Here is a 57,671-nt window from a genome sequence, read left to right as displayed (position 1 = left end):
TTAATTGCCCTGCTGTTTGGCCTAACGCCGTTTTTTACAGCGGTATTGGCCAAGCCAATTCTCGGCGAAAATATGCTGCAGCCGCGAAAATTGCTGGGCATTGGTTTAGCGCTGGGCGGCTTGGCATGTATCTTTTTTGATAAGGCGACTGTAACTGCCGGTAGCTATTTGGGTATTAGTTTAATGCTGGTATCGAATTGCTTGTTCTCAGTTAGCGCCTTATGGGTGAAAAAACTCAATGCCCAAATGGCCGTAGAGCCTACTGAACAAGCGCTGGGCGCCATGGCCTTTGCCTTGCCGGGGATGGCGCTGAGCTGGATTTTTTGGTTCGGCATTGAGCCTCTTAGCCTGAGTTCAACCTCGCTGGGGTCTTTGCTGTATTTGTCGCTGTTTGGGTCTTTGGTGGGGTTTGTTGCTTATTATTCGCTGCTTAAAAATTTGGCGGTGGAAACGGTTTCACTTATCCCGTTTATTACACCGATTTTAGCGATGGCGATCGGCGTGCTCGTCGCCGACGAGTCAGTATCGCTGCTAATGATGGCGGGGGCCGGTTTGATACTCGTCGCGCTGGCGATACATCAAAATTTTTGGCGAGCGCCAAAAATGGTATCGCCATAGAATTTGGCTGTAGTGGCGTAGAAAACGTGGACAGCCTATGCAGCTGTTCACGTTTTGACCCTGCGATTACTTAATGTTCGTGTTGGCCAAAATTGCCGCTCCATGCAGACATATCGTCTTTCTGGGGGAAATTTTTGCGAATATTTTCCATTAATCCAAGCAGGCTAAATATATGGCTGCCAATGACTGGTTTGCCATTATTGAGTACCGCTACGGAAATGTCGCGCTGTGGGTCTGCCCAGCACAATATATTAGAAAAACCTAAATGGCCAAAGGCGTAAGGTGTATTGCGGCCATACAGCCCCATTACGCGGCCACCTAACATGGCACCTGCGCTGTAGCGCATGGGAATAATTAGCGACCGATCATGCTGAGGACGGGATGCCTCTGCAGTTAAACGGTACACCGACAGCGGTGACAGTATTTGCTTGCCTTGCCATTGTCCCTGTTGAAGCAACATTTGAAAAAACTGACAGGCTTCATCGGCGTTTGCGTATAAATTTCCAGACGGAATAATGGCGCCAAGAAAATCGTCAGTATTCGAAAGCGCGACGACGGTATCGACATCGGCGCCAAGTATTTTCTCTAGGTGCTTACCGACAAGGGAGATATTGGCTAAGCCGCTGCTGTAGTTGTGCGCTTCGGTGCCGCGACTACTTTTGGGCATACCGAAGGTGAAGGATTTAAAGCCCATCGGTTTGCGAATAACTTGGTCGAGGTATTCGTTCATGCTCAGGCCAGTGCAGACCCTGACCAGCTCGGTTGCAATAATGCCACCTGTAATCGCGTGATACGCAAGTATACGGCCGTCGATGTCGAGTGGCGGTTGCTCGCATATTAGGCGCAATGATTCTTGATGATCAAACAGCACGCTTGGTGAGGTTCCCGGCGGGACACCAGGTACGCCCGCGCGATGTGCTAATAGCTGGTATATGGAGATGCCGGCCTTGCCGTTTTGGGCGAAGGCGGGAATGTAATAGCTGACCGGATTTAGCAGGTCGAGTAAGCCATCTTCGGCAAGCTTATGGATTAATACCGCGCTAACGACTTTGGACGCTGAGAATAAACATACGGGTGTGTCTAATTGAGCGCCAACGGCTTCGGCGCCATTTACGCCCCGGGCCTGTCCGATGCTGCGATGCAGCACAGTTTTGCCTTTGTGGCGCAGGCACATGCTGACCATGGGGTGCATGCCGCTGGAATGAAAGGCTCCTGCGCTGGCCCAAATAGCCTCGATGTCGGCGCCGTTCGCGGCCTGCTCTGCGGGGTCGATGGTGAGGGGGCTGGTCGCGGCTGGGGATAACTCGGGTGCTCTAAATATACGCCGACTGATTTTGTTCGCGCTAAAAGTAACCGACATAGTAGGTCTCTTATTTTAAGTAGTGATTTTTATACCATGGTCGCAGTTTACACACTAGGGCTGAATGCGTTTGTATTAAACTTTTCAGACAGTAATGGCGCGCGATAGCAGTATTGCTGGGCAGTAACTGCGGCTAATTGCCTTATTGCTTTGCAGCGCTGTACCATGCTGAATGGGAATTTAGCCATAAGCAATGCAATGGGAGCCAAAGAAAATGTCAGAGTCGACAATATATACCCCACCTGCCGTTTGGAAGTGGGAGAATCAGAGTGGCGGCCGTTTTAGTAATATTAATCGGCCAATTTCCGGCGCTACCCATGACAAGGTGCTGCCAGTCGGTGAGCATGGTTTACAGCTTTATTCCCTGGCTACACCCAATGGCGTGAAGGTGACAATCATGCTCGAGGAGTTACTTGAACTGGGTATTAGCGACGCCGAATACGATGCCTACTCAATTATGATTTCCGACGGCGACCAGTTCGGTAGTGACTTTGTTGATATTAACCCTAACTCGAAAATACCGGCGTTAATGGATCGCAGTGTAAGTCCGCCAATCCGGATTTTTGAGTCGGGCGCGATTTTATTGTACTTAGCTGAAAAATATGACGCTTTTTATCCTAAGGATGCGGCCGAACGCGCCGCCTGCCAATCGTGGCTAATGTGGCATATGGGCAGCGCGCCATTTTTAGGTGGCGGCTTTGGTCATTTTTACGCTTATGCACCAGAGAAATATCAGTACCCCATCGACCGTTACGCGATGGAAGTTAAGCGTCAGTTAGATGTTTTAGATAAGCATCTTGCCGCGAATACTTTCTTGTGTGGCGACAACTACACCATTGCCGATATGGGGGCTTACCCGTGGTACGGCGCGCTGGTGCAGGGTTATTTGTATGAGGCCGCGGAGTTTCTTGATGTGGCCTCGTATACCCATGTTTTACGCTGGGCGAATCTTATTGCCGAGCGCCCCGCCGTACAGCGTGGCCGCCGGGTAAATCGCCTGTGGGGCGATGAAGACAAGCAAATGGCAGAACGTCACAGTGCGGAAGATTTTAAATAGGGGCGTAAACCCGGCTCCGAGGCCATTCAATGCCATTGGGGCGGCGGCTTAGCCATCATTGAGAAAGGCCTTGTCACTAATATAACGCAGCGGCATACAGTCGCTGTTTTTATTGATTACCATGGACGTGTCTACCCGTACGCAGCTACCGGCATACACCCCAGATGCCGTAAAAGTGCAAACCTGCGTGTAATACTTGTCGACTTTTGGCAGGGGGTAAAACTGTTGATATATTTTTTCCTGCTGGGCAAAGCCGCCGCTGGTTGCTTCAAGTAATTGCTGGTCTCGATCGAATAGCGCGATGTTAGCGCCGCAGCGGCCAACAATCGGTTTTTCAACATAGCCAGTGGTTTTTAACTCGTCGGTTAATTCAAACGCCGAATTCAGTAGTAATGGGTGATTGGGGAATAATTGCCACAATACTGGCAATATCGCCTTGTTGCTGGGAATGAGTGTCCACAGCGGCTCAAAAACCATGATGTTTTTGCGCAACAATACATCGGATAAGCGCAGTGGCTTGCCGAGCGACCACTGGGGTTCAAATACGGCATGGCTGGCGTCATCTTCGCATTCGGCGCGAATTTGGTCTAAGGCGGTTTCCCAGGACCAGGTTTTCCACACCCAGTTGACGGCCTCGCCATCTTGATCGCGAATAGTGCCTTGCTTGTCCCACGCGAGTCCCTCGAGTTGAATAATGATCTTGCTAGCTATGCCGGCTGCTTCAAGCGTCTGCTGTATAAAGAGCGCGTGGTATTCCTCCTCGGGGTCATGGTCTCGCAATATATGCACTAAGCCCTTTGCGTGGCTCTTCTCCCAAGCGCGGCTGAGGTCGTGAAACAAGGCTTTGCCTGCATCCTCGCTGTCAGTCAGCTGGTAGTGCTGACCCCATTTCCCCTGAACCTTGCCCGCCTCCATATAGCAGGACGCCGAATCACAATTGTATTCGTAAACTTTGAGCCCATCGGCGGTTTGGGCAAAGTCAAAACGGCTGGTAATCAGTTGATTTAAACGATTGTCCCAAGACTGTCGAATTTTGGGTAATACCGCCTTGGGCAAATTAAATTTGGCCAGTAAGTCATCGTGGCAAAGAACGTAGTCGGTGGCGTGCATAAACAAGCCGTGCAGTTCATTGGTGGCGTATTCCAGGTCATCAATGGCGGTTTTTGATAATAAAAAGTAACGAGATTGATCCGCGGCGCTCGTTGTTAAAAAATGACCGCCCATCATCTCAACGAAGGCAGCTTCGTCATTATTGGCCATGTTTAGCCACGACCTGCGGGGGGCGCTACTGGCGTCAGCGTGGCGGCTCTTAATGGCACTCAGGGCGGTGTTTTTTGCCGGGCGTGGTTCAGCGTGTCGGGTGTCGTCAGTCTGTGTCATCCAACCGAGGATTTCGGCATCGCCGTAGGAGCACTTTACCCAGTACTCACCGTCTGCGGTGGTTTTTGCACTGAGTTCTCGCGCATAATCTTGTCCTTCTTGCCACTGCCCGTGCCCAACATTTTGCTCGGCAATGCGAATGTAATTTGGTTTAACTTCGGTCACTACCGCGACATGGCCGGTGTCTTCAAACTCGCCACCTTCTTGCCAGATGAGCAGGCTGCCCAGTACTGGGTGAGACTTGCTGCCATTGCGAAAGGCGTTTAGGGGTAAGCGATTATTGCTGGCTAAGTGACGCACAGAGCGTAAGTCAAAAATATCGTAGGCCATCGCCACGTCATCAAAAATATAGCCATAATTGATATACATCCAGCGCCGAGCAAACTCGACACATTGCCATTTGTAGCCCATATACACGCCGTCGATATAACTGCGGTATGAACTGCGTTTTGGGTAGTCGGTGGTCGACGCCGAATCGTAATCCGAGGAATAGGCTGGGACGCCGCCTGGCGCATAGCCAAGTAAGACTCCAAAGGGCTGGGTGGTGTTTGGGATATTGCTCAACGGCGTCTCCGTTAGGTTTGGCTTCTGGGTTTTATGAGCTGAGTATAGGCAGTGCTTTGCGGTTTAGTACAGATTCTTGGCGTTGAATGTAGCTCACCTAATTCCAGGCGTCGTAGTGCCAATTTCTAGTAATGATCAAAAGCTCATGTAGGTCGCTGGGCTTATTGGCTTTAAGATCACTAATACGCTTTGTCGCAAACTAGTATGTTTATAGTGACTCTGCATCGGAATTATTCGTTGGCGCGGCAGCTGAAAACATCCACAATGACGCTTAACGCGTACAATGTCCGAGAGAATTTACGCTACCTGATTTGGGGGCGTAGCAGGGCGAGCGAAACATTAACGGCGAGTGTTATTTATGAAATTGTTTATCTTTAGCATTGCGACACTCTTTGTTGCCGCATGTGCGGGTAGCAAATTTAAGGGCGGTAGTGAGTATGCCTACCAGCAGAATGTAATATACAAAACGATAGACACGCAGCAGCTAGGCGGCGACCTTTATATCCCTAGCTCGCCAGGTTTAAAACCCGCCGTTGTTGTGGTGCATGGTGGCGGCTGGACTAACCGTAGTGGCGATATGGAGGGAGTGAGTAAGAAGCTGGCAAACGCGGGTTTTGTGGTGTTTAACATCACCTATCGCTTGGCGCCGGATGATCGTCATCCCGCCCAAGTCAATGATGTTTCTGCGGCGCTGGAGTGGCTCTATGCCAATGCTGGGAAATACCAAATAAACCCACAGCAAATTTCTGGTTGGGGCTATTCGGCGGGTGCACATCTTATTTTGATGGCGGGCCTCGACAGGCAGCAACCGCCTTATTTGAGTAGTATCGTTGCTGGTGGAACCCCGGCTGATCTGACCAAGTGGCCAAATTCGCCGTTGGTATTTAAGCTCATTGGCAAACCCATGAGCGACGCTAAAGCGGCGTGGCAAAATGCATCGCCGGTGAATCATGTCGTTAGCAACTCACCACCGGTATTTTTATACCATGGCGAGTGGGATAAGTTGGTAGAGATAGAGCAAATGAATTTGATGGCTGCTGCGCTTGCCGCGAAAGAGGTGACTGTAGAGAGCCATACTGTCAAATTTCTTGGTCACTTCGCTACCTATGTTTTGGCTGGCGGAGCGGAGCAGCAGGGTATTCAATTTACCAGAAAGCAACTTGCTAGATAGTGTGTAAATTAAAAGTAATGCAGTCAGTGGTCCACTGCTAACGAGGTGGGCCGCTGAGGTTTTTGTCTTGGGGCGCAGGAGCTTTTTTGACAGGCTTCATTACTTCTTTGGCCCAATCTTTAAATTCATATAATAGACCACTGCCATTTTTCCCCTTGCCTGCGCCGTCGACGGTTTTGTACATAATCATTTTTTTAGCAGGGCTGCTGTGGTTGGAAATGTCGATAACCCTCCGTACCGACCACGCTTGCCCCGCTGCGCCGTTGGTGTAAAGCCCGCCGATAACAATATTGAAATTCGCTTGGGATTCACTGAGCATTAATTCATCGGCTTTGTCGATAATGTATTTTATTTGTTCTGGCGCAATATCAATGACTTCGTCTAATGATTCCATGGCGAGCTGGATATGACGAACATGAATGTTTGAGGTTTCTGGACTGTACATAGATTTGTCATATTTCATAAGACTGGATGGGTAGCGGCGCCAATGAAATAAATTATTAAAAATAATTGAGAATGAGAAAATGATGATGCAATTGATTAAGGTGGGGAATAATAAAAAGCTGAAACCCAAATTATGAATTGCGTCACCACCAACAACAGCAACGAGCGCCGTGGCACCACCTGGTGGGTGAATGCACCGAAAAACGTGCATAGTTAATATGGCAAGTCCTACCGAGCAACCTGCGGCAAAATAGATATTATTTATGGTGAGCGCGCAAACAACGCCTGCGCCGGCAGACAATACGTGGCCGCCAAACAAGGGCCAGGGTTGCGACAGAGTACCGTGGGGTACTGCCAGCAATAAAACCGCAGATGCACCCATAGAGGGGAGCAAGGTCATCGCCAGTGTGCCGTTTGTCAGCCAGTCGCTTACAAAAAACACGGCGCAAATGCTGAGTATTGCGCCAACGCTGGCAATGATTTTTTCATCTACTGACGAGCGCGCTTGAATACCAATAAATTGCTGTAGTCCCATTATTTGATTTCCACGGCGAGATTCTCATTGTTTGTCGCTGCGTCTGGAAGCAGATCCGCGAGAGTGCGTTGACGCATGGTATCCATAAAGGCATTTGTTGCTTCAAAGAGCAGGCCCTTCAGTTGGCAACTGGAGGTGATCTTGCAGGGTGGACTATCGCAATTGACAGGCTTTAGCGTGGTTTCAAAATCGGCAATGACGTTTGCTAGATTAATTGCACTTGGTGAGATCGCTAAGCGAATACCGCCGCCATGACCTCGTACCGAGCTTAGATAGCCAAGTTTGGTTAATTTCACAACGACTTTGGCGATGTGGTTTTGAGAGATGTCGTAGAAAGCGCATATCACCTTAATATTGGCGAGCTCACCTTCGGGTAGCTGGCCGAGATAGAGCAGAATTCGAAAGGCAAAATCAGTTTGCTTGGTGAGCTGCATGTAATCGTGAGTCCGAGGGGGTTTACGCGAGTTAAATGTGCATGTATTCTACACCTTTAAAAGATGCATTAAAAATGCATCTTTATTTTTCTAATAGAGGAGTGGCTCAGTGACCACGTTGTATGAGCGGATAGGCGGTGAGCCTGCAGTAGATAAAGCGGTAGATGTGTTTTATGAAAAAGTTATTGCGGATGATCGAATAGCGGGCTATTTCGACAATCTTGATATGTTCGCCCAAGCGAATAAACAGAAAAAATTCTTAACAATGGCATTTGGCGGGCCCAGCGAATACTCAGGTCTAGACATGCGTAAGGCACATCTTCATTTGGGATTGAACGACGAACATTTTAATGCCGTCGTCGAAAACTTGGCGCTCACTCTAGAGGAGCTTGGTGTCGCTGCCAGTGATATTGGCGAAGTCGCTAAGATAGCCAACAGCGTTAAAGATGAAATACTGAACCGTTAACATCATGGCGCTAGCGGCGAGCTAGCAACTTACCCTAAGTTGGCGGCTTACTTCACTTTATATCGGTGTTGCCGACCATTTTTTATCGTCGTGAATATGCTTCCACTGTTCGGACGGTGCTGAAATCTCAGCATTGTTCCCCAATTATCGAGTGCAGCACTGGCGCGTAGAGCGATCTTTTCAGAAAGCCGCTCGTTAGTAGTGTTACTAATGAGTGGCTAATTGAAAATGTATTGTGCGTACGATGGGCTTGGCAATGTCCTTACTCAGCTGTGTTTTTAATAAAACTAGTGTTTACATATTTTAATCGGCAGTGCACTCATGCGCGGCATACCTGAGAAACGGTCATAACTGTCGTTGGTGCTGACCAGTCTTGAGGTGCTGCTGCCGTTGGAAAATAAACTACCGTTACGGTCGTCCTGCTCTACATCGCCAAAGGCGTGGGCCATTGACAATATGCCGCGCTTAAGGGTTTTGTCTGCATTGGCTATGCCGATAATTTCACCATGAATAGACGTTATTACAATATTTTCGCCCTCGCCGACACCTAGCTCGTCGAGGTCATCGGGGTGCATAAATGCAGGATTGTAAGGGCGTTTGGTTTTAACAAGCTTAGGCAAATCCCGCAGCGACGAGTTGTAGGCATTCTTCATGCGACGGCACACGAGCTTGTACGGATAGCCCGCGAGGCCGGTTGTTTCGTGTTGCACTGTGGCCAGTTCAGCCATCATGTCGGTGTTACCGATGTCTAAGCGCGCGTCGCAATCTTGGCTTCTGGCTTGTGCAATAATCGCTTCTGGAAAGAGTGCGCCGTTAGGATGTTGCTTAACCTCTGTAAGTGGAATACGTGAGCGATTGCTCAGTATCTCAAAGACTTCGTCAGTGGTCGGTTTGTTGACCATATCGAACATGACAAAGTCACGACCTTCCCGGGCAGTGGCGGTCTTGGATTCTAAGGAGTAGGCGAACAAGCCGATATCGAGGCGTTGGGCGAGGCCGTAGTAAAACTCCCACTCCTCGATTAAATCTGAGCCTGCTGGTGGCTCTACAAGCGCTGGAGCGTACATGCCGAAGGGCTCGCACAAACCCCAGTGGTAAGAGAAGTTTTCGAGCTGCTCAACTGCTAGTGACATCGTTGGCACCTCAAAGCTTACCTTGGGGGCGATAATATAGTCGGCTAGTTTCGCCGTGGCCGACATTTTAATGTCGACGTGGACGAGCAATTCCAGCGCCTTCATTGCCGCAACCGTTTTCTCTTGGTCTGGCCATGCAGCGACGGGGTTGCCGCCATTAATAATTAGGGCTTTTACTTGGCCTTCGCCTTCCAGCAGAATTTCGTCGGCCAGTGCGGCGGTGGGCATGCCGCTGGCGCTTTGGGCCAAACCGCGCACCCGCAGCTTCTCTCCAAGGTTTGCGTAAGCAGCTGGCGCGACCGCTTCGGCTACTGGAGTGGCTCTAGGCAGCAATACGCCGGGGTTGGCGACGGCTTCGCCTGCGCGAACAAATCGGCCGCACAGGGTATTCATACATAACATTAAATATTCGACGAGGGAGCTGTGGCCGGACATATTGGCACCTGTTAAGCCTGTGGCTACGCCGCGTTTGGCAGTGGCGAACAAGCGTGCGGCGTCGATAATTTGCTGTTCGGGTACGTCGGCTCTTGCTGCGGCAAAGGCCGGAGAAAAGACTTCAACGGCGGCGGCCAGCGCGGCGAAGCCAGCGACGTTGTCGGCGACAAATGCGGCGTCGTAAAGCGACTCATTAATAATGACGTGGAGCATTGCTGCCAGCAGGCTACTATCTTCGCCAGGGGTTGGGCGCAAGTGAATATGTGCTCTTGCCGCCGTTTCGCTGCGCCGAGGGTCAATAACAATGAGCTTCATGCCGTCTTTTAATTTGTCGGTTAGGCGCCTAGCGGGGTTCTGGCTGGGAATTCCGCCGGCAATTGACACCAGTGGGTTGCCGCCTAGCATCAGCCATACATCGGCGTCGGCAAAGGCCTGAGGCCCCGCTTTCCATTGCCCTAGCATGGCGTTGGCGATGTCTTTGCCCGGTTGGTCTATGGTGGCGCTGGCGAAAATCATCGGCGAGCCCAGCGACGCAACCAGCGACCCCAGCATGGGCGGCGCGGCGGGGTAGGGGCCGGAGTAAGTGCCAAAATAAGCGGCCAATGACCTTGGGCCATTGGCATCGATAAGTGCTTTTATTTTGTCAGCGATTTCATCCATTGCCTGCTCAATCCCGATGGGCGCGAAGCTGCCGTCGGCTTGGCGTTTCATTGAGCTGAGTAGCCGGTCTGGGTGGTTAATATGCTCAACCGAGGCTTGGCCGCGACTGCAACAGAAGGCGTGGTATGTTGGGCTGGCCTTGTTGCCAGTGACCTTTATCGGCTTGCCGTCTTCCATCTCAACTGTGATGGGGCAGGCCGCATGGCACATTCTGCAAATCGACGGTTGCTCGGTTCGGATTGTCATGCTGTGGTCTCGACGTGTTTGGCAGGGGCGCGCAATATAGATGAAATATAGGGCGACTTTTGGTATAAGACAAATTGTGAGTTTTTATAAAAGATATAAATATGACTGATATATTGAGGGCCGACCTCAATCTGCTAAAAGTGCTTGATGTACTGCTGGACGAATGCAGCGTTTCCCTCGCGGCAAAGCGCCTGCACGTTACCCAGCCCAGTGTCAGCTATACCTTGCAAAAACTGCGGGAGTTATTTGACGACCCCCTGTTTATCCGTGCCCAGCGCGGGCTTATTCCAACGGCGCGCGCCGAGGCGTTGCGGCCATCGATAAAGCGCTTACTCAATGACGCGCAAACCTTGATCAAACCGCCGGAGTTTAGGCCTGATCAAGCCGAGTTCACCTTTTCGGTGTCTGCTAACGACTACTTGCAAATTGCATTGCTGGCGCCTTTCGTAAAGGCAGTTCGAGCGCTGTCACCTAAAGTGAAAATAGCTATTTACGATCTGAGCGCTGAGGAGGCGACGGCGCGGATGCGGCGAGGTGAACTGGATTTGGTGCTGACGTTTCCCCAGGAATTGGCTGCGGATTTTTGCAGTCGGCAGCTTTTTCGGGACGACTACGTTGGCGTGGTCGGTCGCGACCATCCGCTTAAATCCAAAAGCGTATCGGCCAAGCAGTTTATGCGTTACGACCAAGTTATTGTGTCGCCAACGGGCTTTGCTTTCGAAGGGCCGCTATATCGAGGTTTGATTGATTCCCCGATAATGCAAAAGATCGCAGTGACCTCGCCCAGCTTTGCCATTCTGCCGCGACTTTTGGCCGGCGGTGATTTGGTGGCGATGATTCCCCGGCGGTTATTGGCGATGATTGCGAGTGATCTTCGCGAAATTCATATTGCTGCCGAAATGCCCGCGCTAGACGTGATTGCCGCTTGGCATCCACGCTTGGATCATGACCCAGCGCAGCAGTGGGTTCGGGATGTTTTGGCGCGGGTCGCGGCCATAAACTAAGGTCAACTTTCTCTGAGGCCGAAAATAGCACGCTGCGCTATATTTAAAGTAGTCTTTGTGACGGGAAGGCCGCGTTAGAATGCGCAGTATTGGACGTGATGAAGTTGAGCGGTTGTTTAATTAACTTAATCTCGATCTACCTAGTTTCTCGCCTATGGCGGCTAGGTAGGTTGTTAACTATCATCGCAATTTAAATCCAAACGCAGGTGAGTGAATGTGCGGCGCATTTGAACAGCACGGTATCGCGATGCATCAATGGGCGGCGCTTTTGGCTGATTGGCCCGCTAACGATATTAGTCGAATCAATATTCGGCCGACCGATATGGCAGCAACCCTGGATGCCCGAGGTTACGCACTGCGCAGGTGGTCTCTTATCCCACGCTGGTCCAATGATCCAAAATTAAAGTTCGCGACATTTAATGCGCGAGCTGAAACGATCGCGGAGAAACCGACATTCCGCGATGCTTGGCGTCAATCTCAGCGGTGTATTATTCCCGCCTCGGCGTATTTTGAGTGGCCAGTAATTGAGGGTGACAAGCAATGTCATCGATTGTCGCGAGAAGACGGCGATGCGATTTTATTTGGCGGGCTTTGGGAGACGTGGCAACAAGCAGAATTAAAGCTTGAGACCTTTACGATCATTACGACTGCTGCGGCAACGGATATTGACTGGGTTCACGCGCGAACCCCGCTATTAATCGACGCAGAACATATTGATCAATGGTTAACGGGTTCGCCTGAAGCGGCTGGGAAGATGCTGCGGCCAAGAGTTAAATCAGCATTGCATGTGAGTGCTGTGCCTAGTGCTAAGGATTGTTAAAAACTATCTGTGTCACTACGTATTTAGGCTTGCCTGTGCTTGAGGCGTCTTCAGTCATCTTCTTTTTTGAGTTTCAATGTGTGAGTGCCAAGATGCATGGTGGTAATGCTACGCCAATCTGCTGTTGCGAGCATTCGGTGCCCAGTGTCGAATCTAAAATTAGTACATAAATCCTTATATTTATAGCGTCTGCTTATAAAAAAATTGACCCAGTGAGTATCTTTGATACTATCCCCGCTCGCACCAACTGCATGCTGATTAATTTTTGTGCAGTTGTGTGTTTACTTTGGAAGGTGTGAATCAAACGTACATGGATGCATGTGAGGCTCACTGGTGGTATTTATATGGAGAATTGTGCGTGATAAAGAAAAATATGAATGTAAAGTTTGTAGTCCTTGCTACATCGTTAGTGCTGGCTGCTTGTGGTGGCGGTGGCGGTGAGTCGACATCGGCAGTAGATGGCCCTTCACAAAGCCTTAAGGGTGTTTTTATTGATTCACGTGTTGCTGGCCTAGCGTACAAAACCGGATCAAAAAGTGGTGTGACAAATAATCTGGGCGAGTTCGAATACAATGAAGGCGAATCAGTTACCTTTACATTGTTTGGTAATGATTTTGATGCCGTGCCTGGCGCATCTGTAATTACCCCGTTTGATTTGATTGGTAAAGACGGGAATCCTGATCTTGCTATCAATATTGTGCGCTTACTACTTACGGTTGATACTGATGGTGATACCTCTACTATCAATCTGCCTGAAACCACTGCAGTACTTAACTTTTCCCAAGATACTGCTGCTTTTGAAAACGACCAAGCTGTTACCCAGTTTGTTCAAGAGAATTCAAATACTGCGCTAAAGTCTGCAGAAGAAGCTGAACAGCACACTAAGCAATCGTTTGAGGACCCCGCATTCGAGGGCAAAGGTAAAGAGCTAGCTGGAACTACGGTGTATTCTTTAATTGAAAGCACGCGCTGTCCTAATGAGACTTTGCGCGCTACCTACGAGTTTGGTGGCGACAACACCGTGGTAATCAACGAGACTGTAGTCGACGAGTTTTGTGGTGTAACAGCGTTATCGGAAACGCTTCTGGTAACTGACTTTATGAGTCGTATTGGCAATCCATTGAGCTGTGAGGATACGTCTTGCAGCTACGGCGAGCTGAATCGGTCATACGGTACAGGTGCGAGTCGGGTGACTATTAGTCAGCCGGCGGGCACTGGCTATGCAACTGCATATACCGGCGAGGGTTCAAACATGTTGACCTATCACATCGCTTTCGCAGATTATCGCTTCGATCTAAGCGGAAAAATTCTTGATACTAAGATGACGGTTAGCTATTGCGACTCAGCAGTTGAAGCTGGGTATGAATACACGTTCCGTGATTCCGATTATGTGCGAGTCGGTTCGGACTATATTAGTCGTGCATGTGAGGTTGGTGAGCCAACGACAAAAGTTCGCAGCTTTGCTGATAATGATTCTAGCGGTGATTCAACCTTGCCCTGTGCAGCGCTGCCGCTATGTACTGCGCAAGAACTGAATCGTTACGACGAAGGTAATGACGGCGATAGCCGCGCGTATACTGCTAAACGTGTGCATTTTCCGGGTTCTCGTTCATTTCGCGCAATTACCGTGAAAGAGGGTGTTACCTTCGATGAGATTTCAACCATCCGCAAATAAGACTTGAATGTGTAAGGCTAATATATCGAGTATTGGCTTCACTTATAATGTTGTTTGCAGAAAACCAGCCTTCTATAGGGCTGGTTTTTTTTGGATTGAATTTTTATACCTGGTGGCGAGCCAGAATTTCATGGCGGCTCTTTGTTGCGATTATTGTTAACAGCACCGGCATTAATTTATTCCAATCGGTACCGGTTACTTTAAAGAATCCATAGGTGGCGAGTGCCAGCCAGCCGGGTGGGCCAATAAGCTGCGCAATGGTTGCCGACAATCCTGTGTAAGCGGCATAGGGTAGGGTAATGCCAACCGCATGGGTCGCAAAACCAAGTGCTGTGGTGGCGCCAGCGTACACCGCATAGCCCGAGGCATTGGCTAGCGCCAATACACTGGCGGCTGTGCGCAGGCCACCAATTTCGCGGCTTTTCACCCCAGCAGCCTCCCACATCGGTGTGGCATTAAATTTTTCGGTAAAAAATCGGTCTCGTTGCGGCGGGTTCATTCTTGCTAGTGCAGCGACGATAACAGCCTGGGGAATATAGCGCTCGTAATCATCTGTTGATGTGCAGTGCTTATGGATGCCAAGCTTTTTTGCCGCGCCAGCCAATAAAACCTCGTAGCTTGGGCAAGGCATATCCTCGCTGGCATGTTGCCTCACAACACGCTTAAAATTGCGTTTGATGCTGTGTCTTGCACGGGAGTTGTATAGCCAGCGTATTTGCTCGGTGATTGCCGTTACAGAAGTGGTGTCTTCGTCAAGGTCGCAGAGAATAGCCAGAATGCTTATATCGCGCTCGTCCCAGCTTTCGAAGATTGATTTAAGCTCCTTCTGATTTGTCACGTTTCTTTCGTTCCAGCATTATTTCTGACCGGGAGCGCAACGGCGTGTTATTACGCAGGGCGTCGAAACCGTCGTGTTGCTCTATAAGCGTATTTTTCGCAGCTTTATTTTCTTGGCGTGGAGATTTACCCGCGCCATTTTTTTGCACGCGATCTGCTTTGCTGGCCTTGGCAATTTTGCGTTCCACAAACCATAAATAGCCGATTCCCGCCAACAACCAACCCAGCCAGCGGAAGTAAAAAGCCAGCGGTGCTAGCTCTAGCCGCTCTGTTGCTTTAAAGAATGCGAAGGCTTCAGTGTGAATTAAGTTCACCGCCAAAATCGCCAGTACGGTAACGATTATACCGAGTGCGCGCTGGCGAATATGTCGTCGCCAAATCACATACAGCACGCCGCTGCGCAATAAAGGCATCAACATTAAAAGTGACCTAGGGTGAGGGCGGCAATCAGCGCGGCAAGACTGTAATTCCTCAGCTTGCCCCGCAGCTTTACTTCTTCATCGTGGACTAGAATCTCCAGCTCGTCGGCGCCCAATTCACCGGCTGTGATGCCTTTCATCGCCAATTGTTTCTTGGCGTTGGTGATCGCAGCCTCGCGGATGCGCGTTCGGTATTTGGCGAGTAGTTTGTTTTTGGCTTGGCTAATCATAGGCTCTTAATGCGTGCTGGTATCGGTTAGTGCTTGTCTCCATTCTAGCTCGCTGAAGTGGGCTTAGCGACTAGCTACACGAATTAGCGGTTTGAAATACCTCAGTTCAGCGCTAGAGGGAGGTGTGGTAATGGCTCGCGGCACGGCGTGGAGCACCAATAAAAAAGGCGAACTGAGATCAGTTCGCCTTTTTTATTGGTGGTGTCAGATGCGCCCACCTTGTTGTGGGCGTGTCATTAGGGTTTTAACCGCGACTAAAAGTCATAAACCACACCGGCAAAGAAATACGCTCCATTAAAGCCAAATGGAGCGGATCGGCGGGAGTATTGAAATACGCCCGGCGAGCTGACAAACACATTGCCGTTACTGTCGGCTATGGTACCGGCACGGCTCTGGCCGATTCGGTTTCTGTCGGGTGTTTCGTCGAGAATATTATTGCCCCCCACATTAATCGTTACATCGTCTTTTAGGCGGTAGCTTAAATTGACATCTGTTAACACTTTTGAGCTAAAGGTCTGCCGGTTTGCGGCGCCGGTGCAAGACCCTTCACACACGGTGTACTCGCCGTAGCGATTAAAGGCGAGTACGGCAGTGAAGCGCTCAAGTGAGTAATTAAAGCTGAGGTTGATGCGGTCTTTGGGCTGCCATTCCTCAATAATGGAAATGTCCTGTTTGCTAAAAACGTCTGAGGTGTTGAGCGTTGCGAGTCCGCCACCGGCAAACACTTTTGTTACTTCAGTCTCAGTAAAGTTAGCCGCAAATGAGATGGCTAAATCACCCGCGCCAGCAGCCATGGCGTAGGTGCTAACAATATCTACCCCGCTGGTCTCGGTGTCGGCGCCATTGAGGAAGAACTGGGCACTGCTTGCACCCGCTGCGGCTAATGCGGCGGTCAGGTTGGGATCGCCAAGAGAGGAGCTTAAGCCACCACTTAAGACGATGCGGTCTTTAATATCGATTTGGTAGGCGTCTATGGTGATGGTTAATGCGTCGACTGGCTCTAATACCACCCCTAAGCTCAGGTTAACCGACTCCTCTTCTTTTAGCTCAGGAATACCAATGGCTTTGGCTACAGTGCTGTCGTTACGGAAGGTACCGCGCTCTTGTGCTGTTAGCCCGCCCATGCCGTCAGAGACAAACTGAGTACTTATATTGTTGAAGTACTGCTGTTGCATTGAGGGTGCGCGAAAACCGGTACTCGCCGCGCCCCTAAAGCTTACTCTGTCCGTTGCGCGGAAACTGCTGGCGAGCTTGAAGTTAACCGTGCCGCCAAAATCGTCGTAGTTGTCGTAGCGCAGCGCACCACTGGCCAGCCAGGCGTCAGAAATTTCATATTCGGTATCGGCGTATAGTGACCATACATCGCGGCTTTCATTCAGTTCGTTGCCAGGTTGGAAGCCTGGAAATACCTGAATGCCAGCAGCGGCATCGGCGGCATACATTGATGCGCCGCTGGCATCTGTGTCGTAGTCAAAGTATGAGTATTTATCGCCGGCCTTAATTTCATAATCATCACGGCGCAATTCTGCGCCCCAGGCTAGGCTCCAGGCGCCAAGTTGTTGAGTGAAATCGAGGTTGATGGTTTGCAAGCCAAGGCTTAGTTCACCGGCATCGGCGGTCCGCGACGCGCTGGCGCGAATCTCGGCATCGCTGAGATTCTGCCCGTAGCGCAATTCGTTGATGTAGGAGGCATTGACGGAATTGCTGATATAAAAGGCAAAGTCGTTCCAGCCTATGGTGTAAGACACATCCATCGTTACATCATTGCTGAGTTCTTGCCGGTAGCCCAGATTGGCGGAGAAATCATCTATTTGGGTGTTAATTAACGGAAGGAAGCCGTTGGGCGCAAAGGCTTCGCCGTCTGCCAAGGTTGGGTTGTTATCTGTTTGATTGGCGCGGCGATAGAAGCCCCCCGAGGTGCTTTCGCGGTCTGAGTAAGTAACAAAGCCATAGAGCTCGCCGGATTCCAGTTGGTAGGCGGAATTGAGTATTACGGCTAACTGTTCTGACTCGGCGTCGCCAATTCTGAAATTCTGCCGCGGGAAGGTCGCTTCCCGTGGATCGGAGGCTTCGTCTATTCCATCAGGGTCCGAACCTGAACTGATGGTGCCATCGTTGTTCGCATCGCACCCGGCTAAATACTGGCATTGACCGCTGAGTCCGGCGCGATTAGTTGAACCGCGATCTCGGTAATTTAAGGTTGCGTTGATAAACCCGCGATCACCTAGGGCGAGACCTTTGGAGAGGTCGAGGTTGTAGGTCGTACCGTCACCTTCGGAATACTCACCGTACGAGACGCCAATGCGGCCCGCTTCGGGTTCGTCACTGAGTACGATATTAATGACGCCAGCAATGGCGTCTGAGCCGTACTGCGCGGCAGCGCCGTCGCGTAGCACCTCAATTCGCTTGATGGCGGCACCAGGCACGGCATTCATGTCTACCCCCGAGGTGCCTCGGCCCACGGAGGTGTTGACGTGAATCAGGGCGCTGGTGTGCCGCCGCTTGCCGTTGATGAGCACCAAGGTTTGATCTGGGCCTAGGCCGCGCAAGGTGGCAGGCCTAAGCGCATCCGTGCCGTCGCTAATCGACGAGCTGGAAAAATTGAATGATGGCGCAACCGACTGGAGCATTCGACCCACTTCAGTTTGGCCTGTTTGGCGGAGGGTATCTGCGCCCAGCGAGTCGACGGGAACCGGCATGTCTACTGCGGTTCGGCCGGGTTTGCGAGACCCTAATACCACCACCTCTTCAATTTCTAGCGTCTTTCCTGCGGCATTCGTACTTTGCGCATAAATATCGCTCGCGGCGAGTGCTACCAAGCAGACCCCAACGGGTAATTTTAGTTTTTCGACATAGGACATAGATACCTTCCCTTTTATGATTATTATTTACGTCGAGCAAGCAGAGTGCTTTAAGCAGAAAGCGTTCTCCATAGCCTTCCTTCCAATATAGGGCAGATTTCGTCATTCACAAGTTGCGCTTGGGTACTATTACCATTTATAGAAAGGGATATCGAAGGGTTACTAACCCCAGTAACGTTGAATCTGGCGACGCTTCAGGTTTTAGTTTATCTGGGGTGACATCTAGCTAGGTGCGTTGATGTCGACAAAACTGCAATTAGTCACTATCTGGCAGGTCGGAAAACCAGCGTTGATGTTTACAATTTAACGTTGAACGAAAATGCTTAGTATAAATGGTGAGTGTGGGCCCTCGGTCTCAATGCACTATCGATCTCTGAGCCGTCATGAGATCATCAGCTTAAATGAGACGGCCTTTGCTCTATTACAATAACAGAGGGTTAATTTCGCCAAGGCTGCTGTCTTTATAAGAGACGATGTTAAGCGACTAAATAAAAACAAGAGATATTGAACTATGAACGAGTTTTCTAGAGTAATGCGAGACTTTGTTTCGGTACTGCCGGCCCTGACGTTTAGACCACCAAAAGACGATGATAAAAAATCTTTAGGTCGCCTTTTTCAAGAAACAGCAAAACGCTATGAAACGAAGCCCGCTATTATTTTTGAAGGCCGAGAATTAAGCTGGGGAGAGTTTAATGATCTAGTGAATCGTTTTGCGCATGCCTTAAAAGGACGCGGTGTGAAACGGGGCGACTGCGTTGGTCTTTTGATGGATAACCGCATTGAAATGCTGGCCTGCTTCATCGCACTGGCTAAACTGGGTGCCGCTACAGGCTTGATAAATACCAGCTTGAAGGGTCGTGCACTGATTCACTGTATTAATATAACCAATTCCATAAAGTGTATCGTCGGCGAAGAGCTCATAGAGAGTATTGCCGAAGTTAAAGATGAGCTTCCGCTAAGTGATAATGATTTTATCTGGGTTAGGGATGAGGGGCTGAGTCCTGGCGTGGGCGAGGCGGATCATCAATCCAAAGCACCGGTATGGGCAGTGGATGTGATGGCCACCTTGGATCAAATGCCCGCAGACAACTTGCCTGAAACACTCGATATTCGTGCTGGTGAAAAGGCCTGCTATATCCTCACTTCAGGTACAACTGGCCTGCCCAAGGCCGCGCTAATTTTACATCGTCGTTACCTGTCGGCGGCAGAACCCTATTCTCGCATTGCGTTTCGTGCCAAGCAGACGGATCGGATTTATCTTTGTTTGCCGCTCTACCACTTTACTGGCTTAGGCCCAGGGGTCGGTACCAGTCTGTATTCTGGGGCATCGATATTTTTACGGCGACGCTTCTCCGCCAGTCAATTTTGGTCAGAGGTTCAGGAGCATCAAACTACCTTGTTCGTATATGTCGGTGAGCTGTGCCGGTATTTAGCGATGCAAAAAACATCCCCCGACGAGCTTAACAACCCTATTCAAACCATGGTGGGTAATGGTTTGCGCCCCGATGTGTGGGACGTGTTTCGCAAACGCTTCAAAATACCGCGAATCAGTGAAATGTACGGTTCGAGCGAAGGCAACGCTATTTTTATTAATTTGCTCAACAAGGAAAAAACAATTGGTACGACGTCGGCCGATATTTTGCTAATTCAGTATGACTTTGATGCGGATGAAATGATTCGCGATAAGAAGGGGAAGTTAGTCGAAGTAAAAAAAGGGGAGCCTGGTGTGCTTCTAATGAAAATTGACAATCGTTTTAAGTTCGATGGCTATAACGATAAAAAAGCCTCTAATAGTAAAATACTGTCTGGAGTTAGAAAAGAGAACGATCGTTGGTTTAATACCGGGGATGTCATTAAACAAATTGATGTGGGTTTTTCGGTAGGTCTTGCGCATTATGAATTCGTCGATAGATTGGGTGACACCTTTCGTTGGCGCTCTGAGAATGTGTCCACCAATGAAGTGGGGGAAACGCTGAATAGTAATGCGCAGGTTGACATCGCCAATGTGTATGGGGTGCAGATTCCGGGTGTCGAGGGGCGTGCGGGAATGGCGGCAATTACCCTTAAGCCAGGGGTGGAGTTCGACTCTGAGGAATTTTCTCGTTTTGTGGTGAGTGAAATGCCAGCCTTTGCACGGCCTGTCTTTGTGCGAATACAGCCGGCCGCGGAGACGACCGTGACATTTAAGTTATTCAAGGCGAATTTGCGTAAGCAGTCCTATAACATTAATGAATTTGACGACGTGGTTTACGTCTTGACGCCTCGCGCTAATGCTTACGAGATTTTAGATAAAACGTTTTATCAAGCGATCATTGATGGTCAGCACGGCTACTAATATTGATTTTAATGATCGTCGCCAAAATGAATTGGTATTCGGTTTTCTTGGGGCTACAGCTGGTCTTTATGGTGGCACATTAGGGCGGTTGGTTTTATCGCTTTACCGTCATATGAAACTTTCGCCGGAACGTTAACAACACTTGCGTGGCTGGGTAGATTAAGTTTTATAGTGATAATTAGCGATAAGGTCACGTCCAGTGTCGTCCATCTAGTGGATGGAATGAAATTTAAACCGCGTAGTAGACTGGCAGTGTTGCAATCGAAAAATTAAAACTAGTCCTAAGTCCGATATTGAATATTTGATTACTGCTAGTCGATTAAACTGAAGTAAGAATATCGGTGGTACCCTATAGATCTTTGTGTAAGCTGAACACGCCTCTTGAGTCAGCGGCCCTAAGTGCTTCGCGAACGGCTTGGTCAATTCAGGCGGGGTATGACCGGGAAATATTATGAGTGGCTTGTTAAGTAGAATTCAGGGCATTATCGGCGGCATTAATATGGCTGAGCCTACCGACCTAGAGTGTCGTCATTTTATTGTGACAGGGTGCGCCTTGGGTTCCTTAGGGTTTGCCACGGCCTTGCAGTTACTCGCGCAGGGCGCGGTGGTTTCGATAACGGTGCGCAATAATAGCGAGGCAATTGCGGCAGCGTTGCGCGAGCAATTGGCTGCTCGCTTCCATCAAAATATTCACGCTTTTGATTTGGATTTGTCGCAGTTCAGCTCGGTCGAAGGTTTCCTGCGAGCTTACGAAGCCAAGGCCTTACCTTTAGATGTACTCATTAATAATGCGGGTATTCATCTCGATCTGATGTCGAGGTGGACGTCGCCGCAGCGCAGCGCTGATGGCTTTGAAATTCAGTGGCGGGTTAATTATTTGGGCACCGCGCATCTCACATACCGTCTACTGCCGCTTCTCAAAACGTCGGCGGCAATTTCTGGCGATAGCCGCGTAGTGACCGTGGTTTCGCAGCTGCATAGCAAAGGTCTTAATACTGAGTTTTTTACGCCGCAGCGGCCCTATAACTCCTGGAATGCTTACGGGCAATCCAAACTGGGGCTGGTGCATTTAACGCGCAGCATAGACGCACACTTCGCACAACACGGCATTAGCAGCTACTGCCTGCATCCCGGCGCGGTATACACCAATGTGGCCGGCAAAGGCCTTGCAGGCACTGGTATTATTGAAAAGGTGCGCAGCGCTCTAGCGCCCATCGAAAAGCTGTTTTTGAAAACGGCAAGCCAGGGCGCGCAAACTCAAATTCACTGCGCTACCGCTGACAAGGCGATATTAAGCTCGGGGGGCTATTATTGTGATCGGCAGCTTAGCGCGGCGAGTGCCGAAGCCGATGACGCCGATCTTGCAGAGCATTTGTGGCTCGATGTGCAGCGCTGGGTGACTGAGACGAGCTAATTAAATGCCATCGCTGAGGCGCACCACACAAGTTGTCTGGAGTTTAAATAAGTCGATGAATTAGGAAAAACTGTCATCTTTGTAACAGATAAATGGCATGTTTAAGCCTAAACTGCTGGCCTAGCGTATTTTATTACAACAATAAGGAAGAAAAACGATGGCGCAAAGTGTGTTTATCGATATTGGTTTACCCGTTTCTCTTTTTATCATCATGATTGGTATGGGGCTCGGCTTAACCGTTAAAGATTTTGTAAAAGAGGCACATCATCCTCGGGCCGCGATAGCGGGTAGCGTCGGGCAGTTGCTGGTTTTACCGGCACTTGGCTTTTTGGTGGCGTGGGCCTTGGGCTTATCTCCCGCTATTGCCGTTGGTCTGGTGATACTTGCGGCCTGTCCCGGTGGCGCAACATCGAATGTTATTACCTATTTAGCCAGAGGCAATGTGGCGCTCTCTATTGTAGTTACTGCCGTTGCCAGTATCGCGACGATTATGACTTTGCCGCTATTAGTGAATCAGGCATTGAGTTGGCAGCTTGGTCGGTCTGCCAATGTCACCATGCCGGTTGTCGATACTATTGTCATGCTGGTGGTGATCGTTTTACTGCCGACGGGTATAGGTATGCTTATTCGAGCAAGGGCGCCAATTTTTGCGGTCCGTTCAGAGAAGAAATTTAATGCCTTTGGCGCTGTGGTGCTGCTGAGTTTAATCGTCATTATCTCTTACGGTTTGCGTGATCAGCTTCTAGGACTACTGATTCAAGCGGGCCCTGCTTGCATATTGCTTAACATCTTGGGGATTGGCGCAGGCTTAGGCATTGCGCGTATTGTTGGCGTGGCAAAGCCGGACCAATTGGCCATTGCGGTGGAGCTTGGCATAAAAAATAGCACTATCGGCATTCTAGTCGCAACCACTATTCTTGGCTCGCAGGAAATGGCGATTCCGTCGATGGTATACGGGCTAACTATGTACGTGTTTGGTGCGGGTTTAGTTGCGTTTGGGCGGTCGACAATTTCAGCGAAAATCGTAAGTGTCGGTAATGTTCATTCGTGATGGCTTGTGCTTGGTTTTTTACAATTTTGGTGGGCGAAAGTACAGTAGCTCTTTGTGCTGAGGTTTTACTCCGCCCCAAATGCCACTATTTAAATATGCAGGTTTAACAGGTCGATTAAGCCAATAGCAATTAAATAGCCAGCAACAATATAGTTTAGCAGGCGCGGCTTGACCAAAATCGCTACGCCGGCGGCAATAGAAATAATCGGAATGATGTCTAAGGTAATTGTCATATAAATTCCTTGTGGTGTTGGCGCCCCTCGCAACTGCTTGGGGCGCCCAAAGATAGTGTAATTAGAGTTTAAATTTCAACATCAGCTTATACATTTTGTCGAAGGTGGCACCGTACGGTGGTGCCATCATGAGCAGCGCACTCATTGGTCCCTGTTTAAAGATCGGCCGCATTTTTGAAAACTCAATAAAGCCCTCGTGGCCGTGGTAGTGCCCCATGCCACTGTTGCCAACGCCACCAAAGGGCATGTCGTGCTGTGCTACGTGCACCACGCTGTCATTGATGCACATGCCGCCGGACAGGGTGTTGTAAATGACCTGCTCTTGAACCGCCTTTTTGTTGCTGTATAAATAAAGTGCTAATGGCCGTTCGTTGGCGTTTATATAGGCAATAACGTCTTCGATATTGTCATAGGGTTTAATGGGCAGCAGCGGGCCAAAAATCTCGTCCTGCATAATCAACATGTCGGCGTTTACATCGCACACGAGGTGAGGCGCTAACTTTCGCGATGCGTCGTCGTTGGTGGTTTGATCCATTAGGTTGACGGCACGGGCACCTTTGCTAGTGGCATCTTCCAGTGTTTTATTCAGTCGCTGATAGGCTTTTTCGTCAATAATCGATGTGTAGTCGGCGCTGCTCAGATTAGGGTAGCGTTGTTTAACCACGGTTTTCGCCGCATCAATAAAGGCGTCAACTTTGTTGCGGGGAATAAACACGTAATCTGGTGCTACGCAGGTTTGCCCGGCATTCAAAAATTTACCAAATAGTAGGCGGTCGGCAGCGACTTTAATATCAAAGTCGTCGGCAACGATGGTGGGCGATTTGCCACCTAGCTCGAGGGTGACCGGCGTCAGGTATTTAGCGGCGGTTTCCATAACGGTTTTCGCGGTGGCCGCTGAACCGGTGAAAACTAGGTGATCCCACGGGAGATGGGTAAACTCGTGGGCCGAAACCCCCGCGACAACGGCGAGCACACTATCGTCAAACTCTTCGCTGATTAATTTTTCCATCAGTCTCGCCAAGGTTTGCGAGTTAGATGCCATTTTAATAATACAGCGATTACCTGCCGCCAGCGCGCTAATTGCCGGGCTCAGGGCGAGGAACAGCGGGTAATTCCACGGGGTAACAATACCAATAACGCCCTTGGGCTGAGGGATGACGGTGTTTTTTGCGCCGAAGAAGGCAAGCCCGACGTGGCGCTTCTGGGGCTTCATCCATTTTTTCAGGCGCTTTCGAGTGTAGTTGCAGCCACTGATCAGGCCAAAAATCTCCAAGACCTTGGATTCTTGGCTGGGGCGGTTGCCGAAATCAGTCGAAATCGCGCTGGCGATCGCGTCTTGATTTTTTTCCAGTAGGGCGGCGAGTTTATCAATATGTTGAATTCGTTCCTGTACGCTAGGGTAGGGCGCGCGCCGTGACGCTGTGCGCTGGGTCTCGAAAACCTGTGCAATACGTGATGCCTGTTGGATGGGTTGAGCTTCCGCCAAATTGTTCATTGTGCCCCCTATACTGTAATTGTCGAGATAGTGCAGCCGCCTTTGTGGTCAACGGTCTGAGTACTGAATAACGTAACATGCCATCCTATGCCTAATAGTACAAATAATAAACGTTTAGTGGGTATTCGGTGGCGTAGATGGCGGGACAGGAAAAGCGGAGGCGGGGGTGGATACTAAGCAGATCTGGCGCGTCATTTTGATGAGCTGCGCAAGCGGTTAGGGGCCTCGTTTTGAGCGCGACGCAAACGCTGGTATCACACCGTTTTATCTTTGGCCGGAGCAGTCGTTTGTGATCGAGGAGCATGGTACATGGTAAGGCCAGCCCCCGGCACCATATAGCATTATAGCGTCTGGCGAGAATTGGGCTTCGCGTCCTTAGCGATAGAGCGCGGCAATATAATCGTCGGCGTAACGTTTTACGCCGTCAATCTTCTTGGCTACGTCCTGGGTATCGCCGTGATAGAAGTGCCAGGGTTGGGTTAAGATATGGCTTACGCCACCTTCTTCTAAGCGTTTATAGGCGTCAGGTGTGAAGGCGTCTGAAGGCGTCGCCATTACTGAAAAAGGCCGTTTGTCGCGTCCATATTCTCTTCGGTATACCTGTATCTTAGCAATGCTCGCTAAGATATCTTCGCTGGTTTGCAGGTCGCTTACCCAACCATCGCCGACTCTTGCCGCGCGGCGCATAGCGGCCTCGCTAATACCGCCTACCCATATTGGGATATAGGCGCTGGGGGCTGGATTCATTTCAAGTGGCGGAAATTGATAGTGCTGGCCGTTATATTCAACAAACTTTCCAGTCCACAGCAGGCGCATGATCTCGATCATCTCATCGGCCCGCTTGCCCCGTGTGTGAAAGTCTTGCTGTAGCAGTTCAAACTCATCTTTTGACCAGCCAACGCCGATTGCGGGAATGACTCGGTTGTCAGAAATGATGGCGGCAGTGCTTATTGCCTTGGCGACCAAAAACGGATTCCGCATTGGCAGTACAAATATATTATTGGTGAATTTTAAGCGAGTAGTGATACTGGCTAAGGCGCCAATCATTACCCATGGGTCGGGCCAGTCGGTGAAGGACTGCCAGCGACGCTCGCCATCTTCGGTGTAGGGGTAGGGTGTGTTCAGTTGTTCTGGATTTACCACATGATCTGAAAATGACATTGCCTCCCAGCCGCATTCATCTGCTGAGATCGCTATTTTCTTTAAGTCAGTGACGCTGCTAAACGACGTAGATAGTACAAAGCGCATATTAGGGCCTATTATTTTTTATTAAAATTATTTTGAACTAACGCGATGCCGCCTACTTGCTTTTTATTTTAAAAAGACCGTATAGCTAACAGGCTAGACGCCTGCTAAATTGACGGTGCAAGGCTGGGGTTGAGTCAACGCCGCGCGAAAATCATCAGGCATATCGATTTTCTGATACTCATTCGCCGTCACCATAACGTATACGATTTTTGCGCTGGCGATTTCTCGTTGCGTTTCAACATCGCTAAACCGCAATTGAATCGTATACGATGTTTTCCCCAAGGTGATGTCGTCAATGCTAATTGCGACCACGTCGTCGAAGGTGCAGGGAGATTTCCACTCGATTAATAAGGACACTACCTGGCTATCAATACCCATATCCAGTATTGCCTGATAACCACCGAAGACCTGTCGATAAAATTCAGTCACCGCGACGTCGACATATTCCCCGTAGCGAGCATTAAACATAACACCTTGGGCATCGCAGTCGGAATAGCGAATTCTAACCAGTACTTTAAATGGATCTTGCAAGAGAGATTCTCCGGACATCTAATTCATTTTAAAAGTGTAAAACTGGGCCCGCATTAAGTACAAATCAACAGGCCCCCTTCATTAATCATTTTTATGCCCTTTGAACGGCACCCACAGCTGCGCCCGCCAGCTGGCGGGGATAGTGTCATCTTCTATTCCTAGCTGTTCCGGACCAGATTTTTCTGCATCACGGAATCGGGTGCCAAACACCACATCCCAAAACAGGAAGTTACTGCCGTAATTATGATTCGCCTCAGATATTTTCAGTGAATGATGCCAGCGATGCATTTCGCCTACGCTGAAGATCCAAGTCAAAGGGCCCATTTTAAAATTGATGTTCGCATGCTGGAATAGGCCCAGTAGTGAGTTCGCCAGTCCCACCAATGCTAATACTTCTGCGCTTGCCCCTGCCAGTGCCAGCGGAACGGCGTTAAAGATGCCGCGAAACACGACTTCACCAAAATGCGCTCGCGTTGCATTCAGCCAGTACAACCTTTTGGGGTTGTGGTGAATGGCGTGGAAGCGCCATAGGAAAGGTACTTCGTGTAGCCAGCGGTGAGGCCAGTAATCGAAAAACTCCACAACTATGCAGGCCAATAGAAACTGAGCGAGCAGTGGCCACTCCGAGGGCCATAGACCCATGCCTAGCGCATTCGACAACCAGGCACCACCCAACACAATGCCAGCGGCAACGACGGGTTGTACCAGCGCGTTAATGCCGAAATAGCTAGGCAGGTACAGCAAGTCTGCGCGCTGGTCACCTTGGGATTGATTCCATTCTTTGCGGTAAGGCAGTATGCGCTCTAATGTTACCACCAGTGCCACGCTTACAAATGTTCCGATACCAGCGACTAGGCTTGGAGCATGGCCGGCATCGATTGCCCAAACCCCACCCAGCAGCACGACGGCGACCGTCACCGGAAAGATAGACCACGAAAAGACATCACGCGTTTTCATCGATTACTCGTAGTAGTTCTTATTTCATATAGAATACGGTAGTTTGCATGCCTGTTGAATAGTATTTAATTTTGCGCCATTTAAGACTTAAATTCGCAAGATAGCTTGATCCTGTTACCTACCTGTAAGTATTTAATTAGATCGCAAAAGTGCTACTCCGAGAAAGTCATTTTAAGGTCCAAAATCCTGGATCAGTATTAAGTGCAAATCAACAATAAAGGAGCATAATGTGAAGAAAACGCTGTTTACAGCGCGGTTTTACGCCTTGATTGCTGCATTGGCGACGATTATGTTCACTAGCGTGAATGTGCTCGCCCACGGTATGTCTGAGGCAGATAAACAGCGCGCAATTGAGGCTGGCCTACCAGATTACATATTGTTAGGTGCCGGTCATATGCTTACGGGCTATGATCACTTGCTGTTCCTATTTGGTGTTATCTTCTTTCTCAGCCGCTTTAGCGATATTGTAAAATTCATTACGGCGTTCACTGTGGGTCACTCGATTACGCTGGTCTTTGCCACGCTTTATTTCGTGCAGGCAAATTACTTCCTGATTGATGCCGTTATCGCGCTGACCGTCTGCTACAAGGGCTTCGAGAACCTAGACGGTTTTAAACGCTATTTTGGTGTGAACTCGCCAAACGTGATGTATATGGTGTTTGGCTTTGGTTTGATTCACGGTTTTGGCTTGTCTACGCGGCTGCAACAGCTGCCCATGGGCGAGGGCAGTATCGTTATGAAAATACTGGCTTTCAACGTCGGTGTCGAAGTCGGGCAGATCGTGGCACTCACCGTAATGTTGGTGCTGTTAGTCGGGTGGCGTAAAACTGCCTCTTTCAAGCGCTTTAGTGTTATGGCCAATACATTGCTAATCATTATTGGCGGGCTGCTTTTTCTACATCAGCTACACGGCTACCAGCACACCGTGTTTGCTGATGACTTCCCGATTAATAGCGATGATCACGCCCATATCCATGAAGATATGGTGATGGAAGCGAAATCAAATGTCCTCGATCACTATCCGCGGCGCATAATTACGCCTCAACCTTCACCGCAGGAAGACGGCCCACATGAACACGGCGATGGTGCTTACCACAGCCACTAAATAAAGGTGAAAAAATGAAATACCGAGTTACCCTGTGTTTACTTGCAAGCTTGTTTATAAGCTCAAATCTACTGGCGCATGGCAGTGGTCATGTGCCAGTTACCGAACAAAAAGCGTTGGTTATCGCAACGCAAATTGTTCAGGGTTTTGCCAATATCGACCCCCAACTTGGCTTTGGCAAAGTACCTGCGAGCTGGGCAAGTATCAGTAATGAGGCTGCGACAATTTTTGAGAGTGGCGATGGCTATCGTATCATCAAAGTTGTAAATCCGAATGAAGAGAGCGCACTCTATATCCTGATGTCCGCTGAGGGCGAAGTTTATGATGTGAATACCAGTGGTAAGTTTGACGGCGTAAATTAACGGTGAGTCTATAGCAGGCTATATCTTTGTCGCAAAGATATTTCTCGCCGCGTTGGTTATTGGCTATCCGTCGTGGTTATCGGATAAAAAATAGTGTTGGCGGGTTTTATTGTTGCGCTACCATTAGTTTCTATTTTAGCTCTGCTGTTTTCGTACCTAGAACACAAAGATCCGCAGGCCAGTATCACCTTTGCCAAAAGCATTCTCTTTGGCGTGCCGATTTCTTATTTATTTTTCCTGCCGTTTTTACTAGCTGATTGGCTCGTTCTCTAGCAAGCTGGGCATCATTGTGACTGAAAGCCGATCAGCTGAACCCCTTGCTCATATTGATTGTTGAAAAGTAAAAAGGCCGCTAATTAGCGGCCTTCGGGATCATCACTAGTGACAAAGTGTCGCTCTCTAGTGAGAATTGCGGATCCCGAAGTATCGTTAGAGGTGAAGCCTCGTCCCCCAGTCTGCGTGCTTTTCCGGAGGCTGTACCGATAGAGAATCCACTGATATACCGTTAGACAGAATACTATGATAAAAATCAAAAAGTTACTGGCGTGCGGCTAACGGCAAAAATAGCCAATATCAGCGCAAACAAAAATACCCAGAGCGACTAATTAGTCTCTTGATAATGTATGTGTGCGATAGCGTAATCCTGCGCAATTGATTCCCTTTTTGCAAGACATACAGTGTGTTTGCCCTCGGGTGGACTGAGGCAGTAGTCGACGGTGTAGCCAAGCGGCTACGTCCCAAATTAATGACCGGGCTCGCATTGCTCATGGGCTTAGTGCCGATCATGCTCAGCAATGGCAGTAGCGCTGATCTAATGAAATGGGTCGCCGCGCCGATGGTGGGCGGGGTTGCGACCTCGCTCATTATGGTCTTAGTGGTTTTTCCTGCGTTGTTCGTGATCTGGAAGCAAACTTCTAAAAGAGGTGGGGCGACTATCGAATCCCAATAAAATTACTGTTTAACGCTGGCCGGGTAGTTAAGGCTACTCGACATTATTATAAGTTCGCAGCAAGTTACCCTCCGAAATATCGTATTACAATGGAAGCTGCGTGAATTTCAATTTACAGTCGGCCACTGTAATTGAATTGGGGTGGAGTTCAAACATTAAGGTTTGCTGATCCATTAGAATTATTCTGCTGAAGGCGGATGCTAGCGGTTATATAAATTTAGCAATTTACGCCGCCCCTCAACGATTATATTAAAGATACCGAAGCGAAATATTGGGGCAACGATAGGCACTGAGGACTCGAAAAAATGCATGAAAATCAAATTTCATCACAGCCTTGGTTAGGGTCGGTGGCCATAACTGCAGGCATGGGGGTATTTCTTGGCGCCTCGGGCGACAACAAACCTCACCGGCATTGGGCTCATCAAATCGCTATTGGTCTAGAAGAACCAATAGCGCTTCGATCTGACAAAACACGATATTTCGAACGCGGGCTATGGATACCTGCGGGTACCATTCATCAACTAGAAACCGCACATGTATTATGCATCTATATTGACCCAACACATGATTTTTGTAAAACACTGCTACCGCAGATAGCCGTAGAGGAATGGTCTATATCCGTACTGAATGAAGAAATTTCATCCGCGTATGTAATGCGCTTTGCTAAAGCAAAGAACCTCCAGGGAGCGTTGATTAGCTTCGACAAACAATGTCGCTGTCAATTCAGTGACACTCCAGACGAGCGATTGAATATCATTTTGGCAGCACTTAAAGATGATATTAGTAGCGGCAACAATACTACGCAGAAAACCTTATCGAGTTTGCTACATCTCTCACCCAGCAGATTCTCTCATTGGTTTACAGAGCAAACAGGCATGCCATTACGCAGTTACAGAAAGTGGCTTAAACTACTGGTCGGATTTGAACTATCGCGGCAGATGCCCCTTACCGATGCAGCATTTTTATCTGGCTTTTCTGATCAGGCCCACTTCTGCCGAGCTGTTACGCAGGCATTTGGCGTAAGCGCTACAACTATTAAGCAACTTCTGCTACAGAAATAGCTTTTTCGTTCAATGCGCCGCCATTTAAAAATGACAAACTAAGCACTCTGTAGCTCTGGGAACTTTTGCATATGAAAAGCACATTGGAAATGTTTGTCAAAGTCCTTTACTTGCCTTTCTTTCTGATCGTAGGAAATGGCTTTGCTATTTATATGGCAGAACAAGATTATTCGAAATTAGCCTTGGTTGCATGGGTTGGCTTACTCATCGCTGTGTCGTTCTTAATTGAACAATGGATGCCATTTAGTCCCGAATTCAACAAGCCTCAAGCAGACTCGGGGCGTGATGTTATTCATGCTTTAGTCAATGAATCACTGAGTATTGTCGGCGTATTAAGTGTCCCAATCATTGCTAGTTTTATCCCATTTAATTCAATTTGGCCCTCCTACGCACCGCTGTGGTTGCAAGTGTTGTTGGCGGTGATCATAGCCGATATAGGTATTACACTGGCACATTACGCCAGTCATAGGTACAGCGCGCTGTGGCAGCTACATGCAGTACATCATAGCGTGAAACGTATGTATGGGTTTAACGGTCTGATGAAACACCCCTTGCATCAAACTATTGAAACCCTTGCAGGTACTGCCCCGCTACTCTTGATGGGCGCTCCACAAGAAGTCTTACTGCTGCTGGTTGTTGCGGTGGTTATCCAGTTGTTACTGCAACATTCCAATGTTGCCTATTTCGCAGGGCCGCTCAGATCTGTTCTAGCTATCAATCAAGTTCATCGCTTCCACCACCTGAATACGGCAAAAGAAGGCGATGTCAACTTCGGTCTATTCACAACATTAACGGATCATCTCTTAGGCACTGCGTACTATGACAAGGAGAGAGTTATCCGTTCAGAAGATCTGGGCATCGGAACCGCGCCGGATTATCCCGTAGCTTATATTTCACAAATGCTAGCACCGTTCAAGCGTATTAGCTGAACCGCCGACCCACAGTACATACATCTACTTTACTTAAATATTTGTCGCTAAGAAGAAGCGCAATCGGAATCTGTTTATTAGTACTCCAGGTGCTTCCAAGCATGGTGTAGTGGCATAGTGAATTTGGTCACCTGGCTAGAAGTATTATGATCGCCTCTATGAAAACCTACGACCTTTATTGGATTGTGTGTGTTTGGCCGTCCGCTTTTTACCGGTTAAAGAAATACAGCCTGACCGCTAAGGTGTCTGGCTCTTGCGTCACATTAGCGGTCAGTCGCTGTGCCCAAGTCGTCAAGGCTTTTGAGTCGTAGAGCCTTTCCTATTAACACGTTGATTTTTTAACCCATAGGCCCGAGCTTTGATCAGAGGGACAAAGTAATAGGGAAGCGCGAGTATCAATAGCTACTGTTCTTTGGATAAATAATATCCACAACTCAAAGTAGGAATTTAAACCTGATGATTAACGCTGCACAAAAAACCTCACCGAAGTGAGGAATCTATTTCTTGTGTGCCAACGGATTGCCGTATCAAAATCGGATTTTATTGAGCAAAGTGCCCACCAGGTATGTCTTGCAATAAGGAAAACAATTATGGAAAATTACGCTATTCAATTCGCAAACCTAGGGCCTAATTAGTCGCTCTGGGTAATGTATTTTTTAGATAGTGTAATCCTTGCTAATTGCTTCCTTTTTTGCAAGACATACCGTGTGTTTGCCCTCGGGTGTACTGAGGCTGAGGCTTGGCACTTTAGCGTATACCATTGATATCCTAAGCGACGTGACGCTAGCCCCCGGTTTTTGTACCACCGCCTCTGTTAGCATCTTCCAAGCTTTTGTCTAGCGCGGGGCGGATGATGGCGGCGCAATAGCCGGGATGGAAAGCCAGCCAGCCCATAAGCGATTTTCGTTAAATTTGATGCAACCTTTTGCCTATCTCATTCGTGATAGTGATATAAGCTAGCGCAAAACAGTCAAGTAAGCTTAATCGGCGCAATCATAACAACTGGGTTTACTGCTTTTATGGCAAATATTCTGTCTTGGCGGCGCAAGTCGAGATCATCCGCAGACGACATCTTGAATAGCCACTTACCCGATCTTTACCGGATGGCTTTCCGTCTGTCCGGTAATCAAGCGGACAGCGAAGACTTAATTCAAGAACTCGCAGCGAAATTTTTAAGCAAGCCTAATCAGCTGGACAAGCTCGATTCCCCGCAAACATGGTTAAAACGTTCGCTCTACAACCTTTTTGTCGACGGTTATCGCCGTACCAAGTTGCAGCCGGTGACGTTTTCAACCATCACCAGCGCTGACGACACAGATTTTACTGACCAACTAGTGGATAGCGCTGCGGGCCCCGCCGACCAGGCGCAAAATGAGCAACTCCAACAACAATTGCAAACTGCGCTGGAATCACTTCCCGTGAACCAAAGAGACCTTGTGATTTTGCATGATGTTGAGGGTATGTCATTGACTGAACTGGAAAATATTCTGCAGGAGCCACTCGGCACATTGAAGTCACGACTTCACCGCGCGAGAAAATCACTTCGTTTTTTTCTGGTTGATGCAACCTTTTAAGCACCTCAGTCGTGTAAAGGGTAAGAGGACAAATTATGAACTGCGATATTTGCGACAATCAACTCGACAACTGGCTGGACGGAGAATTATCCGCAGTGCAGCTAAAAGCGTTCGAGGATCATTTAGATAGCTGCGCAAGATGTCAGGCTGAGGCAAAACGTGCGCAGCGCATTATCGCGGCGCTAAGCCAATTGTCGGCGCCAAAAATGCCTGAGGCATTACCAATTTTATTAGGGGCACCCATCAAAAAGCGCAGCGGTGCTCTGCAGTTCGGCATAGCCGCATCACTGCTGTGTTTGGCCATTACCGGGGCGCTATTTCTGGACCGCTCAAGCAATGCGCCTTTTAGTGATGATGACGGAGTTAAGCAGCAGTGGGTATCGCTAACGTTTGCTGAAGCCAAAGATGTCACGTTCGCGCTTTCCAGTTTATCGACGATGAACGATGCGGTTTTGACATTGGAGCTCCCCGACGGAGTGCAATTAGCGGGCTACCCTGATCAGCGCGAGCTACGTTGGACTGCATCACTACAAAAAGGCGACAACCGGCTAACGCTTCCGCTTATCGCCAACAAAGACAATTTGAACACTGAGTTAGTACTTCGTATCGAACACAGCGGTAAACATCAAATCATGCGCATTGGCATTCAGGCCGATACGCACTCATACCCTGCAGGTGCGACTTTGCGCGCCACCCGTGGGTTTACGGCCTAAGCGCCATAATGTTAGAGGTAATTAATATGAAAAACACACTGACTATATTTGCACTTGCTCTTGGACTTACTGCCTTGCCCCTTATTTCCTATGCTCAAGAGGAATCAACTACTGATCCAGTTGAAACAACAGCTGACGACAGCACGGTGGTAGAGTCTACTGATGACAATACCGTTGTAGAAGTAGAAGATGACGGCACCATGGAAGCAGTCGAAGACGAAGAAATGGCTTCCGAAGAGCGGATGCTCGCCCTACCTGCCTCAGCATCTGAGCAAGGTCGCTTGAGCTCTGCAAAAGGCATGGAAACTGCGAATCAAGCCCGCCAGCGTGGCGCTGATTTTGGTCGTGAGCGTGCAGAACAAGCCCGCAATAATGGCGGACGTCCCGATGCACCAGAAGCGGCAACTAACCGTCCAGAGGCTCCAGAAGCCGCAACTAATCGTCCCGGTGGTCGCCCTGAACGTTAAGATATAGAAGCGTGGTGCGCATTGCGCGCCACTTTTCTTTTAGAGGATTTCGATTATGAAAATGCGCCTATTACTATTGCCAACTTTTCTTTATCTCGTTGCTCTGCCCTCATATGCAGCCGAGGAATTGGACGTTACATTAACCATTATTGAAAATGAAGCCTTCTCAGAAGACAGCTTTATTAATGAAATATCATTGCCTATCCAGGCGGCTGAACAAGCCCGTGACAATTCGGGTAATGGCATGGAAAACTCCAATCAAGCGCGCCAGCAAGGCAGCCAGCAGGGTGCCCAGCGTTCACAAGATGCCAGAGAAAATGGTGGTGGCCAAAGTAATCGCCCAGATATAAACGTGCCAAGCCCACAGAATAATCGCTAGCGTATAATAGCGATGCTACTAAGAAATTTCACGCTACACTTGTGTAGCGAAACACCGCAATCTCGGTCGCGGTGTTTTTATTATAATAAGTGATTGAGGATGTACTATGCCGTTGACCTCACCGAAGTATTTCGCAGCGTTGGCCATCGCCATCGCGGCAATGTCGCCTCATTCTGTATTCGCCTCGACCACAGCGAATGATGCATTTAAACAGGGTGTGGTCTCGTCTAAAGCCGGGGACTACGCCCAAGCAGTAGAGCGCTTCCTACAAGCTAAAAAAGCCGGTAAAACCTCCGCCGCACTCTACCATAATCTTGGCGTGGCCTATTTCAAGCAAGGTCGTTATTCAGCAGCCCTCACCGCATTTGGAGAGGCTAGCCGTTCAGAAAAGTTGGCCTCGCTGAGTTATTACAATATGGGCCTCGTCGAAGAAAAGCGTGGGAATCAAGCCGATGCTGCAAAGTGGTTTGAAAAGTCACGGAATATTGCCACGACGGAAACACTGCGGCGACTTGCAGAACGTAAGCTGGGTTTGCGCGACAGCGCCATCGTCCCGTACATCGTTTATTTAGAAGCTCTTGTTGGTAACGACAGCAATCCACAGCTGGTCGATGAAACGAGTAACCTCGCGGTGGAGCGTGATGGCGACAATTTCTTAGGTACGCTCTTGTACGGCCGGTATCATTTTGGCGGCGATGCGAAGCAAGGTGGCTACATCAGTGGCACTGGCTATATTCGACGCTACGCTGACGTGAATGATGAAGACGCCACCAATCTGGGTATTGGTGTAGGGTATATACAGTTGCTGCGCGCATGGCGCCTAGACTATCAATTAACGGCAAGCCAACTCGACATTGGTGGCGATACCATTCAGAACAGCATCAACGCTGCGTTAAATGCACAATATTCGTTGCCGTCCGCGTATATTGATACCCGTATCGCGCTGGAAACGGTCAACGGCGACGATGGCAACGGCTATGACTATTTATCAGGCGAGCGAATGCAACTGCGCATGCGCTACAACGACACTTTCGCGTCGCTGCGTTGGCGTGTTGGCTATGAGTTGAATCTTAATGATCGCAATCAATTAATTACCACCGATAGTACTGGTGCGATAAGTGAGCGCTTTAGTGCGTCACCGCTGCAACATACGTTTTCTCTGCACGCTAGCTTACCTCTGGTTACAAACCTAACTGCCGAGTTTTCGGGTGATTACCGTATAAGTCGCTATGACGAGCAAGAAATTCGCGCGGGCGCTTTAGAGGCGGAAAGGGACGATAAGCGCTGGAGTACTCAAGTCGGCGTTCGCTATCAGCTCAGTCGCGGCTGGTCGACAAGGCTTGAAGCGACGCATTGGAATAACGACTCCAACTTTGATGCTTATAGCTACCAGCGCAACGAAATAACTCTGGCGGTTTCAAAAACGTTTAACTAAGTGAATATTGGTAAGCGCGAGATATAGTTGTACGGATGGGTATTTACTTGAAGGTAGTGCGCCAAAAGAGTTTTTAAAATTCGATGAGGGGGCCTTTATGAACACTAAAGCGCATTGGGAGGCGGTATACACAACAATGTCAACGAACTCGGTAAGTTGGTTTCAGGCCCACGCTTCCTATTCTCTGCACATTATTCAGCAAATCAATCTTGATAAAACGGCACAAATAATCGATGTCGGCGGCGGTGCTTCGACACTTGTAGATTCATTGCTGGAAAATAATTTTACTAATGTAACTGTTATGGATCTATCTGGGGCGGCACTTAACGCGGCCAAAAAACGACTAGGAGAAGCTTCAAAAAAAGTACAATGGATTGAACGAAATATCTTTCACTACCTCCTTCCGGCTCAGGGTATCGACTTATGGCATGACCGTGCGGTATTCCACTTTCTGATAGAGGGCGCGGATAGGCGCCGCTATGTCGAGGCAGTTTTAGATAGCGTGAAATTAGGTGGGCACGTGATCATTGCGACTTTTTCCGAAGATGGCCCTGAACAATGCAGCGGCCTGCCTGTGCGTCGTTATTCGCCAAGCACCTTACACGCCGAATTAGGCGCGCAGTTTGAATTATTGGGCCACGAAGAGGAATTGCACCAGACGCCCATAGGAAAAATGCAGCGTTTCATTTATTGTCATTTCAAGCGGACAAATTGATACGGCCAATCGTCCAAACTAAATTCAGTGCGCTCGTCATCTGTGAAAATTGGTCGGCCAGGCTTGAATTTATCCATGTTATGTATAGCGGGGGATTTATTGTTTTAACCAGCCATATTCAAGCGTTTCCGCGTCTATTTGCCCTGTTAACCCGTCGTCTCCATTGCAGTGCCTGCGATAAAACCGATTGACGATCGGTTTTATCGCAGGCACTATGGCAGTCTTATGCAACTCTAGGTCGAATGTGGCATGCAATTGGGAAATTTGGAAAAGTCAGTTCTTCAGTATTTTTGGGATACTGATGAAGCAGACGCCAAGCGGGTACATCGCGAGCTAGCGGATGATACAGTAAGGACGTTGAACACGATCCAAAGTACCCTTGATCGCTTATATAAAAAGAAGCTTTTGTTTCGCAATAAGTCAGGTCATGCCTTTATTTATCGCGCAGCTATGGGCAAAGATACTTTTCTGGCTCGGTTGGTGCGCGAGGTCGCTGCCGACTACACTGATAGTGAAGACACGCTACTGGCTGCGTTTAGTTCACTATCAGCAGAAATGACCGAAACGCAATTGCAGGCATTGGAATCGCTTATTGATCAGCGCCGCGCCAGCGATAAATCGGGGAAATAAGAATGCTTGTCGGCGGCTATGCAATTACCCTAAATAGCGTGTTTATTGCCGCATCGGTGTTTTTCTATTGCGCCCTAATTCTTTCTTTAGTTTTTCGAACTACTGAGCGGTGGCGAGTCAAACTATCCGCAGGCGCTCGCCAATGGGTGTTGTGGTCATTTGTTTTGATCCCTTGGCTTGTTGCTCTAAGCGTTACAAGCGTTGTGCTGATGCCCGATTCTGCCGTTGCTATGCCCTCGTGGTTCTTGGCGCTTACCCATTGGCACCATATTAATGTTTTCAACTTTTATAGCTGGCATAGCGTGCTGGTACTTCTATTTGCCGCGACGTTTTTCCTAGCGATAGTTCGTCATACTCACCAATTGCTTAAGCATCGGTCTGCCCTTGGTGCGCTGCTTAGCCTTGATGGTTTTACTAAAAATAGTAGTTTGGGCTCTACGGTGATTTATGCGTTCACCGCTGGTCTTTTCCGGCCTAAAGTTTTCATCAGTCCTGCCTTGCAGGCACAATTATCTGCGGCTGAAAATGACATCGTTTCTCGCCATGAACTCGCCCACCAGCTGCGGCTTGACCCTTTACGGAAGTGGTCTTTTTCCTTTCTTGCCGCGTTTTATCTGCCAGTCATTAGCCACCGGTTACGCCGCGAATTTTCTTTATGCCTGGAGCTGGCTGCAGATGATTATGCGGCTGGAGGCGGATCGGGTGGCACCACAGTTGCTAGTACCGTGATAAAACTATGCCGTTTGTCGCGAAATCAACAGCAATTTCCCAGTCCCTTGTCTTGTCATTTCTATGCGTCTGAAATTGAAGCGCGCGTTCATTATCAGCTGAGGTCTGAACCAGGCCGCGGTTTCCCCTTATCCTTGTTTGTTGTATTTCTGTGCGTACTTTTGGCTTCCTGCCTTTTGAGCGTAGACAGTTATCATCATGCGATTGAAGCAATTTTTAGTCATTGAGGCTTATTTATGCATGCTTTTAGTCCGTTTCGAATGCCAAAAAAACCGATTGTGAATCGGTTTTTTTGGCATAAAACGCTTATTCTAATTCCGTTATTGCTGACTATGTCGACGGCCTCTGTGGCCGAGAAATCCTTAACATTAAACGAGGCCATCCAACGAAGCTTTGCTAAACACCCAGAGCTCCAAGCCTTTAACTACCGTCGCGCTGCTGCCGATGGAATGGCGCAGCAGGCACGGGTCGGCAATCGCCCCCAGCTTGGCTTAAGTGTTGAGGATGGCTTTGGATCCGGCGATTACAGTGGCGCCGACAGCCTTCAGTCGACGCTCAGTATTAGTTGGATTTTAGAGGGCGACTTACTGGAGCAACGCGGACGTAGCGCTGACGTGCAAAAACAGGTGATTAGCGATGAGCAAGCGATAAAGACTCTGGATGTGGCCGCCGAGACCGCCCGGAAATTTCTCACCGTAGTCGTATATCAGCAGCGTAAAGAGCTCGCTACAGCCGCAAGAGCGCAAGCGGAATCAGTTGTAAAAGAACTGTCAAAACGCATGGATGCAGGCAAATCGCTGCTCGCTGACAAACTTCGGGCCGAGGCTGAGCTGGCGCGGGCAGATATCGCCTTGGAAGATTTAGATCATGAAATTCGCGGCGCTAAGCGGATGTTGGCGACCCAGTGGAATGCCCGCGAACCCGATTTTGAAACTGCTTCCGGCTCGCTTGCAATAGCCACGGATAGATTGAATTACGAGGATCTGGCGCAGCATCTAAGCAGTCATCCGCGTGTACGGAAACTACTCAGCCAAGAGCGAGTGGCGCAATCCGAAATCGCTTTAGCGAAAACGGAAGCCCAGTCCAGGTGGCAGTTCTCAACCGGTGTAAGGCGTTTTGAAAATACCGACGACTACGCCTTAGTGGCTGGCTTTACCGTGCCCTTAGGGGGGGAACAGCGTAATAGCGGACGTATAGCCGCTTTAGCTGCGGAGCGTGATGCTTATCGTGCTGATGTTGACGCAGTGCAATTAGCGCTGGAAGCGCGCTTGTATGTTTTGCTTCAAGAGTTTCAGCACGCGCAGCATGTGGTTGGCGCACTGCGTGAGCAAATTATTCCAACGCTTGAACAAGCCCAGAAAGAAGCCCGTAACGCCTACCAGCTTGGCCGGTACAGCTACCAAGATTGGCGCGGGGTGCAGCAGGAATTGCTCGCGACACGCAGTCATTTATTAGATAGCCAGTTTAAAGCACAGCTCACACGCGTCGAAATTGAACGTCTAACCGGTTTGCCACTGTTGGGCAACGATGAGGTAAATCCATGAGTAATTCAGTAAAACGATCGTTAATCGTCAGTATGCTTGTCTCGCTATTAATGAGCTTAAGTAGCGCTGCACTCGCCGTTGGCGCCGAAGTCCAGGAAATTGAACCTGAAAAAGGCCCGCACCGAGGGCGTATGTTGCGCGAGGGTGATTTCGCGATTGAATTGGCAATCTTCGAGACCGGCGTACCGCCTGAGTTTCGTGTCTGGGCAAGTCAAGGTGGCGAGGCATTGCCGCCAGAAAACGTCAAGGTGAGCGTTACTTTGGGGCGCCTCGGTGATGGCGACGATCAAATCAATTTCAGGCCGCAAGACGATTTTTTGCGCGGTGATATGGAAATAGTCGAGCCACATTCTTTTCTCGTTACGCTTAATGCGGCTTACGGCGATAAGCGCTATGAGTGGCAGTACGATAATTTTGAAGGGCGAACTCGGATTAATGACGATGTTGCTGACGCCATGGGTATCACCACTGGTACTGCGCGTTCACAAGTGCTCGTCGAGCAGCTGCCGCTCTTCGGTCGACTGGTAGCCGATACCAATGCTTTAACGCAGTTAAGTGCCCGTTTCGACGGTGTGATTAAAGCCATTCACGTTAGCTTAGGTCAGCAGGTGAAAGCGGGCACTCCGTTGATGAGTATCGAGAGTAACGAAAGCCTGAAATCCTATGTGTTGCGCGCCGATATTGCCGGTGAAATTGCGGCCCTGCCGGTCAATATCGGCGAAGCGACTGCTGGTCGCGCGCTGGTGAGTATTGTTGATCGTTCCCGCCAAGTGGTTTTACTCAAAGCCTACCCTGACGACCGGCGTCGAATTGCGCTAAACAACAGCGTGCAGTTGCGCAACGATACGATGGACGTCATTGGTGAAGGCGAGGTGCAGTGGATTTCTCCGCTGCTGAATGCCGATCAATCTGCAGACATCAGGGTTAGTGTTGATGCCAGCAATCTTGCGCTGCCAGCGGGGAGCTTTATTCGCGGCGATGTCGAAGTGGCTCGCTATGAAGTGCCGCTTGCGGTAAAGCGGAAGGCACTGCAAAGCTTCCGGGATTTCACCGTGGTCTACGCCAAAGTGGGCGATCAATACGAAGTGCGCATGCTAGAGCTCGGTCGCGAGGCTGGCGAATGGGTTGAGGTCTTAGGTGGGCTAAAGCCGGGAACTGAATACGTTACCGACAACAGCTTCATCATCAAGGCCGATATCGAAAAATCTGGCGCTTCACACGACCACTAAAGGACGTCCCATGCTTGATGCAATTATACAATTTTCCCTAGCGCGGCGCGGTGTGGTGATGGCCGCCGTGCTTGCGCTTTGTGGTCTGGGTTTATGGAATTTCAACCGACTGCCGATTGATGCCGTTCCCGATATCACCAATGTTCAGGTCATAATTAACACTGAAGCGCCAGGCTACACGCCGCTGGAAATCGAGCAACGCGTTACCTACGCTATTGAAACATCGATGGCAGGCCTGCCCGAGCTGAAGTACACCCGATCTGTTTCTCGCTACGGACTTTCCCAAGTCACGGTAATCTTTGGTGATGACACCGATATTTATTTTGCACGTCAGCTGGTGAACGAAAGACTTGGCAACGTGCGGGCAAAATTGCCAATAGGACTGGAGCCGGAGCTTGGGCCGATTGCGACGGGGCTGGGTGAAATCTTCATGTTCACCGTGGACGCTGAACCGGGTGCGACCGACGCCGATGGCAAGCTGATTACGCCAACGGATTTGCGCTCAGCACATGATTGGATTATTCGCCCCCAGCTATTGCGTGTGCCCGGTGTGGTTGAAGTAAACCCTATTGGCGGTTACAAACGGGAAGTCTTAATTGGTCTGCAACCTGAAAAAATGCTCGCCTATGGTATCTCGCAGCAAGAGCTGATCGATGCGGTTGCCGACAATAATCAAAACCGTGGGGCTGGCTTTGTTGAGCAAAAAGGCTCGCAGTGGCTGTTACGTATTCCGGGGCAAGCCGAAACGCTTGCTGATATTAGTAGGATTGTAATCAAAACGCTTGATGGTCAGCCACTGCGTGTTGGTGATGTTGCGACTGTTGGCGAAGGCAAGGAACTGCGTACGGGTGCGGCCACCCAAAACGGTCGCGAGGTCGTCATGAGCACGGTATTTATGCTCGTTGGCGAAAACAGCCGTACCGTTGCCAAAGCGGTCGGTGAACGGCTTGAGGAAATTAAGTCGAGTTTGCCAGCAGGCATTACCGCGACGGCGGTATACGATCGCACCGGCCTAGTGGATAAAACTCTGAAGACCGTAACGACCAATCTGCTAGAAGGTGCATTGCTGGTTATCGTTATTTTATTCTTACTGTTAGGCAATGTGCGCGCTGCCCTACTGACGGCTGCGGTTATTCCGGTCGCCATGCTAATGACTATTACTGGCATGGTACGTAGCGGTGTTAGTGCAAACCTGATGAGCTTGGGTGCATTGGATTTCGGTTTACTCGTAGACGGCGCCATTATCATCGTGGAGAACTGTTTGCGCCGTTTGGGTCTTGCCAGCGACAAGCAGACCTTGTCGCTGAATGAGCGCTTAGATGTTGTGTATAGCGCCACCAAAGAGGTGATACGGCCCGCACTGTTTGGCGTGTTTATTATTACAGCAGTGTATTTGCCGATTTTCTCCTTAACCGGTGTAGAGGGCAAAATGTTCCACCCCATGGCCATGACGGTGGTCATTGCTCTGAGTGCCGCAATGCTACTGTCCATCACCTTTGTCCCCGCGGCAATCGCCATGCTGTTTAAGGGGCCGGTAGTCGAAAAAGAGAATCGCGCATTTGATGCAACAAAAAACCTTTACGGTCGGCTGCTGCGCAAAGCCATCGCTATGCGTGGCACAGTGGTTGCAGCTGCGTTGGTATTACTTGTTGTATGTGCTGGCTTGGCCAGTCGCTTGGGCAGTGAGTTTGTGCCAAATCTCGATGAAGGTGATATCGCGATGCACGCACTTAGAATTCCGGGCACCTCGCTTAGTCAGGCGGTAGCCTTACAGGAAACATTGGAAGCCGCTATTAAGACCATGCCTGAAGTAGAGCGGGTATTTGCCAAGATCGGTACTGCCGATGTTGCGACTGATGCAGTTCCGCCGAGTGTGGCAGATAATTTCATTATCCTAAAACCGCGCGATCAGTGGCCCGATCCGAGTAAGCCTAAAAACCAGATTGTGGAAGAACTCGCGGCGTTGGTGGAACCCGTGCCGGGTAATCGCTATGAATTTCTTCAGCCGATACAGATGCGCTTTAACGAGCTGTTGTCAGGCGTGCGTGCCGAGTTAGCTATTAAGATATTCGGTGATGATTTATCGCAGCTCGAAACCCTTGGTGGAGAAATTCAAAATGTCATCGGCTCAGTGGATGACATTGTCGATATCCAGATGGAGCAGACCACGGGTTTATCCATGTTGACGCTTAAGCCTAAACAGTACGCCCTAGGCCAATATGGTGTTGAGCTGAATACCCTGCAAGATCAAGTTGCCACGGCAATGGGTGGTCAGGGCGCGGGATTCTTCTACGAGGGTGATCGCCGCGCCGAGATTGTTGTGCGGCTACCGGAAGACCGACGCAATGATATTGACCAGTTGGGCTCACTTCCCATTCAAATATCTGGTGGTGGCTATGTGCCGCTGAAAGAGTTGGTGGATATTGGGCTGACGACGGGGCTGAATCAGGTAAATCGCGAGAACGGTAAACGCCGCGTGGTGGTGACTGCGAACGTTCGGGGACGTGATCTTGGCAGCTTTGTCAGTGATGTGAAGGAAACCATTGAATCGCAAGTAACACTGCCAGCAGGCTATTGGGTGGAATACGGTGGTACCTATCAAACCTTGCAATCCGCTTCGCAGCGACTGGCCGTGGTTGTACCTGTGACTCTGCTCATGATTATCGGTCTCTTATTGTTAGCACTTGGTTCGTTAAAAGACGCAATGATTATATTCAGCGGTGTGCCACTCGCACTTACCGGTGGAATCTTAGCGCTGGTGTTTAGAGATATACCTTTTTCCATCTCCGCAGCAGTGGGCTTTATCGCTCTATCCGGTATCGCAATACTGAACGGCTTGGTGATGGTGTCGTTTATTAGAGAGCTGCGCCGTGATGGTCTAGGTCTAGAGCCAGCGATTATCGAAGGCGCGCTGACTCGTCTGCGGCCTGTCATTACCACTGCGCTGGTTGCGTCCTTGGGCTTTGTACCAATGGCTTTAAACACGGGGATAGGTTCCGAGGTGCAGCGCCCCCTAGCGACCGTGGTGATTGGCGGTATTTTGTCGTCGACACTGCTGACCTTGTTTGTGCTGCCGTCCTTGTACCGGATGCTGCACCGCGCCGATAAAGGAGCATAATGTGAAGAAAATAATGTTTACAGGTCGTTTTTACGCCCTCATTGCAGCAGTAGCAATGTTGATGTTCACGAGCGTGAATGTGCTCGCCCACGGCATGTCTGAGGCAGATAAGCAGCGCGCAATTGAGGCTGGTCTGCCAGATTACATATTGTTGGGAGCAGGTCATATGCTTACCGGCTATGACCATCTGCTCTTCTTATTTGGTGTCATATTTTTTCTCAGCCGCTTTGCCGATATTGTAAAGTTCATCACGGCGTTTACCTTGGGTCACTCGATAACGCTCGTGTTTGCCACGCTTTACTCAGTACAGGCAAATTACTTTTTGATTGATGCTGTGATTGCACTCACCGTTTGTTACAAGGGCTTCGAGAATCTCGACGGCTTCAAACGTTATCTTGGCGTGGCGTCGCCTAATCTAATGTGGATGGTGTTTGGCTTTGGCTTGATTCACGGTTTTGGTCTGTCGACTCGGCTGCAGGAATTGCCTATGGGGGACGGCAGCATCGTTATGAAAATCCTGGCTTTCAACGTCGGTGTCGAATTGGGTCAAATCGCAGCGCTTACCGCAATGTTAGTGTTGCTGGCAGGGTGGCGCAAAACAGCCTCATTCAAACGCTTTAATGTAATGGCCAATACATTGTTGGTCATCGTAGGTGGCTTGCTGTTCCTGCATCAATTGCATGGCTACCAGCACACAGTGCTTGCCGATAATTTCCCGATCAATACCGATGACCACTCGCATATCCATGAAGATATGGCAGCGGAAGAGAAAGCAAATATTCTCGATCGCTATCCTCGGCGCATAATCACTCCTCAGCCTTCACCGCAGGAAGAAGCACCCCATGAACACGGCGATGGCGCTTATCACAGACACTAAAGAAAGGTGAAAATATGAAACTCCGAATTACTCTGTGTTTACTCGCAAGTTTGTTTATAAGCTCTAATCTATTGGCGCATGGAGATGGCCATGCGCCAATTACCGAACAAAAGGCTTTGGTGATAGCAACGGAAATCACCCAAGGCTTTGCCGGCATCGATCCTCAGCTTGGCTTTGGCAAGGTTCCTGAGAGCTGGTCGAAAGTAGACGCTGAATCAGCAACGATTTACCAGAGTGGGCCCGGCTACTTTATCGTAAAGCTTGTTAACCCTAGCGATGAGCGGGCACTTTATATCCTGATGTCGGCTGAAGGCAAAGTATTTGATGCGAACATCAGCGGTAAGTTCGAAGATGTGAACTAAAGGTGAGCCTATGACAGCCTATATATTTGCCGCAAAGCTAATTCTTGCAGCAGCGGTTATTGGTTATGCGTCGTGGCTTTCGGATAAGAAGCCGGTGTTGGCGGGCTTTATTGTCGCGCTACCACTGGTTTCTATTTTAGCTTTGTTTTTTTCTTACATAGAACACAAAGATCCGCAAGCCAGTATTACCTTTGCCAAAAGTATTCTTTTTGGCGTGCCGATTTCATATTTATTCTTCCTGCCGTTTTTACTGGCTGAGCGGTTTCATCTTGGCTTTTGGCAAAGTTATATATCGGGTTTGCTTTTGCTGGTTGTGGGTTACTTTGTACACCGCGCGATAATGACGGCTATTGGATGAATTACTTATTTGCTAGCAAGCTTGTAATTGAAAAAGGCCGCTAATAAGCAAAGCATTAAACAAAAGTGGGGATTTATCCGCTAAGTCACAATAGCGGTCAGTCGCCGAATTTCTCATTATTAACTTAAATAGTCAAGAAAATAGGCTATCTGCCTGGGTCAAAACGCCTTCCCCGCCTTGAGCGCCAGTAGTTAAGAAGCCTAAATGGTTAGTCAGTATAAGCCGCTATATCGATCTTCGACACATACATTACTATACTTAAGTAACGTTTTTAAGAAAGAAGAAACAGTATGATTAAGCCAGAATTTCCGGCCAATGAAGCAGAGAGGCTTCATGCATTAAGATCACTCCAAATCCTTGATACGTCTCATGAAGAACGATTTGATCGCGTGACCCGAATGGCCAAGCGTATGTTTGGCGTTGAAATTTCGCTGGTTAGCATTGTTGATGAAGATAGGCAGTGGTTTAAATCCACGCAAGGTTTGGATGCATCTGAGACGCCGCGCGAAATATCATTCTGTGGCCATGCCATTAACCAGGATGGTTTATTCATTATTCCCAATGCGATTGAGGATGTGCGTTTTTCTGATAATCCTCTGGTTACCGGAGCGCCTAATATCCGTTTTTATGCAGGTTACCCGCTGAAGCTGAGGCAGGGTATAAACCTAGGCACATTATGTTTAATTGACTCGAAGCCAAAGCATCTGAATGAAGAGGATAAGCAGCTATTAAATGACTTGGGAGCCATGATTGAGCAAGAAATCAGATCAATTCAATTAGCAACACTGGATGAATTAACCTTGATCTCTAACCGGAGAGGATTTCTTACACTGGCTGAACACAGCCAAAAGTTCTGCCGACGCAAAAAAATACGAATGTCAGTTATTTTATTTGATCTTAATGAATTTAAACCGATCAATGATAATTTCGGGCATCATGAAGGTGATTTTGCATTAAAGCAGTTTGCAGAAGTGATGCGCAGCGTGTTCCGTGAGAGTGATGTAATTGGCAGATTGGGTGGGGATGAGTTTGTTGTCATGCTGACAGATACCAGTGATGAACAAATTGGGATAATTCTGGATCGATTTAAAACAGAAATGGACGCAATGAATAAGGCAATCAACAAATCTTACCTTATAGAATACAGTGCCGGTGTGGCGTGCTTCTCAAATGATAAAGAGCAATCGTTAGAAGAAATGGTGGCGGAAGCTGATGCCGCAATGTACGAAGAAAAGAAAAGCAGTGTGTGTTAGAACATGCAGACCTTATTTGTATCGGCTCAGCGAGGGAATTAAACTAACATCAAAATAGGCGCATGAAAACTCGCATAATCGGGTAGCCGAGGGTCTCTAACTCTCAGCCCTCACAACACCCTGCATGCGGATCCGCGCGGGGCGCTAGATACCAATATCGGGCTGTGGAAATTAAAAGCAGAAATATTGGTAATGAACTGATAAGTAATAAAAAAGGCCGCTAATAAGCGGCCTTTTTTATTACTTAGAATATTTTCTCTACTGCTAAAATATTCTCTCAATCGCGAACTGGGGGGGGGATGATCATCAGAGACACCTAGAGGCTGGACTGGTATCCCCGTATTTAGGGGCTTGTAGCCCGGTGCAAACTTAGAGGCTGGACTAACTCCTTTTTTGCCTTTATTTGTTAGTGCTTGCTACGGTTTTGTGGCTTGAGAATAGCGCGTCGGCAACCTTTGCGGCCAGTCCTACTAGATTTGGTCGTAGGTTTCGTCATATATCTGAGACAACGAAAGTGCAATGAAAGACGCTTGATAACCGAGCTCCCTATAAAATATTTTCGTTAAATCTCAGTGTTAGTTATTAGGCCCGCCAATTGGCAGTGCTTGCTCTATGTGGCTAACATAAACCCAGCCGGAGATATCTGGGCCAATTCTTCCAGCCGTACGAATAATGCCAGTGACATCATCAACTTGAGAATCCTCACAGACTAGTGAGATTCGAACCTCAGAAATAACAACACCAGCATCTGTTGAATACGATTGTTCGGATTCGTTTAGTGACTTTAGCGTCCCCTTTACATCTAGCAGGGTTAAATTTTTATAGCCGGCATCGCGCAGTGCTTCAACTACAATGGCGGATCTGACATGGTGTATAAATGCTTTGATTTGTTTCATAACGGTACTCCATGAATTAGTAGAGCGATATTTATGGTTGAGCATTTGTCTGGCCATAAGTAATGCACAGCCTTATGACCAGACGGTGGAGCATTAAGATGCCATTTGACTCTCATCACCCTCAGGGATGTTTTTTGGTTTGCGGTAAGCCATACGGTATAAACCGGGCAAAACCAGTAGGGTTAATAGGGTAGAGGAGATGATTCCCCCGATAACCACCGTCGCGAGTGGCCGCTGCACTTCTGCACCAGTGCTGGTGTTGAGGGCCATCGGCAGAAATCCGAGCGCGGCTACCAATGCGACCATTAATATCGGCCGTAGCCGTAACATCGCGCCTTCTTTGATCGATAAATCGATATCATTACCCTGCTCCAGCTGATCTCTAAACGCCGAGACCATCATTACGCCGGTGAGTACCGAAACACCGCATAGCGTAATGAAGCCAACCCCTGCGGTGATCGACAAGGGGATATCACGCAGCCAAAGCGCAATGACACCGCCAGTTAGCGCAAGTGGCACACCGCTGAATACGAGTGCCGCATCTTTCGCAGAACCAAAGGTCATCATGAGTAGGGCAAAAATCATGACAAGTGTCACGGGTACTAAGAGGCTTAACCGCTCCGTTGCGGATTGGAGTTGCTCAAACGTGCCACCGTATTCCAGCCAGTAGCCGGGCGGCAAGGTCACCTCTCGTTCAATTTGAGATTGCACATCGGCGACAAAACCACCTAAATCCCGGCCCCGTACGTTGGCACTCACGACAAGGCGGCGTTTACCATTTTCGCGGGAAATTTGGTTCGGCCCCGGTGCCAGCGTGAGCGTGGCGACTTCATTGAGTGGTACGTAGCCTCCTTGCGGGAGTGGTATCGGCAACCGTTCTAGCGCTCGCAAGTCGTTGCGGATTTCCTCCGCGACCCGTACAACGATGGTAAACCGTTGGTCGCCCTCAAAGATTAATCCGGCTTCTTCGCCACCTGTCGCAGCAGCTAATACCTCTTGGACATCAGCGACATTAAGGCCGTAGCGGTATAGCGCCGGTCGATTGGCTTCAACCGACAATATAGGTAAACCAGAAACCTGCTCTACTTTGACGCCTTCAGCACCCTCAACTCCGTTAAGCGCCGTAGCAATATCAGAACCTGATTTCAATAACTGATCTAGATCGTCGCCGTAAATCTTAATGCCTAGGTCTGAGCGAACACCTGAAATCAGTTCATTAAAACGAAGCTGTATCGGTTGGCTTATCTCGAACGCGTTACCGGGAATGAGCATCAGTTTTTGCCGGATATCTTCTAGCAGTTGGGCTTTAGACTTGTCGGGGTCGGGCCAGTCTGCACGATCTTTCAGCATCACATAGCCATCAGAGATGTTTGGCCCCATGGGATCACTGGCAACCTCTGCGGTGCCGACGCGTGAGAAGTAGGTTTTTACTTCCGGTATTTCCAGTACGGCGCGTTCAAGCCGAAACTGCATGTCGAGGGATTGGGTAAGGCTGGTGCCCGGAATACGCAAAGCCTGAATGGCAATATCACCTTCATCCAGGTTTGGAATAAACTCAGTGCCCATTTTTGTGGTCAATCCGCCAACAGCGATGATTAGCAGTACCGCGCCAGCTAATACGCTGAAACGGAATTTGAGTACCCACGCCAGAATTGGGGTATACACCCGTTTTGATTGACGAACAATGATGTTGTCTTTTTCTTCAATATGACCACTGAGCAACAGTGCGACTGCAGCGGGCACAAAGGTTAATGACAGCACCAAGGCCGACAATAAGGCGATGATCACGGCCATGGCCATGGGCGTAAACATTTTCCCCTCTACGCCGGTGAGAGCGAGGATCGGCAAGTTTACTAAAATCACCACCAGAACGCTGATCAAGCTTGGCGTGAAAACTTCCCGTGTCGCGGCGAAAACGGTTTGGAAGCGTTCATCCAGTTTGAGTATGCGGCCGAGTTGATGCTGCCTACCAGCCAGTCTTAGTATGCAGTTCTCAACAATAATCACTGCGCCGTCGACAATAAGACCAAAATCGAGCGCCCCCAAGCTCATCAAGTTGGCACTGACTTTGGCTTGTACCATACCTGTCATGAGCATTAGCATTGACAGCGGAATGACCATCGCAGTGAGTAAAGCGGCGCGGACGTTGCCGAGCATGACTAATAAAACAACGACAACCAGTACCGCACCTTCAAGCAGGTTCTTCTGTACGGTTGCAATGGTTTTATCGACGAGTACCGTTCGGTTATAGACGGGCTCGGCGGTGATCCCTTTGGGCAGTGTTTTATTGATTTCCACCAGTTTTGCGGAAACCGCTTCTGAAACACTGCGACTATTACCGCCCAACAGCATCACGGCGGTGCCGAGTACGGTTTCTTCCCCATCAAGGGTTGCCGCGCCGGTACGGAGCTGTTTGCCAAAACCGACGTCGGCCACATCGGCTACCGTTATCGGAATGCCGTCTTTGTGCGCGACAATGATCGTCTCAATTTCAGAAATGTTCGCAACTTGTCCAGGTGCGCGAATAAGATATTGCTCACCATTTTTTTCAATGTAACCCGCACCAACATTGGCGTTGTTTTTTTCTATTGCCTCAACCAAGTCATCAAAGCTTAAGCCGAAGGTTAATAGTCGCGCAGGGGTCGGAGTGATGTGAAACTCTTTTTCAAAACCTCCGATCGTGTTGATTTCCGTCACACCATTGACCAGGCGCAACTGGGGACGAATGACCCAATCTTGCAAGGTGCGCAAGGCAGTCGCATCATATTTCTCGCCGTTTGGCTGTCGAGCATCGTCGTCTGCGTGCACCGCGTAGTGAAAAATCTCCCCGAGGCCGGTCGCTACTGGCCCCATCACGGGTTCAATGCCCGAGGGCATATCACTTTTGGCCTGTTGCAAACGTTCATTGATCAGGTTGCGGGCAAAGTAAATGTCCGTCCCTTTTTCAAATACAACGGTGACCTGAGAGAGCGCATATCTCGACAAAGAGCGGGTACTCTCTACGTAAGGTAAACCGGTGATCGCCAGCTCGACCAAGTAGGTAATACGCTGCTCAACTTCCAGCGGTGAGTAACCGGGTGCACTTGTATTAATTTGTACCTGTACATTGGTGATATCGGGTACGGCATCGATGGGTAGGTTTTGATAATTCCAAACACCGAGTGCACTGATGGCGAGCGCAAAAAACATGATCAGCCAACGGCGGGCAATGGAAAATTGAATAAGTTTATCGATCATAGCGAGGCCCTACTACGGTCTCGCACCACGAAATAACGTAGTGCTGGTGGCAAAAACTGCGGTTGGAGTTCGCAGTGCGGCGGATGTGATTAATGTCCATGCTCAGCATCCTCCTTGCCCATTTCAGATTTCAAAACAAAGCTATTTTTGATCACATATGTTTCGCCAACTTTTAGTCCACGCAGTACTTCGCTGGCTTCGCCATCTGTGCGACCTAAGGTGATATTGCGAGGTTCAAAACCTTCGTCTCCTTTCACGAAAATGACGGTTTCACCTTCGATCAGTTGCACAGCTTCATTGTCGATAACAGTGGCTGCAGCAGTTTCTGTTTGGGTGATTTCGGCATTAACAAAAAGTCCAGGTTTCCATAGGTTGTCGACATTGTTCAGCAGGACGCGCGCTGTGGTGGCTTGATTAGAAGGGTTACCCTGAGTGGCAATAAAGATAATTCTCCCTTCGCCAGTGCTGGCGTGGTTAGTGCTTTTTATCCTTACCGTTTGCCCCAATGAGAGCTTGGCGATGTCTTTGGGGAACACGGAAAGATCTACCCAAACGCTAGAGTAATCTTCAACAACAAACAGTGTCTTATCGTTTGTCTGTTCGCCAATATTGGCGTTGCGCTGACTAATGACACCATTAAGTGCAGAATAAATAGGATAGGTTTTTAAGCTTTCATTCGCCTCAACAGTGACAAGCACATCACCTTTTCGGACGTTATCGCCAATGGTTTTATTGACGGCGCGGATGACGCCGTCATAGCGGGCTGTGACGGCTTGGGTTTGTTCCGCGTTGCTCGTAATAACCCCGTAAACGGCTAATGTCTCGCGAATTGCGCCAGGCCCAACTTGGGCTAGGCCGATACCCGCGTGCTTCATTTGCTCTTGAGAGAGTTCAATGTGGCCCTCGTCATGATCTTCTTCATCGCCATGTCCACTTTCGGCATGGGCGACTAATGCTGAAAAACAAATTGTGGCGTAGAAAATGGCATTAATAATGGGTGTTTTAATCGTATCGTATATATTCATTGTACTGTTCCTGAGAAATCGCTTGATACGCTATAGAGCGTCGAGGACAAGGGCTCTGCTGTTAGCTGTTCAATTTCGGCGCCATAAATGAGTGCAGACGCAGCCGCTTCGATCAGTGTGCGCTGAGCATTCAGTAATTCCTGCCGTGCAGACACGTAATCCAAATAGCCATAGCGCCCACGTTCATAGGCAGCTTGCGTTTCTTTGAGTGCATCTCGCAGTGCAGGGATGATGGTGCTTTGTAGTGTTTTGGCCGCGAGAATTGCTTGCTTTCTATTGTGGAATGCACGGAACAATTGTGTGTGCATACTCAGTAAAGCCACTTCTTTTTGTACATAGATTTCATTGCGCTGGGCACGCGCGGCAGAGACCGCCCCTGTGTTTCTTCTGCCGGAAAACAGTGGCATGCTGAAGCCGGCCACCAGTGCAGAATCATCGTTTGCTTGAAATCGACGCACCCCTAGCGACCAACTGACATCCGCTTTCGACTGTGTTGTGGCAACGCGCAGTTCGGCATCCTTGAGGCGCTCTTCAGCCGCAAAAATGAGGATTGCTGGATTCTTCTCCATTTTTGCGAAGAGCGAGTCAAACTCAATATCGGTGCCAAAGTGATATAAATCACCTTCAAGTGTCACAAAATTAGGCGTTTTTTTACCCCAGAGCGCAGCGAGGGAAACTTTTAAGTAGTTAAGCTGCTGTTGGGTGGACTGTAGCGTTAGGCCTGCCTGTGACGCAGCCGCGAGTGCCCGTTTCACCTCTGCTTCAGGCGCTGCCCCAGCTTCGGCTCGCCGTCTCACGATATTAAGCGTTTCATTGGCAAGCCTATTGGCTTCTCTCGCTAGGGTAACCTGCTCCTGTGCAGCAAGCGCATCCACATATCGGCGGGTCACTTCGCCTAATAATTCCAATGATTCCACTTGTCGCTGTGCATCGATCACTGAGCGACTACTTGAAACAATACCCCGCCTCGCTGAGCGTTTATCGCCCATTTCCAAAACAGAGGAGAGCGAAACGGTAAGTTCTGCGCCATCAAACCCACTGAGCTCATCTGCGCCAGAAAAGTTTTCTGCGTCAATTCCTAGCTCATAGGCAGGTTTTAGCGCCGCAATTTGCATCTGCCCACTTAGCGCAGAATTGCGAAACTCAAAAACCTTTAATGACGGGTTTAGCTCGATAGCACGCTTAAGTGCGGCATTGAGCGTAAGGGAGTTATTTGTAGCTTCAGCGTGCGCAAAAGATACTTGCCAGCCGAAAAACAAACATAAAAGCACCAGCTTTTTAAAGCTGTGTTGCGTGCGCCATACGAATCTCGTAGGCATAAAAAAGCGAATAGCCATGTAAAAATCCACGTTTAATAGACGGAATCATGCTAAACATTACGGAAATAACCGAAATGTCGTTAGATTAGTAAAACGTAGGCTTAAACTTTGGGAGGGCGGTAGAAGGAGAATAGCGGGTCGTTAGGAATCGCCATATTATATTGGGTTTTGAGTAATACAGTGCTCGGAGCAGATGAAAATGACAGGAGTGCCGGAACTAGCTGGCCATGATGACAAAAACCGCAGTGGTCGCAGTTGTCTAGATGTGTCGAATCTTTGGTATTAAGCTGCTTAACAATTAATTCGTTTTGAGTGATGTCACTTTGATCAAATACAGCCAATGGACTTGCGTCTTGAACGTCATGGTTATCCGCAAAAGCAAATACTGACTGGCAAGCAATCAGTATTATCAGCAGATAAGATGTCCAATGTTTAGTCACAATTAACCTTTTTAATGAATGCGGTTTGGTATCTGGTAGCGTTCGAAACGCCGAACTGTTTAAGCTTTTAACTTCAGAATTCGGTGCGCGCCATGCAACACAATGACGGAAATAACCAAGCCAATCAGCAAGTCAGGGTAGCGCGAACCTGTTGCTGCGACAAGCACGCCGGCTAAAATAATACCCACATTGGAGATCACATCGTTCGATGAGCAAATCCAGCTGGCCTTCATGTGTGCGCCATCATCTTTGCTTTTAGATATCAAAATTAGGCATATTACGTTGGCTATCAAAGCGATAAAACCAAAGCTCATCATCAAAGTGGACGCAGGTTCACTGCCAAACATAAATCGTCGTATCACTTCACTTAGCGCACCTAAAGCTAACGCTAGTTGCAACCAGCCTGAAAGGTGAGCAGCCTGCAGCTTCCTTTTGACGCTGTGGCCAACTGCGTAGAGTGCCACGCCATAAATTGTCGCGTCAGCGAACATATCTAGCGAGTCTGCAATAAGCCCAGCAGATTGCGCCAACCACCCAACCAAAAATTCAACAACAAACATGGTTGCGTTAATCGCAAGTAACCATTTTAGGATGGTACCTTCTTTTAAACTTGCCTCTTTTGCTGAAGCTATCACTTGCGACAGTTCATCGTGGTCTAAATTGTGAGTATCTTTAATTTTCGCGCCGAGGCTAAGCAAATCCAAACGAGACTGTATGGCGACAAGGTTGCCACTGTGAAATACCTTCAGCATGCGGTTGGGCGTGTCAAATTCTAGAACCACATCCGGTTCCATGCCCTCTAGAGCCATCTGAATTATGCGTTCCTCAGAAGGACAGTCCATCTTGGAAACCACAAACTGGCTAACGTAGATTTTATCGGGCTGCAGGGTGCTTATAGCACCTTTATCATCGGTATTCTCTGCAGGTTGGCCGTTGCCAGTCAGTGTCATTGCGCCGCTCCTTTTACTTTAAATCATGCTTAGCCTAAACTCTATGGTAACTATAGAGTCAAGCATTGAGGTGAGATTGGTGAAAATTGGAGAGCTAGCCAAGTTAACTGGGTGTTCTGTGCAGTCCATACGGCACTATGAAAAAGAAAAGCTGTTGGCCTCGCTGCGGCGCAGTGACGGTAACTTTCGCTTGTATGATTCGGCAAAGGTAGATCAGCTAAAGTTCATCAAGCATTGTCGGAGCCTTGATCTTTCGCTTGCCGAAATTCGGCAGCTGATCGAGCTAAATCAGCAGCCGGGAATGGGATGCGAGGATGTGAACAGAATGATTGATAGCCATATAGAGCAAGTTGCACTTCGAATAAATGAGTTACAAGACCTTCAAGACAAATTGATGGCGCTGCGAAATAGCTGTGCCAGTCAAAGCACTGTTAAAGAGTGCGGAATTCTTCAAACTTTGTCGGTGACTCAAAAATAACTTAAGAGTTAATTCACTCACTATTAAAAGCTTGCCTATGCCACGTGATAAGGAAGTCCGATCTGCGACTGACCGCTAATGTGACACTAGAGCCTTAGTAATAGCTTTTCATGTCGCATGTCCTGGCCTGGTAAAAAGCGGACGTTCAAAGGCTGGAAATTAAGTCAACGCCACGCACGCTACAGCTTTGCACATTCAGAAATGGCTAACTCAGAAATAATAGTAGATATGGGGCGATTTCAACTATTCAGATAGAGCGTTGATCAATTCGCATGCGGAATTCTTCTGCAGATTCTTTGCGTTCAGAATAGCGATCCACCAAGTATTCGCTGCGATCACGAATCAGTAGCGTAAATTTCACCAATTTCTCCATTACATCAACAACTCGATCATAAAGTTCGGCATAGTATTTTTCATCATACCAACTCTTTATCAAACCAGTGGCGCGTGCCGTTAGCGAAAGCCACCAACGTCAGCATCACAGGCACTTCTACCAAAACACCTACAACCGTTGCCAAGGCTGCACCGGATTGCAAACCAAATAAGGAAATTGCCACGGCCACCGCCAATTCAAAAAAATTGGATGTACCGATCATTGCGGCTGGAGCGGCAATGTTATGTGGCAACTTCATGGCCTTAGCTGCACCGTAAGCGATGACAAAAATTCCATAGCTTTGTATCAGTAATGGAATGGCAATCAGCACGATGACTAGAGGTTTGGCTAATAGTGTTTCGGCCTGAAAGCCAAATAGCAGCACCACGGTAGCCAGCAAACCGGCAACAGAAATTGGCTTGAGTCCTTCGATAAAGTTACTTAACTTCGTATGATTTTGCTTAGAGTCGAGTGCCTTCCGCGTCAATATACCCGCGACAAGGGGGATGACCACATATAACACCACGGACACCAATAAGGTGCCCCACGGCACTATGACATCGCTGACTCCGAGCAGGAACGCGGTGAGAGGTGCAAACGCAAAAATCATAATCACATCGTTAATAGACACTTGTACTAACGTGTAATTGGCATCGCCTTTGGTTAGATGGCTCCAAACAAAAACCATCGCGGTGCAGGGTGCAACGCCCAAAAGAATCATGCCCGCGATATATTCAGTCGCGGTTTGCGGATCAACTAAATCAGCAAACACTACTCTAAAGAAAAACCAGCCCAGCAGAGCCATGCTGAACGGTTTAACTAGCCAATTAATGACTAAGGTTAGTAAGAATCCTTTAGGTCTTTTACCCACGTCTTTGATGGACGAAAAATCCACTTGAATCATCATTGGGTAAATCATCACCCAAATGAAAATAGCGACAGGAATATTGACGTGCGCTACTTCCAAGGAAGCGAACCACTGAAATAGTGAGACTGTAATTAAGTCTGTGTAACTGTCTATCATTAACCCCTTACGGGAAGGATAGACAGATTATGAACAAAAAAGACTTAGAAGCCTTTGCACGCGAAGCGGCCAAAACGCTAAAAACTGAAAAAGATTTCTCTGATTTCAGGGCTATGCTCACCAAAGTGACGGTGGAAGCGGCACTCAATGCTGAACTAGACGATCATTTAGGCTACGACAAGCACGAACAATCCAGCTCAGAGAACAGCCGCAATGGCGTTACTCGTAAGACCTTGCGCACTGAAGACGGCCAATTTGAACTCGATACCCCGCGCGATCGATACGGTGATTTTGAGCCGCAACTGGTTAAAAAGCACCAAACACGCTTTACCTCAATGGATGACAAGATACTCTTTCTCTATGCACAAGGCATGACCACGCGGGAAATCGTGGCGACGTTCAAAGAGATGTACGGGGCTGACGTGTCTGCGAGCCTCATATCCAAGGTCACCGATGCCGTCATTGATGAAGTGATTGAATGGCAGTCGCGGCCGCTGGATGCGGTGTATCCCATTGTTTATCTGGAT

The 57,671-nt window shown here is 48.9% G+C and carries 53 protein-coding genes (1 of these 53 running past the window's edge); 33 read left to right on the top strand and 20 right to left on the bottom strand.

Annotated features, from left to right (window positions below; all coding sequences use genetic code 11):
* Positions 1-618, top strand: partial view of a DMT family transporter gene (locus HNQ57_RS15695; protein ID WP_184464571.1) — the 3' portion only. The gene continues 270 nt to the left of window position 1, outside the view; the window shows 618 of its 888 coding nt (coding positions 271-888); its start codon lies beyond the left edge, outside the window; it ends in the stop codon at positions 616-618.
* A 70-nt stretch (positions 619-688) separates the two neighbouring features.
* Here the strand turns inward: HNQ57_RS15695 and HNQ57_RS15690 are convergent, their stop codons facing one another.
* On the bottom strand, positions 689-1,978 hold the full coding sequence (locus tag HNQ57_RS15690; RefSeq protein ID WP_184464570.1) for a serine hydrolase domain-containing protein: 1,290 nt from the start codon (positions 1,976-1,978) through the stop codon (positions 689-691).
* Between the two features lie 214 nt (positions 1,979-2,192).
* Here HNQ57_RS15690 and yghU point away from each other — a divergent pair, with 214 nt between their 5' ends.
* Complete coding sequence (gene yghU, locus HNQ57_RS15685; protein ID WP_184464569.1) at positions 2,193-3,035, top strand: glutathione-dependent disulfide-bond oxidoreductase; 843 nt, start codon at positions 2,193-2,195, stop codon at positions 3,033-3,035.
* Positions 3,036-3,083: 48 nt separating this feature from the next.
* On the opposite strand, the gene gss is transcribed toward yghU, so the two are convergent.
* Entirely contained in the window at positions 3,084-4,979 is a 1,896-nt protein-coding gene (gene gss / locus HNQ57_RS15680; RefSeq protein WP_184464568.1) for a bifunctional glutathionylspermidine amidase/synthase, read from the bottom strand.
* A 358-nt stretch (positions 4,980-5,337) separates the two neighbouring features.
* Here gss and HNQ57_RS15675 point away from each other — a divergent pair, with 358 nt between their 5' ends.
* The gene (locus tag HNQ57_RS15675; RefSeq protein ID WP_184464567.1) at positions 5,338-6,150 is read left to right on the top strand and encodes an alpha/beta hydrolase; all 813 of its coding nucleotides are present in this window, start codon (positions 5,338-5,340) and stop codon (positions 6,148-6,150) included.
* Between the two features lie 37 nt (positions 6,151-6,187).
* On the opposite strand, the gene HNQ57_RS15670 is transcribed toward HNQ57_RS15675, so the two are convergent.
* Positions 6,188-7,129 (bottom strand): HPP family protein, encoded by a 942-nt coding sequence (locus HNQ57_RS15670; protein WP_184464566.1) that lies wholly within the window; start codon positions 7,127-7,129, stop codon positions 6,188-6,190.
* Positions 7,129-7,563 carry an Rrf2 family transcriptional regulator gene (locus HNQ57_RS15665; protein WP_184464564.1) on the bottom strand — a complete coding sequence of 145 codons (435 nt, stop codon included), beginning with the start codon at positions 7,561-7,563 and terminating at the stop codon, positions 7,129-7,131. The genes HNQ57_RS15670 and HNQ57_RS15665 overlap by 1 nt, the downstream gene beginning before the upstream one ends.
* A 109-nt stretch (positions 7,564-7,672) precedes the next feature.
* Here HNQ57_RS15665 and HNQ57_RS15660 point away from each other — a divergent pair, with 109 nt between their 5' ends.
* Positions 7,673-8,029 (top strand): group I truncated hemoglobin, encoded by a 357-nt coding sequence (locus HNQ57_RS15660; RefSeq protein ID WP_008251957.1) that lies wholly within the window; start codon positions 7,673-7,675, stop codon positions 8,027-8,029.
* A 287-nt stretch (positions 8,030-8,316) separates the two neighbouring features.
* On the opposite strand, the gene HNQ57_RS15655 is transcribed toward HNQ57_RS15660, so the two are convergent.
* A complete protein-coding gene (locus HNQ57_RS15655) occupies positions 8,317-10,503 on the bottom strand; it encodes a molybdopterin-containing oxidoreductase family protein (protein ID WP_184464562.1) in 2,187 nt (728 codons plus the stop codon).
* 101 nt (positions 10,504-10,604) lie between these two features.
* On the opposite strand from HNQ57_RS15655, the gene HNQ57_RS15650 reads away from it, so the two are divergent.
* The 3 genes from HNQ57_RS15650 (at position 10,605) to HNQ57_RS15640 (ending at position 14,002) form a co-directional block, all read left to right on the top strand.
* Positions 10,605-11,507 (top strand): LysR family transcriptional regulator, encoded by a 903-nt coding sequence (locus tag HNQ57_RS15650; protein ID WP_184464560.1) that lies wholly within the window; start codon positions 10,605-10,607, stop codon positions 11,505-11,507.
* Positions 11,508-11,721: 214 nt separating this feature from the next.
* Positions 11,722-12,327 (top strand): SOS response-associated peptidase, encoded by a 606-nt coding sequence (locus HNQ57_RS15645; RefSeq protein WP_184464558.1) that lies wholly within the window; start codon positions 11,722-11,724, stop codon positions 12,325-12,327.
* A 358-nt stretch (positions 12,328-12,685) separates the two neighbouring features.
* A complete protein-coding gene (locus tag HNQ57_RS15640; protein ID WP_184464556.1) occupies positions 12,686-14,002 on the top strand; it encodes a hypothetical protein in 1,317 nt (438 codons plus the stop codon).
* Between the two features lie 103 nt (positions 14,003-14,105).
* Here HNQ57_RS15640 and HNQ57_RS15635 read toward each other — a convergent pair whose 3' ends face one another.
* The 4 genes from HNQ57_RS15635 to HNQ57_RS15620 all read right to left on the bottom strand — a co-directional run bounded on the left by HNQ57_RS15635 (position 14,106) and on the right by HNQ57_RS15620 (position 18,349).
* On the bottom strand, positions 14,106-14,840 hold the full coding sequence (locus tag HNQ57_RS15635; RefSeq protein WP_184464554.1) for a hypothetical protein: 735 nt from the start codon (positions 14,838-14,840) through the stop codon (positions 14,106-14,108).
* On the bottom strand, positions 14,818-15,258 hold the full coding sequence (locus HNQ57_RS15630; RefSeq protein ID WP_184464551.1) for a hypothetical protein: 441 nt from the start codon (positions 15,256-15,258) through the stop codon (positions 14,818-14,820). Before HNQ57_RS15630 ends, HNQ57_RS15635 begins: the two co-directional genes overlap by 23 nt.
* Positions 15,258-15,488, bottom strand: coding sequence for a hypothetical protein (locus HNQ57_RS15625; RefSeq protein ID WP_184464549.1), 231 nt, complete (start codon positions 15,486-15,488; stop codon positions 15,258-15,260). Before HNQ57_RS15625 ends, HNQ57_RS15630 begins: the two co-directional genes overlap by 1 nt.
* 254 nt (positions 15,489-15,742) lie before the next feature.
* Positions 15,743-18,349, bottom strand: coding sequence for a TonB-dependent receptor plug domain-containing protein (locus tag HNQ57_RS15620; protein ID WP_184464547.1), 2,607 nt, complete (start codon positions 18,347-18,349; stop codon positions 15,743-15,745).
* A 511-nt stretch (positions 18,350-18,860) separates the two neighbouring features.
* On the opposite strand from HNQ57_RS15620, the gene HNQ57_RS15615 reads away from it, so the two are divergent.
* The 3 genes from HNQ57_RS15615 (at position 18,861) to HNQ57_RS15605 (ending at position 23,149) form a co-directional block, all read left to right on the top strand.
* Positions 18,861-20,684, top strand: coding sequence for a long-chain-acyl-CoA synthetase (locus tag HNQ57_RS15615; RefSeq protein ID WP_184464545.1), 1,824 nt, complete (start codon positions 18,861-18,863; stop codon positions 20,682-20,684).
* 451 nt (positions 20,685-21,135) lie between these two features.
* Complete coding sequence (locus HNQ57_RS15610) at positions 21,136-22,098, top strand: SDR family NAD(P)-dependent oxidoreductase (RefSeq protein WP_184464543.1); 963 nt, start codon at positions 21,136-21,138, stop codon at positions 22,096-22,098.
* Between the two features lie 157 nt (positions 22,099-22,255).
* Positions 22,256-23,149, top strand: coding sequence for a bile acid:sodium symporter family protein (locus HNQ57_RS15605; protein WP_184464541.1), 894 nt, complete (start codon positions 22,256-22,258; stop codon positions 23,147-23,149).
* Between the two features lie 89 nt (positions 23,150-23,238).
* Here the strand turns inward: HNQ57_RS15605 and HNQ57_RS15600 are convergent, their stop codons facing one another.
* From HNQ57_RS15600 to HNQ57_RS15580, 5 genes are all read right to left on the bottom strand, one after another.
* On the bottom strand, positions 23,239-23,382 hold the full coding sequence (locus HNQ57_RS15600; RefSeq protein ID WP_184464539.1) for a DUF3096 domain-containing protein: 144 nt from the start codon (positions 23,380-23,382) through the stop codon (positions 23,239-23,241).
* Between the two features lie 61 nt (positions 23,383-23,443).
* The gene (locus tag HNQ57_RS15595) at positions 23,444-24,877 is read right to left on the bottom strand and encodes a coniferyl aldehyde dehydrogenase (RefSeq protein ID WP_184464536.1); all 1,434 of its coding nucleotides are present in this window, start codon (positions 24,875-24,877) and stop codon (positions 23,444-23,446) included.
* Positions 24,878-25,252: 375 nt separating this feature from the next.
* Positions 25,253-26,125, bottom strand: a complete 873-nt coding sequence (locus HNQ57_RS15590; protein WP_184464534.1) for a TIGR03619 family F420-dependent LLM class oxidoreductase — start codon at positions 26,123-26,125, stop codon at positions 25,253-25,255.
* Between the two features lie 93 nt (positions 26,126-26,218).
* Complete coding sequence (locus tag HNQ57_RS15585; protein ID WP_226968199.1) at positions 26,219-26,656, bottom strand: acyl-CoA thioesterase; 438 nt, start codon at positions 26,654-26,656, stop codon at positions 26,219-26,221.
* An 81-nt stretch (positions 26,657-26,737) separates the two neighbouring features.
* A complete protein-coding gene (locus tag HNQ57_RS15580; RefSeq protein ID WP_184464531.1) occupies positions 26,738-27,613 on the bottom strand; it encodes a sterol desaturase family protein in 876 nt (291 codons plus the stop codon).
* A 229-nt stretch (positions 27,614-27,842) separates the two neighbouring features.
* On the opposite strand from HNQ57_RS15580, the gene HNQ57_RS15575 reads away from it, so the two are divergent.
* The 21 genes from HNQ57_RS15575 to HNQ57_RS15475 all read left to right on the top strand — a co-directional run bounded on the left by HNQ57_RS15575 (position 27,843) and on the right by HNQ57_RS15475 (position 47,402).
* Complete coding sequence (locus HNQ57_RS15575; RefSeq protein ID WP_226968198.1) at positions 27,843-28,718, top strand: HupE/UreJ family protein; 876 nt, start codon at positions 27,843-27,845, stop codon at positions 28,716-28,718.
* A 14-nt stretch (positions 28,719-28,732) separates the two neighbouring features.
* Positions 28,733-29,080: a DUF6488 family protein gene (locus HNQ57_RS15570; protein WP_184464529.1), complete on the top strand. Its 348-nt coding sequence runs from the start codon at positions 28,733-28,735 to the stop codon at positions 29,078-29,080.
* Between the two features lie 93 nt (positions 29,081-29,173).
* Entirely contained in the window at positions 29,174-29,353 is a 180-nt protein-coding gene (locus tag HNQ57_RS15565) for a hypothetical protein (protein ID WP_221301756.1), read from the top strand.
* Between the two features lie 406 nt (positions 29,354-29,759).
* Positions 29,760-30,029: an efflux RND transporter permease subunit gene (locus HNQ57_RS15560; protein WP_226968197.1), complete on the top strand. Its 270-nt coding sequence runs from the start codon at positions 29,760-29,762 to the stop codon at positions 30,027-30,029.
* Between the two features lie 305 nt (positions 30,030-30,334).
* The gene (locus HNQ57_RS15555) at positions 30,335-31,090 is read left to right on the top strand and encodes an AraC family transcriptional regulator (RefSeq protein ID WP_184464527.1); all 756 of its coding nucleotides are present in this window, start codon (positions 30,335-30,337) and stop codon (positions 31,088-31,090) included.
* A gap of 71 nt (positions 31,091-31,161) precedes the next feature.
* Positions 31,162-32,019, top strand: coding sequence for a sterol desaturase family protein (locus HNQ57_RS15550; protein WP_184464525.1), 858 nt, complete (start codon positions 31,162-31,164; stop codon positions 32,017-32,019).
* Positions 32,020-33,038: 1,019 nt separating this feature from the next.
* Positions 33,039-33,593: an RNA polymerase sigma factor gene (locus HNQ57_RS15545; RefSeq protein ID WP_184464523.1), complete on the top strand. Its 555-nt coding sequence runs from the start codon at positions 33,039-33,041 to the stop codon at positions 33,591-33,593.
* Between the two features lie 35 nt (positions 33,594-33,628).
* Positions 33,629-34,306 carry an anti-sigma factor family protein gene (locus tag HNQ57_RS15540; protein ID WP_184464521.1) on the top strand — a complete coding sequence of 226 codons (678 nt, stop codon included), beginning with the start codon at positions 33,629-33,631 and terminating at the stop codon, positions 34,304-34,306.
* A 26-nt stretch (positions 34,307-34,332) separates the two neighbouring features.
* On the top strand, positions 34,333-34,773 hold the full coding sequence (locus HNQ57_RS15535; protein ID WP_184464519.1) for a hypothetical protein: 441 nt from the start codon (positions 34,333-34,335) through the stop codon (positions 34,771-34,773).
* A 55-nt stretch (positions 34,774-34,828) separates the two neighbouring features.
* The gene (locus HNQ57_RS15530; RefSeq protein WP_184464517.1) at positions 34,829-35,152 is read left to right on the top strand and encodes a hypothetical protein; all 324 of its coding nucleotides are present in this window, start codon (positions 34,829-34,831) and stop codon (positions 35,150-35,152) included.
* Between the two features lie 106 nt (positions 35,153-35,258).
* A complete protein-coding gene (locus HNQ57_RS15525) occupies positions 35,259-36,587 on the top strand; it encodes a surface lipoprotein assembly modifier (RefSeq protein WP_184464515.1) in 1,329 nt (442 codons plus the stop codon).
* A gap of 97 nt (positions 36,588-36,684) precedes the next feature.
* Positions 36,685-37,302, top strand: a complete 618-nt coding sequence (locus tag HNQ57_RS15520) for a class I SAM-dependent methyltransferase (protein WP_184464514.1) — start codon at positions 36,685-36,687, stop codon at positions 37,300-37,302.
* Positions 37,303-37,551: 249 nt separating this feature from the next.
* A complete protein-coding gene (locus HNQ57_RS15515; RefSeq protein WP_184464512.1) occupies positions 37,552-37,932 on the top strand; it encodes a BlaI/MecI/CopY family transcriptional regulator in 381 nt (126 codons plus the stop codon).
* Positions 37,933-38,141: 209 nt separating this feature from the next.
* On the top strand, positions 38,142-38,888 hold the full coding sequence (locus tag HNQ57_RS15510) for a M56 family metallopeptidase (protein ID WP_221301755.1): 747 nt from the start codon (positions 38,142-38,144) through the stop codon (positions 38,886-38,888).
* A 51-nt stretch (positions 38,889-38,939) separates the two neighbouring features.
* Entirely contained in the window at positions 38,940-40,205 is a 1,266-nt protein-coding gene (locus tag HNQ57_RS15505; RefSeq protein WP_193024039.1) for a TolC family protein, read from the top strand.
* Entirely contained in the window at positions 40,202-41,434 is a 1,233-nt protein-coding gene (locus tag HNQ57_RS15500) for an efflux RND transporter periplasmic adaptor subunit (protein WP_184464506.1), read from the top strand. Before HNQ57_RS15505 ends, HNQ57_RS15500 begins: the two co-directional genes overlap by 4 nt.
* Before the next feature lie 10 nt (positions 41,435-41,444).
* Positions 41,445-44,552: an efflux RND transporter permease subunit gene (locus HNQ57_RS15495; protein WP_184464504.1), complete on the top strand. Its 3,108-nt coding sequence runs from the start codon at positions 41,445-41,447 to the stop codon at positions 44,550-44,552.
* 1 nt (position 44,553) lies between these two features.
* Positions 44,554-45,429, top strand: a complete 876-nt coding sequence (locus HNQ57_RS15490) for a HupE/UreJ family protein (RefSeq protein ID WP_226968196.1) — start codon at positions 44,554-44,556, stop codon at positions 45,427-45,429.
* 14 nt (positions 45,430-45,443) lie between these two features.
* Entirely contained in the window at positions 45,444-45,791 is a 348-nt protein-coding gene (locus HNQ57_RS15485; RefSeq protein WP_184464502.1) for a DUF6488 family protein, read from the top strand.
* 10 nt (positions 45,792-45,801) lie between these two features.
* Positions 45,802-46,149 carry a hypothetical protein gene (locus HNQ57_RS15480; RefSeq protein ID WP_184464500.1) on the top strand — a complete coding sequence of 116 codons (348 nt, stop codon included), beginning with the start codon at positions 45,802-45,804 and terminating at the stop codon, positions 46,147-46,149.
* A 290-nt stretch (positions 46,150-46,439) separates the two neighbouring features.
* Positions 46,440-47,402: a sensor domain-containing diguanylate cyclase gene (locus HNQ57_RS15475; protein WP_184464498.1), complete on the top strand. Its 963-nt coding sequence runs from the start codon at positions 46,440-46,442 to the stop codon at positions 47,400-47,402.
* 575 nt (positions 47,403-47,977) lie between these two features.
* On the opposite strand, the gene HNQ57_RS15470 is transcribed toward HNQ57_RS15475, so the two are convergent.
* The 5 genes from HNQ57_RS15470 to HNQ57_RS15450 form a co-directional block, all read right to left on the bottom strand.
* Positions 47,978-48,298: a P-II family nitrogen regulator gene (locus HNQ57_RS15470; protein WP_184464496.1), complete on the bottom strand. Its 321-nt coding sequence runs from the start codon at positions 48,296-48,298 to the stop codon at positions 47,978-47,980.
* Between the two features lie 93 nt (positions 48,299-48,391).
* Positions 48,392-51,535, bottom strand: a complete 3,144-nt coding sequence (locus HNQ57_RS15465; RefSeq protein WP_184464494.1) for an efflux RND transporter permease subunit — start codon at positions 51,533-51,535, stop codon at positions 48,392-48,394.
* An 89-nt stretch (positions 51,536-51,624) separates the two neighbouring features.
* Positions 51,625-52,560: an efflux RND transporter periplasmic adaptor subunit gene (locus tag HNQ57_RS15460; RefSeq protein ID WP_184464492.1), complete on the bottom strand. Its 936-nt coding sequence runs from the start codon at positions 52,558-52,560 to the stop codon at positions 51,625-51,627.
* Complete coding sequence (locus tag HNQ57_RS15455) at positions 52,557-53,897, bottom strand: TolC family protein (protein WP_184464490.1); 1,341 nt, start codon at positions 53,895-53,897, stop codon at positions 52,557-52,559. The genes HNQ57_RS15460 and HNQ57_RS15455 overlap by 4 nt, the downstream gene beginning before the upstream one ends.
* A 481-nt stretch (positions 53,898-54,378) precedes the next feature.
* On the bottom strand, positions 54,379-55,269 hold the full coding sequence (locus HNQ57_RS15450) for a cation efflux transmembrane domain-containing protein (protein ID WP_184464487.1): 891 nt from the start codon (positions 55,267-55,269) through the stop codon (positions 54,379-54,381).
* A 79-nt stretch (positions 55,270-55,348) separates the two neighbouring features.
* On the opposite strand from HNQ57_RS15450, the gene cadR reads away from it, so the two are divergent.
* A complete protein-coding gene (gene cadR, locus HNQ57_RS15445; protein WP_226968195.1) occupies positions 55,349-55,747 on the top strand; it encodes a Cd(II)/Pb(II)-responsive transcriptional regulator in 399 nt (132 codons plus the stop codon).
* A gap of 416 nt (positions 55,748-56,163) precedes the next feature.
* Here cadR and arsB read toward each other — a convergent pair whose 3' ends face one another.
* The gene (gene arsB / locus HNQ57_RS15435; RefSeq protein ID WP_184464483.1) at positions 56,164-57,144 is read right to left on the bottom strand and encodes an ACR3 family arsenite efflux transporter; all 981 of its coding nucleotides are present in this window, start codon (positions 57,142-57,144) and stop codon (positions 56,164-56,166) included.
* Positions 57,145-57,173: 29 nt separating this feature from the next.
* Here arsB and HNQ57_RS15430 point away from each other — a divergent pair.
* Positions 57,174-57,671: transposase (locus HNQ57_RS15430; RefSeq protein ID WP_184464481.1), on the top strand; the 498-nt coding region annotated here is incomplete at its 3' end.

It is taken from the genome of Zhongshania antarctica, assembly GCF_014202945.1.
GTDB lineage: Bacteria > Pseudomonadota > Gammaproteobacteria > Pseudomonadales > Spongiibacteraceae > Spongiibacter > Spongiibacter antarcticus.
This window is presented reverse-complemented; position numbering and strand designations above follow the sequence as displayed.

What these genes read in the sequence shown, in the direction of transcription:
- HNQ57_RS15690 (WP_184464570.1), bottom strand. Translation starts at nt 1,978, where the DNA reads ATGTCGGTTACTTTTAGCGCGAACAAAATCAGTCGGCGTATATTTAGA.
- HNQ57_RS15495 (WP_184464504.1), top strand. Translation starts at nt 41,445, where the DNA reads ATGCTTGATGCAATTATACAATTTTCCCTAGCGCGGCGCGGTGTGGTG.
- HNQ57_RS15550 (WP_184464525.1), top strand. Translation starts at nt 31,162, where the DNA reads ATGAAAAGCACATTGGAAATGTTTGTCAAAGTCCTTTACTTGCCTTTC.
- HNQ57_RS15525 (WP_184464515.1), top strand. Translation starts at nt 35,259, where the DNA reads ATGCCGTTGACCTCACCGAAGTATTTCGCAGCGTTGGCCATCGCCATC.
- HNQ57_RS15485 (WP_184464502.1), top strand. Translation starts at nt 45,444, where the DNA reads ATGAAACTCCGAATTACTCTGTGTTTACTCGCAAGTTTGTTTATAAGC.
- HNQ57_RS15665 (WP_184464564.1), bottom strand. Translation starts at nt 7,563, where the DNA reads ATGCAGCTCACCAAGCAAACTGATTTTGCCTTTCGAATTCTGCTCTAT.
- HNQ57_RS15480 (WP_184464500.1), top strand. Translation starts at nt 45,802, where the DNA reads ATGACAGCCTATATATTTGCCGCAAAGCTAATTCTTGCAGCAGCGGTT.
- HNQ57_RS15625 (WP_184464549.1), bottom strand. Translation starts at nt 15,488, where the DNA reads ATGATTAGCCAAGCCAAAAACAAACTACTCGCCAAATACCGAACGCGC.
- HNQ57_RS15605 (WP_184464541.1), top strand. Translation starts at nt 22,256, where the DNA reads ATGGCGCAAAGTGTGTTTATCGATATTGGTTTACCCGTTTCTCTTTTT.
- HNQ57_RS15675 (WP_184464567.1), top strand. Translation starts at nt 5,338, where the DNA reads ATGAAATTGTTTATCTTTAGCATTGCGACACTCTTTGTTGCCGCATGT.
- HNQ57_RS15620 (WP_184464547.1), bottom strand. Translation starts at nt 18,349, where the DNA reads ATGTCCTATGTCGAAAAACTAAAATTACCCGTTGGGGTCTGCTTGGTA.
- HNQ57_RS15455 (WP_184464490.1), bottom strand. Translation starts at nt 53,897, where the DNA reads ATGGCTATTCGCTTTTTTATGCCTACGAGATTCGTATGGCGCACGCAA.
- HNQ57_RS15460 (WP_184464492.1), bottom strand. Translation starts at nt 52,560, where the DNA reads ATGAATATATACGATACGATTAAAACACCCATTATTAATGCCATTTTC.
- HNQ57_RS15515 (WP_184464512.1), top strand. Translation starts at nt 37,552, where the DNA reads ATGCAATTGGGAAATTTGGAAAAGTCAGTTCTTCAGTATTTTTGGGAT.
- HNQ57_RS15650 (WP_184464560.1), top strand. Translation starts at nt 10,605, where the DNA reads ATGACTGATATATTGAGGGCCGACCTCAATCTGCTAAAAGTGCTTGAT.
- HNQ57_RS15465 (WP_184464494.1), bottom strand. Translation starts at nt 51,535, where the DNA reads ATGATCGATAAACTTATTCAATTTTCCATTGCCCGCCGTTGGCTGATC.
- HNQ57_RS15475 (WP_184464498.1), top strand. Translation starts at nt 46,440, where the DNA reads ATGATTAAGCCAGAATTTCCGGCCAATGAAGCAGAGAGGCTTCATGCA.
- HNQ57_RS15670 (WP_184464566.1), bottom strand. Translation starts at nt 7,129, where the DNA reads ATGGGACTACAGCAATTTATTGGTATTCAAGCGCGCTCGTCAGTAGAT.
- HNQ57_RS15540 (WP_184464521.1), top strand. Translation starts at nt 33,629, where the DNA reads ATGAACTGCGATATTTGCGACAATCAACTCGACAACTGGCTGGACGGA.
- HNQ57_RS15645 (WP_184464558.1), top strand. Translation starts at nt 11,722, where the DNA reads ATGTGCGGCGCATTTGAACAGCACGGTATCGCGATGCATCAATGGGCG.
- HNQ57_RS15450 (WP_184464487.1), bottom strand. Translation starts at nt 55,269, where the DNA reads ATGACACTGACTGGCAACGGCCAACCTGCAGAGAATACCGATGATAAA.
- HNQ57_RS15520 (WP_184464514.1), top strand. Translation starts at nt 36,685, where the DNA reads ATGAACACTAAAGCGCATTGGGAGGCGGTATACACAACAATGTCAACG.
- HNQ57_RS15570 (WP_184464529.1), top strand. Translation starts at nt 28,733, where the DNA reads ATGAAATACCGAGTTACCCTGTGTTTACTTGCAAGCTTGTTTATAAGC.
- HNQ57_RS15545 (WP_184464523.1), top strand. Translation starts at nt 33,039, where the DNA reads ATGGCAAATATTCTGTCTTGGCGGCGCAAGTCGAGATCATCCGCAGAC.
- arsB (WP_184464483.1), bottom strand. Translation starts at nt 57,144, where the DNA reads ATGATAGACAGTTACACAGACTTAATTACAGTCTCACTATTTCAGTGG.
- HNQ57_RS15470 (WP_184464496.1), bottom strand. Translation starts at nt 48,298, where the DNA reads ATGAAACAAATCAAAGCATTTATACACCATGTCAGATCCGCCATTGTA.
- HNQ57_RS15600 (WP_184464539.1), bottom strand. Translation starts at nt 23,382, where the DNA reads ATGACAATTACCTTAGACATCATTCCGATTATTTCTATTGCCGCCGGC.
- HNQ57_RS15580 (WP_184464531.1), bottom strand. Translation starts at nt 27,613, where the DNA reads ATGAAAACGCGTGATGTCTTTTCGTGGTCTATCTTTCCGGTGACGGTC.
- HNQ57_RS15530 (WP_184464517.1), top strand. Translation starts at nt 34,829, where the DNA reads ATGAAAATGCGCCTATTACTATTGCCAACTTTTCTTTATCTCGTTGCT.
- yghU (WP_184464569.1), top strand. Translation starts at nt 2,193, where the DNA reads ATGTCAGAGTCGACAATATATACCCCACCTGCCGTTTGGAAGTGGGAG.
- HNQ57_RS15500 (WP_184464506.1), top strand. Translation starts at nt 40,202, where the DNA reads ATGAGTAATTCAGTAAAACGATCGTTAATCGTCAGTATGCTTGTCTCG.
- HNQ57_RS15555 (WP_184464527.1), top strand. Translation starts at nt 30,335, where the DNA reads ATGCATGAAAATCAAATTTCATCACAGCCTTGGTTAGGGTCGGTGGCC.
- HNQ57_RS15510 (WP_221301755.1), top strand. Translation starts at nt 38,142, where the DNA reads ATGCCCGATTCTGCCGTTGCTATGCCCTCGTGGTTCTTGGCGCTTACC.
- HNQ57_RS15615 (WP_184464545.1), top strand. Translation starts at nt 18,861, where the DNA reads ATGAACGAGTTTTCTAGAGTAATGCGAGACTTTGTTTCGGTACTGCCG.
- HNQ57_RS15595 (WP_184464536.1), bottom strand. Translation starts at nt 24,877, where the DNA reads ATGAACAATTTGGCGGAAGCTCAACCCATCCAACAGGCATCACGTATT.
- HNQ57_RS15655 (WP_184464562.1), bottom strand. Translation starts at nt 10,503, where the DNA reads ATGACAATCCGAACCGAGCAACCGTCGATTTGCAGAATGTGCCATGCG.
- HNQ57_RS15590 (WP_184464534.1), bottom strand. Translation starts at nt 26,125, where the DNA reads ATGCGCTTTGTACTATCTACGTCGTTTAGCAGCGTCACTGACTTAAAG.
- HNQ57_RS15630 (WP_184464551.1), bottom strand. Translation starts at nt 15,258, where the DNA reads ATGTTGATGCCTTTATTGCGCAGCGGCGTGCTGTATGTGATTTGGCGA.
- HNQ57_RS15535 (WP_184464519.1), top strand. Translation starts at nt 34,333, where the DNA reads ATGAAAAACACACTGACTATATTTGCACTTGCTCTTGGACTTACTGCC.
- HNQ57_RS15610 (WP_184464543.1), top strand. Translation starts at nt 21,136, where the DNA reads ATGAGTGGCTTGTTAAGTAGAATTCAGGGCATTATCGGCGGCATTAAT.